The organism is Pseudomonas sp. AM14(2022), from assembly GCF_036346455.1.
In the GTDB taxonomy this organism is placed as follows: Bacteria; Pseudomonadota; Gammaproteobacteria; order Pseudomonadales; family Pseudomonadaceae; genus Aquipseudomonas; species Aquipseudomonas putida_A.
Genome location: NZ_JAOTNY010000018.1, coordinates 1 through 54,815 on the forward strand (window position 1 = coordinate 1; position 54,815 = coordinate 54,815).

The 54,815-nt window shown below is 58.5% G+C and carries 60 protein-coding genes, 1 tRNA gene and 3 pseudogenes; 33 read left to right on the forward strand and 31 right to left on the reverse strand.

Annotation, left to right across the window (positions count from 1 at the left end):
- Both V3W27_RS25060 and V3W27_RS25065 read left to right on the forward strand, forming a co-directional pair.
- A partial coding sequence (locus V3W27_RS25060) for an RHS repeat-associated core domain-containing protein (RefSeq protein ID WP_330207790.1) occupies window positions 1–895 on the forward strand: 895 nt, incomplete at its 5' end.
- Window positions 892–1,320, forward strand: coding sequence for a DUF6896 domain-containing protein (locus tag V3W27_RS25065; protein ID WP_330207791.1), 429 nt, complete (start codon window positions 892–894; stop codon window positions 1,318–1,320). The genes V3W27_RS25060 and V3W27_RS25065, both read left to right, overlap by 4 nt.
- Before the next feature lie 75 nt (window positions 1,321–1,395).
- Here the strand turns inward: V3W27_RS25065 and V3W27_RS25070 are convergent, their stop codons facing one another.
- The 4 genes from V3W27_RS25070 to V3W27_RS25085 all read right to left on the reverse strand — a co-directional run bounded on the left by V3W27_RS25070 (window position 1,396) and on the right by V3W27_RS25085 (window position 3,129).
- Entirely contained in the window at window positions 1,396–1,563 is a 168-nt protein-coding gene (locus V3W27_RS25070; protein WP_003223252.1) for a hypothetical protein, read from the reverse strand.
- A 123-nt stretch (window positions 1,564–1,686) separates the two neighbouring features.
- Window positions 1,687–2,112, reverse strand: coding sequence for a YMGG-like glycine zipper-containing protein (locus tag V3W27_RS25075; protein ID WP_027613308.1), 426 nt, complete (start codon window positions 2,110–2,112; stop codon window positions 1,687–1,689).
- Window positions 2,113–2,246: 134 nt separating this feature from the next.
- On the reverse strand, window positions 2,247–2,615 hold the full coding sequence (locus tag V3W27_RS25080) for a glycine zipper domain-containing protein (RefSeq protein ID WP_007960728.1): 369 nt from the start codon (window positions 2,613–2,615) through the stop codon (window positions 2,247–2,249).
- Window positions 2,616–2,940: 325 nt separating this feature from the next.
- Complete coding sequence (locus V3W27_RS25085) at window positions 2,941–3,129, reverse strand: hypothetical protein (RefSeq protein WP_007960727.1); 189 nt, start codon at window positions 3,127–3,129, stop codon at window positions 2,941–2,943.
- A gap of 239 nt (window positions 3,130–3,368) precedes the next feature.
- Here V3W27_RS25085 and V3W27_RS25090 point away from each other — a divergent pair, with 239 nt between their 5' ends.
- The gene (locus V3W27_RS25090) at window positions 3,369–3,647 is read left to right on the forward strand and encodes a hypothetical protein (protein ID WP_097087585.1); all 279 of its coding nucleotides are present in this window, start codon (window positions 3,369–3,371) and stop codon (window positions 3,645–3,647) included.
- Between the two features lie 66 nt (window positions 3,648–3,713).
- On the opposite strand, the gene V3W27_RS25095 is transcribed toward V3W27_RS25090, so the two are convergent.
- Complete coding sequence (locus V3W27_RS25095) at window positions 3,714–4,034, reverse strand: YbjQ family protein (protein WP_027613311.1); 321 nt, start codon at window positions 4,032–4,034, stop codon at window positions 3,714–3,716.
- A gap of 964 nt (window positions 4,035–4,998) precedes the next feature.
- On the opposite strand from V3W27_RS25095, the gene V3W27_RS25100 reads away from it, so the two are divergent.
- The 3 genes from V3W27_RS25100 to V3W27_RS25110 are packed head-to-tail and all read left to right on the forward strand — an operon-like array spanning window position 4,999 to window position 6,952.
- Window positions 4,999–5,811: a ParA family protein gene (locus V3W27_RS25100; protein ID WP_330207792.1), complete on the forward strand. Its 813-nt coding sequence runs from the start codon at window positions 4,999–5,001 to the stop codon at window positions 5,809–5,811.
- Window positions 5,811–6,206 carry a hypothetical protein gene (locus V3W27_RS25105; protein WP_330207793.1) on the forward strand — a complete coding sequence of 132 codons (396 nt, stop codon included), beginning with the start codon at window positions 5,811–5,813 and terminating at the stop codon, window positions 6,204–6,206. Before V3W27_RS25100 ends, V3W27_RS25105 begins: the two co-directional genes overlap by 1 nt.
- Entirely contained in the window at window positions 6,206–6,952 is a 747-nt protein-coding gene (locus tag V3W27_RS25110) for a hypothetical protein (protein ID WP_330207794.1), read from the forward strand. The genes V3W27_RS25105 and V3W27_RS25110 overlap by 1 nt, the downstream gene beginning before the upstream one ends.
- Window positions 6,953–7,058: 106 nt before the next feature.
- On the opposite strand, the gene V3W27_RS25115 is transcribed toward V3W27_RS25110, so the two are convergent.
- Both V3W27_RS25115 and V3W27_RS25120 read right to left on the reverse strand, forming a co-directional pair.
- Window positions 7,059–8,081, reverse strand: coding sequence for a phage portal protein (locus tag V3W27_RS25115; protein WP_330207795.1), 1,023 nt, complete (start codon window positions 8,079–8,081; stop codon window positions 7,059–7,061).
- A pseudogene (locus V3W27_RS25120) lies at window positions 8,081–8,989 on the reverse strand (phage terminase large subunit family protein); the annotation flags it as partial. The pseudogene V3W27_RS25120 and the gene V3W27_RS25115, both read right to left, overlap by 1 nt.
- Here V3W27_RS25120 and V3W27_RS25125 point away from each other — a divergent pair.
- The 4 genes and pseudogenes from V3W27_RS25125 to V3W27_RS25140 form a co-directional block, all read left to right on the forward strand.
- Window positions 8,918–9,346, forward strand: coding sequence for a phage virion morphogenesis protein (locus V3W27_RS25125; protein ID WP_330207796.1), 429 nt, complete (start codon window positions 8,918–8,920; stop codon window positions 9,344–9,346). The pseudogene V3W27_RS25120 and the gene V3W27_RS25125 overlap by 72 nt on opposite strands.
- 34 nt (window positions 9,347–9,380) lie before the next feature.
- Entirely contained in the window at window positions 9,381–10,169 is a 789-nt protein-coding gene (locus tag V3W27_RS25130) for a hypothetical protein (protein WP_330207797.1), read from the forward strand.
- 94 nt (window positions 10,170–10,263) lie between these two features.
- A pseudogene (locus V3W27_RS25135) lies at window positions 10,264–10,404 on the forward strand (phage baseplate assembly protein V); the annotation flags it as partial.
- Between the two features lie 179 nt (window positions 10,405–10,583).
- A pseudogene (locus tag V3W27_RS25140) lies at window positions 10,584–11,030 on the forward strand (site-specific integrase); the annotation flags it as partial.
- 144 nt (window positions 11,031–11,174) lie between these two features.
- On the opposite strand, the gene V3W27_RS25145 reads toward V3W27_RS25140, so the two are convergent.
- The 3 genes from V3W27_RS25145 to V3W27_RS25155 form a co-directional block, all read right to left on the reverse strand.
- Entirely contained in the window at window positions 11,175–11,501 is a 327-nt protein-coding gene (locus V3W27_RS25145) for a hypothetical protein (RefSeq protein ID WP_330207798.1), read from the reverse strand.
- A gap of 12 nt (window positions 11,502–11,513) precedes the next feature.
- The gene (locus V3W27_RS25150; RefSeq protein ID WP_330207799.1) at window positions 11,514–11,942 is read right to left on the reverse strand and encodes a hypothetical protein; all 429 of its coding nucleotides are present in this window, start codon (window positions 11,940–11,942) and stop codon (window positions 11,514–11,516) included.
- A gap of 78 nt (window positions 11,943–12,020) precedes the next feature.
- Window positions 12,021–12,110: transfer RNA gene (locus V3W27_RS25155), tRNA-Ser, on the reverse strand.
- A gap of 295 nt (window positions 12,111–12,405) precedes the next feature.
- Between V3W27_RS25155 and V3W27_RS25160 the strand changes: the two genes are divergently transcribed.
- From V3W27_RS25160 to V3W27_RS25170, 3 genes are all read left to right on the forward strand, one after another.
- Window positions 12,406–13,095, forward strand: a complete 690-nt coding sequence (locus V3W27_RS25160) for a crotonase/enoyl-CoA hydratase family protein (protein ID WP_064586733.1) — start codon at window positions 12,406–12,408, stop codon at window positions 13,093–13,095.
- 217 nt (window positions 13,096–13,312) lie between these two features.
- Entirely contained in the window at window positions 13,313–14,035 is a 723-nt protein-coding gene (locus V3W27_RS25165; protein WP_330207800.1) for a 1-acylglycerol-3-phosphate O-acyltransferase, read from the forward strand.
- Window positions 14,036–14,169: 134 nt separating this feature from the next.
- Entirely contained in the window at window positions 14,170–15,141 is a 972-nt protein-coding gene (locus tag V3W27_RS25170) for a magnesium and cobalt transport protein CorA (protein WP_330207801.1), read from the forward strand.
- A 132-nt stretch (window positions 15,142–15,273) separates the two neighbouring features.
- Here V3W27_RS25170 and V3W27_RS25175 read toward each other — a convergent pair whose 3' ends face one another.
- The 3 genes from V3W27_RS25175 to V3W27_RS25185 form a co-directional block, all read right to left on the reverse strand.
- Window positions 15,274–16,002 carry an amidotransferase gene (locus V3W27_RS25175; protein ID WP_103368915.1) on the reverse strand — a complete coding sequence of 243 codons (729 nt, stop codon included), beginning with the start codon at window positions 16,000–16,002 and terminating at the stop codon, window positions 15,274–15,276.
- A 95-nt stretch (window positions 16,003–16,097) separates the two neighbouring features.
- A complete protein-coding gene (locus V3W27_RS25180; protein WP_330207802.1) occupies window positions 16,098–18,242 on the reverse strand; it encodes a 3-hydroxyacyl-CoA dehydrogenase NAD-binding domain-containing protein in 2,145 nt (714 codons plus the stop codon).
- A gap of 24 nt (window positions 18,243–18,266) precedes the next feature.
- Window positions 18,267–19,472 (reverse strand): acetyl-CoA C-acetyltransferase, encoded by a 1,206-nt coding sequence (locus V3W27_RS25185; RefSeq protein ID WP_330207803.1) that lies wholly within the window; start codon window positions 19,470–19,472, stop codon window positions 18,267–18,269.
- A 638-nt stretch (window positions 19,473–20,110) separates the two neighbouring features.
- Here V3W27_RS25185 and V3W27_RS25190 point away from each other — a divergent pair.
- On the forward strand, window positions 20,111–20,878 hold the full coding sequence (locus V3W27_RS25190; RefSeq protein ID WP_096797033.1) for a c-type cytochrome: 768 nt from the start codon (window positions 20,111–20,113) through the stop codon (window positions 20,876–20,878).
- 120 nt (window positions 20,879–20,998) lie between these two features.
- On the opposite strand, the gene V3W27_RS25195 is transcribed toward V3W27_RS25190, so the two are convergent.
- The 10 genes from V3W27_RS25195 to V3W27_RS25240 form a co-directional block, all read right to left on the reverse strand.
- Entirely contained in the window at window positions 20,999–21,802 is an 804-nt protein-coding gene (locus V3W27_RS25195; RefSeq protein ID WP_330207804.1) for a transglutaminase family protein, read from the reverse strand.
- Window positions 21,799–22,749, reverse strand: a complete 951-nt coding sequence (locus tag V3W27_RS25200) for an alpha-E domain-containing protein (RefSeq protein ID WP_027613321.1) — start codon at window positions 22,747–22,749, stop codon at window positions 21,799–21,801. Before V3W27_RS25200 ends, V3W27_RS25195 begins: the two co-directional genes overlap by 4 nt.
- A gap of 12 nt (window positions 22,750–22,761) precedes the next feature.
- The gene (locus V3W27_RS25205) at window positions 22,762–24,171 is read right to left on the reverse strand and encodes a circularly permuted type 2 ATP-grasp protein (protein ID WP_027613322.1); all 1,410 of its coding nucleotides are present in this window, start codon (window positions 24,169–24,171) and stop codon (window positions 22,762–22,764) included.
- Window positions 24,172–24,645: 474 nt separating this feature from the next.
- Window positions 24,646–24,993 carry a ribonuclease E inhibitor RraB gene (locus tag V3W27_RS25210; protein ID WP_007960698.1) on the reverse strand — a complete coding sequence of 116 codons (348 nt, stop codon included), beginning with the start codon at window positions 24,991–24,993 and terminating at the stop codon, window positions 24,646–24,648.
- 212 nt (window positions 24,994–25,205) lie between these two features.
- Window positions 25,206–25,439: a hypothetical protein gene (locus V3W27_RS25215; RefSeq protein ID WP_330207805.1), complete on the reverse strand. Its 234-nt coding sequence runs from the start codon at window positions 25,437–25,439 to the stop codon at window positions 25,206–25,208.
- Between the two features lie 256 nt (window positions 25,440–25,695).
- On the reverse strand, window positions 25,696–26,571 hold the full coding sequence (gene speE / locus V3W27_RS25220; RefSeq protein WP_041068886.1) for a polyamine aminopropyltransferase: 876 nt from the start codon (window positions 26,569–26,571) through the stop codon (window positions 25,696–25,698).
- A gap of 255 nt (window positions 26,572–26,826) precedes the next feature.
- Window positions 26,827–27,018, reverse strand: a complete 192-nt coding sequence (locus tag V3W27_RS25225; protein ID WP_007960694.1) for a PLDc N-terminal domain-containing protein — start codon at window positions 27,016–27,018, stop codon at window positions 26,827–26,829.
- A gap of 71 nt (window positions 27,019–27,089) precedes the next feature.
- A complete protein-coding gene (locus V3W27_RS25230) occupies window positions 27,090–27,620 on the reverse strand; it encodes a hypothetical protein (RefSeq protein WP_330207806.1) in 531 nt (176 codons plus the stop codon).
- Between the two features lie 196 nt (window positions 27,621–27,816).
- Window positions 27,817–28,335 carry an ankyrin repeat domain-containing protein gene (locus V3W27_RS25235; protein WP_027613325.1) on the reverse strand — a complete coding sequence of 173 codons (519 nt, stop codon included), beginning with the start codon at window positions 28,333–28,335 and terminating at the stop codon, window positions 27,817–27,819.
- Between the two features lie 97 nt (window positions 28,336–28,432).
- A complete protein-coding gene (locus V3W27_RS25240) occupies window positions 28,433–30,271 on the reverse strand; it encodes a long-chain-acyl-CoA synthetase (RefSeq protein WP_330207807.1) in 1,839 nt (612 codons plus the stop codon).
- A gap of 377 nt (window positions 30,272–30,648) precedes the next feature.
- Between V3W27_RS25240 and V3W27_RS25245 the strand changes: the two genes are divergently transcribed.
- Window positions 30,649–30,927, forward strand: coding sequence for a DUF3509 domain-containing protein (locus V3W27_RS25245; protein ID WP_027613327.1), 279 nt, complete (start codon window positions 30,649–30,651; stop codon window positions 30,925–30,927).
- 192 nt (window positions 30,928–31,119) lie between these two features.
- On the opposite strand, the gene mtnC is transcribed toward V3W27_RS25245, so the two are convergent.
- The 5 genes from mtnC to aroC form a co-directional block, all read right to left on the reverse strand.
- The gene (gene mtnC / locus V3W27_RS25250) at window positions 31,120–31,803 is read right to left on the reverse strand and encodes an acireductone synthase (RefSeq protein WP_027613328.1); all 684 of its coding nucleotides are present in this window, start codon (window positions 31,801–31,803) and stop codon (window positions 31,120–31,122) included.
- Between the two features lie 4 nt (window positions 31,804–31,807).
- Complete coding sequence (locus V3W27_RS25255; protein WP_027613329.1) at window positions 31,808–32,353, reverse strand: 1,2-dihydroxy-3-keto-5-methylthiopentene dioxygenase; 546 nt, start codon at window positions 32,351–32,353, stop codon at window positions 31,808–31,810.
- 92 nt (window positions 32,354–32,445) lie between these two features.
- Window positions 32,446–33,072, reverse strand: a complete 627-nt coding sequence (locus V3W27_RS25260) for a methylthioribulose 1-phosphate dehydratase (protein WP_041068872.1) — start codon at window positions 33,070–33,072, stop codon at window positions 32,446–32,448.
- A complete protein-coding gene (locus V3W27_RS25265; protein WP_086794744.1) occupies window positions 33,069–34,214 on the reverse strand; it encodes an MFS transporter in 1,146 nt (381 codons plus the stop codon). Before V3W27_RS25265 ends, V3W27_RS25260 begins: the two co-directional genes overlap by 4 nt.
- A gap of 31 nt (window positions 34,215–34,245) precedes the next feature.
- On the reverse strand, window positions 34,246–35,337 hold the full coding sequence (gene aroC / locus V3W27_RS25270) for a chorismate synthase (protein WP_166495550.1): 1,092 nt from the start codon (window positions 35,335–35,337) through the stop codon (window positions 34,246–34,248).
- A gap of 130 nt (window positions 35,338–35,467) precedes the next feature.
- Here aroC and V3W27_RS25275 point away from each other — a divergent pair, with 130 nt between their 5' ends.
- Entirely contained in the window at window positions 35,468–36,421 is a 954-nt protein-coding gene (locus V3W27_RS25275) for an alpha/beta hydrolase (protein ID WP_330207808.1), read from the forward strand.
- 99 nt (window positions 36,422–36,520) lie between these two features.
- A complete protein-coding gene (locus V3W27_RS25280; RefSeq protein ID WP_150369873.1) occupies window positions 36,521–37,312 on the forward strand; it encodes a hypothetical protein in 792 nt (263 codons plus the stop codon).
- A gap of 106 nt (window positions 37,313–37,418) precedes the next feature.
- On the opposite strand, the gene prmB is transcribed toward V3W27_RS25280, so the two are convergent.
- The gene (gene prmB, locus V3W27_RS25285; protein ID WP_027613335.1) at window positions 37,419–38,327 is read right to left on the reverse strand and encodes a 50S ribosomal protein L3 N(5)-glutamine methyltransferase; all 909 of its coding nucleotides are present in this window, start codon (window positions 38,325–38,327) and stop codon (window positions 37,419–37,421) included.
- Window positions 38,328–38,565: 238 nt separating this feature from the next.
- Between prmB and V3W27_RS25290 the strand changes: the two genes are divergently transcribed.
- The 5 genes from V3W27_RS25290 (at window position 38,566) to V3W27_RS25310 (ending at window position 41,337) form a co-directional block, all read left to right on the forward strand.
- Window positions 38,566–39,156: a cysteine hydrolase family protein gene (locus tag V3W27_RS25290; RefSeq protein WP_003223193.1), complete on the forward strand. Its 591-nt coding sequence runs from the start codon at window positions 38,566–38,568 to the stop codon at window positions 39,154–39,156.
- Between the two features lie 130 nt (window positions 39,157–39,286).
- Entirely contained in the window at window positions 39,287–39,607 is a 321-nt protein-coding gene (locus tag V3W27_RS25295) for a hypothetical protein (RefSeq protein ID WP_003223191.1), read from the forward strand.
- Window positions 39,608–39,681: 74 nt separating this feature from the next.
- Entirely contained in the window at window positions 39,682–40,239 is a 558-nt protein-coding gene (locus V3W27_RS25300; protein ID WP_330207809.1) for a Smr/MutS family protein, read from the forward strand.
- 77 nt (window positions 40,240–40,316) lie between these two features.
- Entirely contained in the window at window positions 40,317–40,862 is a 546-nt protein-coding gene (gene folE, locus V3W27_RS25305) for a GTP cyclohydrolase I FolE (protein ID WP_003442011.1), read from the forward strand.
- A gap of 103 nt (window positions 40,863–40,965) precedes the next feature.
- The gene (locus tag V3W27_RS25310; RefSeq protein WP_007960660.1) at window positions 40,966–41,337 is read left to right on the forward strand and encodes a glutathione S-transferase N-terminal domain-containing protein; all 372 of its coding nucleotides are present in this window, start codon (window positions 40,966–40,968) and stop codon (window positions 41,335–41,337) included.
- A gap of 165 nt (window positions 41,338–41,502) precedes the next feature.
- Here V3W27_RS25310 and V3W27_RS25315 read toward each other — a convergent pair whose 3' ends face one another.
- Window positions 41,503–42,669, reverse strand: coding sequence for an aminotransferase-like domain-containing protein (locus tag V3W27_RS25315; protein ID WP_330207810.1), 1,167 nt, complete (start codon window positions 42,667–42,669; stop codon window positions 41,503–41,505).
- Window positions 42,670–42,751: 82 nt separating this feature from the next.
- Between V3W27_RS25315 and V3W27_RS25320 the strand changes: the two genes are divergently transcribed.
- The 3 genes from V3W27_RS25320 (at window position 42,752) to V3W27_RS25330 (ending at window position 45,583) form a co-directional block, all read left to right on the forward strand.
- Window positions 42,752–43,198 carry a MarR family winged helix-turn-helix transcriptional regulator gene (locus V3W27_RS25320; protein ID WP_330207811.1) on the forward strand — a complete coding sequence of 149 codons (447 nt, stop codon included), beginning with the start codon at window positions 42,752–42,754 and terminating at the stop codon, window positions 43,196–43,198.
- A 318-nt stretch (window positions 43,199–43,516) separates the two neighbouring features.
- Window positions 43,517–44,866: an NCS2 family permease gene (locus V3W27_RS25325; protein WP_027613339.1), complete on the forward strand. Its 1,350-nt coding sequence runs from the start codon at window positions 43,517–43,519 to the stop codon at window positions 44,864–44,866.
- A 90-nt stretch (window positions 44,867–44,956) separates the two neighbouring features.
- Window positions 44,957–45,583 carry a LysE family translocator gene (locus tag V3W27_RS25330; RefSeq protein ID WP_003223174.1) on the forward strand — a complete coding sequence of 209 codons (627 nt, stop codon included), beginning with the start codon at window positions 44,957–44,959 and terminating at the stop codon, window positions 45,581–45,583.
- A gap of 192 nt (window positions 45,584–45,775) precedes the next feature.
- Here V3W27_RS25330 and uraH read toward each other — a convergent pair whose 3' ends face one another.
- On the reverse strand, window positions 45,776–46,129 hold the full coding sequence (gene uraH, locus V3W27_RS25335; RefSeq protein ID WP_003223171.1) for a hydroxyisourate hydrolase: 354 nt from the start codon (window positions 46,127–46,129) through the stop codon (window positions 45,776–45,778).
- A 421-nt stretch (window positions 46,130–46,550) separates the two neighbouring features.
- Here uraH and puuE point away from each other — a divergent pair, with 421 nt between their 5' ends.
- The 8 genes from puuE to V3W27_RS25375 all read left to right on the forward strand — a co-directional run bounded on the left by puuE (window position 46,551) and on the right by V3W27_RS25375 (window position 54,741).
- A complete protein-coding gene (gene puuE / locus V3W27_RS25340) occupies window positions 46,551–47,477 on the forward strand; it encodes an allantoinase PuuE (protein ID WP_096797017.1) in 927 nt (308 codons plus the stop codon).
- On the forward strand, window positions 47,474–47,989 hold the full coding sequence (uraD, locus tag V3W27_RS25345; protein ID WP_098967921.1) for a 2-oxo-4-hydroxy-4-carboxy-5-ureidoimidazoline decarboxylase: 516 nt from the start codon (window positions 47,474–47,476) through the stop codon (window positions 47,987–47,989). The genes puuE and uraD overlap by 4 nt, the downstream gene beginning before the upstream one ends.
- 88 nt (window positions 47,990–48,077) lie before the next feature.
- Window positions 48,078–49,073, forward strand: coding sequence for an allantoicase (gene alc, locus V3W27_RS25350; RefSeq protein WP_330207812.1), 996 nt, complete (start codon window positions 48,078–48,080; stop codon window positions 49,071–49,073).
- 126 nt (window positions 49,074–49,199) lie between these two features.
- Complete coding sequence (locus V3W27_RS25355; protein ID WP_027613342.1) at window positions 49,200–49,703, forward strand: ureidoglycolate lyase; 504 nt, start codon at window positions 49,200–49,202, stop codon at window positions 49,701–49,703.
- Between the two features lie 51 nt (window positions 49,704–49,754).
- Window positions 49,755–51,086: a urate hydroxylase PuuD gene (locus V3W27_RS25360; protein WP_330207813.1), complete on the forward strand. Its 1,332-nt coding sequence runs from the start codon at window positions 49,755–49,757 to the stop codon at window positions 51,084–51,086.
- 193 nt (window positions 51,087–51,279) lie between these two features.
- Complete coding sequence (locus tag V3W27_RS25365; RefSeq protein WP_330207814.1) at window positions 51,280–52,638, forward strand: nucleobase:cation symporter-2 family protein; 1,359 nt, start codon at window positions 51,280–51,282, stop codon at window positions 52,636–52,638.
- 158 nt (window positions 52,639–52,796) lie between these two features.
- Complete coding sequence (locus tag V3W27_RS25370) at window positions 52,797–53,582, forward strand: outer membrane protein OmpK (RefSeq protein WP_096797020.1); 786 nt, start codon at window positions 52,797–52,799, stop codon at window positions 53,580–53,582.
- A 373-nt stretch (window positions 53,583–53,955) separates the two neighbouring features.
- Entirely contained in the window at window positions 53,956–54,741 is a 786-nt protein-coding gene (locus V3W27_RS25375) for an outer membrane protein OmpK (protein WP_027613346.1), read from the forward strand.
- The last annotated feature ends 74 nt before the right edge of the window (window positions 54,742–54,815 follow it).

The window sequence follows — 54,815 nt, forward strand, 5'->3', positions numbered from 1 at the left end:
TGTCGACGGCCAGACCACCGAGTTCTTCTGGCAAGGCGACCACCTCGTCGCCGAAAGCAGCCCGAGCCACCACCGCAGCTACGTCTACGAACCCGGCACCTTCCGCCCGCTGGCGCTGCTCGACGGCAAAGGTCCGAAAAAGGCCTGCCCGTTCTACTACCAACTCGACCACCTCGGCACGCCGCAGGAACTGACCGACTACAGCGGCGAAATCGTCTGGTCAGCGCAATACGACGCCTACGGCAAGGTGTCGGCGATCACCCTCGCGGGCGAGGACTACCTGGACCAGCCGCTGCGGTTTCAGGGGCAGTATTTCGACGCGGAAAGTGGGCTGCATTACAACCGGCACCGGTATTACGACCCGCGATTGGGGAGGTATTTGACGCCGGACCCGGTGAAGTTGGCTGGAGGACTCAACCAATACCAGTACACGCCGAATCCGACGGGGTGGGTGGATCCGTTGGGGTTGAACTCCAACTGCCCGCCGCCGAAGAAACCGGGTTGTGAGGTGCCGGGTGGGATTGGCGGGGCTAAGGTTGACGAGGGTGAGCCGAAACTACCGACCATTGCTCACAATATAGATCCGAAAACTTTGAAGCGTGTACATACAATAGAGGGAAAAACCTCAACCAGGACAGTCGAGGATTATAAAAATAAAATGCGCAACGGATACGACCCAACCGATCCCATCACCGTAATAGAACATGACGGCAACCTATATATCTTGGACGGACACCATCGCGCAGCAGCTGCACGACAAACTTCGACCAATGTGACAATCAAACTCATAACAGATCTAAAAACGTATAACGGAGCTCTAAGAAGTATTGAAGATGTATTGGAATCAGCAAACAATGTGGGCCTGGACAGGTTGGAGCACCGGAGAAGAAGATGAGCGATCAAAATGAAGCTTTGGACATCCTGATAAATGACTTTATCTCCATGGTAGAGTCCAGCACGCTGATATTTGAGCGCAAATTTGGCACTCGTGACATTCGACGGCTCTGGTACACCAAGATAATAAAGCGACGAGGAAGAGTCACTCGAGGCGTTAAATATGAATTGCATGGTGTTGGCTGCCGCATCAATCTATCGACAGGAAGCGTAGATTTTGACTATGGCCCAAATGGTGAAATTAATGGGTTTGATACTTGGCGCCTATACAATTTTGCCCGCGAAAGACCATCTAAACATAGGAAATATTGCGATGAAAAAATCATTAAAAAAGAACTGGAAGAATATCTTAATTTAAAAAAAATCAAAAAAATGTCAGCCTTCAGTAACCTGTATGTATGGGCTGACTCAAAAGAAACCGATTAAACATGACCACGAAAAGGGCCTGTTCACTCAGGCCCTTAAAAACAAATCCAAATTTTCAATCCACCTTACTCCCCCTCACTGCTCATCCTCATCCTCCTCATACTCCATATCTGCCTCATCCGCATCATTCAACGGCACCGTCGCATCATCCATCAGCGACCCCGGATCCTCGTTCCCCGGATCATTGATAAACGGCAGACCACTCGGGCCTTTTTCTTCCTTGCCTTCGGTTTCGGGCGTCATGGCAAACCTCTACGTCTGGTGGGTTGTATAACGTTCGAAAAGCCTTACAGGCAATCGTTCCAGTGTCCGACCGCCAGAAACGAAAAACCCGGCGCCAGGCCGGGTTTGTTTTCGAATATTCAATCAGTGATGGCGGTTTTTGTGTTTGTACTTGTTGTGCTTGTGACCACCACCGGAATGAGCTCTGCCACCGTCGTCACCCAGGTTGTTGCCCACTGCACCACCCGCCGCACCACCCAAACCAGCACCGATGGCCGAACCGGTGGAGCCGCCCAGGCTGTTGCCGACCACCGAGCCGCCGGCAGCGCCGAGGCCACCACCAATGGCGGCTTCGGTGCGATTGTGTTTATTCGCCCCAACCGCGCTGCCCGCCGCGCCACCGACGCCTGCGCCAACCGCGGCACCAGTGCTACCGCCGAGCTGGCCACCGACCACGTTACCGAGTACACCGCCCAAACCGCCACCTACGGCGGCGCTGCCATCTCCGGCGGCCATCGCACCTTGAGCGATGAATAATCCGAAAAACAGTGCAGACAATGACAAGCGCATTTGAACCTCACAGTTCCCGAATCGGGAGGGTATGCCCATAGGGCCTATGTCAGATTGGAGACATTTTTCGAGAAAACGTTCAGCCATGAAAAAACCCGACATCGAGCCGGGCTTTTTCTGACAAACGTTCGCTATCAGTGACGCTTGTGACCTTTGGACAGGTTAGCGCCGACGGCACCACCCGCAGCGCCACCAAGACCGGCGCCAATGGTTGCACCATTCCGGCCGCCCAGGCTGTTGCCGATCACCGAACCACCGGCCGCGCCAACACCACCACCAATAGCCGCTTTGGTGCGGCTGCCCTTGCCGGCAGCCATCGCACTGCCCGCCGCGCCTGCAACACCGGCACCAATCGCTGCGCCCGTGCTGCCGCCCATCTTCTGGCCAACCACGTTACCCAGCGCGCCACCCAGACCGCCGCCGAGTGCTGCAGTACCCTCACCGGCGACCGCACCTTGAGCAACCAGAAGCCCCAGAACCAGAGCAGGCAATGTTAGACGCATGACGAAAACCTCAAAAATAGGGAGATCAAAAGGGGCCGAGATTGAAAGCTGCCGACGCGCTGAAGTCCAGACAAATCAGCTGCCGCCGCGCACTTGGCGCCGATTGGACAGCGATTTCGCCAAAGGTTTTATCGCAGGCAAAAAAAAGCCCGCTGGGGAGACGGGCTGGAGACTTGCTTTCTAACGGATGGCTTCACCCTACGACCGTGGACGTGAAAAGTTTGTGAAAAACACCAAACCGGGCCAAGAGTTTGTAGGAGATTTCCTTTTCATAAACAGCAGGCATAAAAAACCCCGTTCATAGACGGGGTCGTTCGGTCTCACTTTATTTTCTTGAGCGGGCCGAGACCTTTGGAAGGAATTTGGCTTTCGGCCCCTTGGGTGCCGTGGACTTGATCTTGCCGGTCTGCACCGGATCCTCGCCAAAGCCCGATTGGTACTCCGTCTGGCCGCAACGGACACAGTTGTTGAATGAAAATTCGGCTCCATCGTCTTCGATATACGGATCAGTCATAGCCTCTCCCCTTTGCGATAGATCGACACCGGCAAAGCCCTTTTGCCTGAAAAAATATCGACCTCCAAGGCTTTTGAGACTAGCCGGTCATTACCGGACTTGTGGTTCAGTTCGACCGATGCCCGACGAATGGCCTACACCTGCTCAACATCCGAACCAACCGTTGATCTCACAACGCTAAAGATTCCCGCCCACAGGCCGTTGCCCTTTTTCATACAAATGAATCTCAAGGAGAGAACATGAAAATCAACGGATTCCCGGAAATGCCGGTCGTAAAACTCACGGACGAACAAATCGCTGCCGGCAAAGCCGCCGGTGAAAAATTCAAGGAAAAGCTCGCATCAGGCGACATCACCATCACCTACCCGGACAAACCGGTTCTGACTCCCGGCGTTATCTACCACCCGAGTCAGCCGGCCGATCCGACGCCCTCCACCGGCACCCCGCCGATGGTCGCAGTCGATACGCCCCTGACCTATGACGCCCACGGGCTTGTCATCCTCAAGCCACAGGGCTGATCGAAAGCAGAAAAGCAAAAAGCCCATTCATCATCTGAATGGGCTCGCTTGAACACCGCGACTGCATCAACGCAACTTGACCGCCGTACCCGTCGCGAACACCACAACCATGCCACCCTTGCCCGCCGGCATGCTGATCTCGAAATCCAGCCCGACCACCGCATCCGCCTGCAACGCCCGCGCCCGTTCCTTGATCTCGTCCGTCGCCTGAACCCGCGCCTCTTTCAACGCACGCTCCAGCGTCTGCGAGCGCCCACCGAAAAAATCGCGCATGCCGGCAAACATGTCACGGATCACGTTGACGCCCTGCACCGACTCCGCGCTGACAATGTCCAGGTACGCGGTGATCTGTCGGCCTTCGATGGCGTGGGTGGTGGAGATGATCATGGGAACAGTCCTTTTTTCTACGGATAAAGCGACGATTGTAATGTGCTATGGGAAATCAGACCGAGCACTTGCGCAGCGGTTTAAAATCCAGACGTCAGAAACCACAAAACCCCTGATCTCTTTCGAAATCAGGGGTTTTGCGTATTGAATTTGGCGGTGAAGGAGAGATTTGAAACCGCCCGATTGAGATTTTCTCGGCGTCTGGCCCCAGTTTATAAGGGTTTCAGGGCGATAGTTAGCGCGCAAACGTTCCCATGGCAGTCCCATGAGTTTGCGGGCAGTCGAAGACCCAAAGGGCCATAGAGGGATACCCGTTTTTTCAGGAACGGCATCGGAAAAAGGTAATTTCGGTAACTCAATCAATAGATTGGCCTGAGAGCCTTGATTTAACTGGTCTGCAAGGGGTCTGCACAAGGTAATTTTTAAGTAATGTAGAGGTTAGGTAGTTACCTTTTAAGGGAGTAATTTCTCCATTTATTAACCCCTTATAAATCAGCAACTTACGTCCATATTACCTTTTTCATTACTCAAAATTACTTTCTGAAGTATTCCAGTAAAGCCAATGAATACGGGCTTTCAGCGGTCTGCCGATATCCTGGTTACCACATTACTTTTTTCCGACTGCGCTCCTGAAAATCAGCTCCTGACGGTGCCTCATGTCTGACGAACAAACGAGCCAGGGGAAATGCATCGGGTGCCCTACCCTTTGCAGGGATTCGCAGGCTTTTTGTGTCATTCATTGACCATCACAAAGCCCAGCCTTGGCTGCGCTCAGCGGATCGCAGGAGTGCCGAAAAAAAAACCCATTTAGCCCGCAGGCGAGGTGGGGGGACGACGGCGCGCGCCCGAATCAGCCACGGCGATAGCCGAGAGCGCGGTAGCAACGATTTGGGATGTTTGCGTACTCGGATTTAGCCGCGGGGTGTGGTGTAATGAGAAAACTCAATTCAACCAAGGAATGGAAATGGCTGCTGCAGTTATCTCATGTATCAATCTGAAAGGTGGTGTTGGTAAAACAGCACTCGCCGTCAATCTCGCTGCTTACTGCGGTTCGCTCGGTAAAAAGACGTTACTAGTCGATCTAGACCCACAAACGAATGCGAGTTTTTCCTCAGTCGGCGTGGCCGCTTGGCAAAATCATGTACGTGACCACGGATCGGTAGCAGACTTATTGGGCGCCAGGAAACATACAACAGCGGACGGAGCTGTTCGCGACGCGCATGAAACGATAATTCATAATGTTTTCGATAATGTAGATCTAATTCCATCACATATCGATCTTTTCACCGTAGATCTCGACCTCGCAGGCGCAACATCAAGAGAGACCAGACTGCGAAGAGCTCTCAAGGATGTAATTAACGAATATGAAGTCATAATTTGTGACTGCCCACCGAACCTCACCATTCCTACGCAAAATGCCTTGGCGATCAGTACGCACTATGTTGTACCTGTTTCTCTAGACTTCCTTTCCGCTATCGGAGTAGGGCTACTACTGAAGCGAGTTCAAGAATTTTGTACTGACCTTGAGCACACATTAGAGAACATTGGAATTGTAATTTCTAGAGTTGGCCGCCCTGCTCTACATCGGGCGGAAACCGAGGCAACACTTCGTAAGCAGTTCGGGAAGTCAGTTTTAAAAACAAAAATCTCAGAACGTGTAGCTGTTAGCATATGCGCGCAACAGCAAATTTCTGTTTTTGACTCCAAAGACGACACATCGATTCACGAATTCACAACTGTTTGCAATACACTGCTGAAAACATCGGGAGTTATTTAATGAAAGCTCACGAACTTTCCAAGGCACTTTTAGCGCTCTCGAAAATTCTAAAATCAGGCCCTGATGTTGACGTAGAGGACTGGTCGCTGCTTAGTAAAAGCGTTACCCCAATGAACAAGCCTACACCTCTAAAAGATAGCGACATCCCCACAGCGCTGTACACGCTGGTGAGACTAAACGACGTAAGTAAAGCCCAATGGCTTTCGTTAATTCAAGATTTCAATATCGACATCGAAATACGTCCAAGAGATGCAACAAGAGATATTGTCGGAAAAATACTCAATTATCTCGCAACAAACCCTATCGCGCGTGAAAGCTTATTGAGAACGGGATCCAAAAAGAACCCTACAGAATCAACCGAGCTCGCCAACGCACTGAATTTATTGCTTAAATAATGGAACAATTCAAACTCGAAGTAAAAGCCAATTTCGAGCGGAGTTATATCGCTACGAGAACTAGCGTTGACGATGCTTTAACAAACCTCGAACCACACAAAGAAGTGTATGCAGAAAGCTACTCACGATTAGTGTCTCTCAACGCATGGAGATCCGAGCTATTCAGTAACATCTTTGATGTAGATACGGCCGAGTTCTTTCAAGAAGCGCACAACGATGCGTTAATGTCACATGCACTCGCGCGCCAAGGTGCTTGGCGCGTAGCGCTAATGTCCCTGCGTAGCCTCATTGAGAATACTTTATTTGGACTTTACTACTGTGAACACCCCGTCGAATTGCAACAATGGCTGATAGGCGAACATAAATTAGGTTTTAGCGAAACCATTATGTATCTATCACGCCACCCCAAGCTGAAAAAAATTGATGAAGCATTAACCGGCATCGAAATATTAAAAAAAGAATACGCTACTTTGTCCAAAGCTGTTCACGGATCAGCGAAAGTATTCCGAATGTCAAGGGACGGAACTGTAACAGGATTAAACCTAAGTTCCGCCTCGGAACTTGGAGCGTGGAGCTGTCGCGAAAAATCCACGATCGCGGCAATTAATTTATTACTAACCTGCTTCTTTGCAGAACACCTGAGCGGCGCAGCGCTACCCAACCTTCGAAAGTCAATAAGCCTAGCGATACCCGTAAAAAAACATGCAAATCTAAGAGCAGCTCTACAGGTAACACTTCGACACTGATAACAATGCAACACTTGAACAGACCACGAATTATTGGAGCCCCCCCTGATGAAAGGGCTCCATAATTCACAAACGCTCTAAAGACACTTGTTATAAATTTAGCAAACTAATCACGAACACCAATTTCGTACACTTTAAACCTTATTACTTCTTGGCTCATCCAATCATTCAACTGCAACATCCGAGTCTGGATCGGCTCCAGCTCATTCGCCGCATAGATTTGCGCCGCTTCCTTAATCGACCCAAAACCACCCGCATTCTGAGGCACAAGCCCCATCAACTGTGGCGGAATCCGCAAGCTCGCCAACACATCATCCCGCGTCTGATTCTTGATCGAATCGAATTCATCCTTCGCCGCCACCTCACTCACCGGGATCAGCTGAATCCCGTCCTTCTTCCCAGTCGGCGAGTAGACGAACAAATTCCGGAAATTACTTGGCCCTTTCGATTCCTTCAACGCCTTACGCAACGCATCAATATCAGCCTCAGTCTGCGCCGCGTCCGTCATGTACAAGATGAACCCCGCATGACTCCCGTTCTCGTAATACTTGCGCCGAAACAACGTCGCCGACTCGTTCAAAAGTGCTGACTGCAAAGCACTGATCCACTCCGGCAACCCATAAATCTCCTGATGCAGATCCGCCTCACGCAGATGAAAAATGCTGTCCGGCTCAAACGCATGCTCATCCTTCCACCCCCGCACCTGGTAAAACTTCCCCTCCGGCCCCGCACGCATGTACTTCGCCAACGGCGTTTCCAACTTACGAACCCCGCCCAACCGCGACCGCCGTCCCTCAAGGTACCCATTGCCCAAACACAAAAAGTCCAAAGCAAACTGCTCAAACGCAGCCCGCGACAACAGCGGATGCGGGATAAACGTCTTGCTCAACAGATTGCGCTTGAACATCAGCCCGGAATGCAGATGCACGCTCGCCCCCACCGACCGGGCCAGTCCGTCTAGCGACAGCGGCGGCTCATACCACCGCCCGTTGAACCAACACTCCAGGTAATCGAAAACCTCGCGACCGCCCAGAACTGGCGTCGGCTCGCCGAAGGAAAACACCTGAGTTCCCGCGCCAGTGGCGGGTGTCGTCGCGGGCAACGTCTGGCTGGCGAGTTGTTCGGTCATCAGTAAATCTCCATGCGCCCGGTGTTGGCAGTGGTCTGCCCCTCAAGCGGTTCGTGGTGCAATGCGTGAAAGAGCGCCCAGGCCAGGTCGGCGTGGCCGGTGTTGTCGTTGCGGCCTGCGGTGTAGGTGTACTGGCGCCCGCCGGCGGTGACGGTTTTGCGGATCGCCATCAGCGACTGGGCCATGTCGGTCCAGCCAGCATCGAATTCGAGCCGGCCCTTGTGGATTACGTCGTAGGCCTTGAGTACCAGGCGGGTTTTGACTTCGGGCGAGTAGCTGAAGGTGGTGACCGCCGGGAAGAACTGGCGCACCTGCTGGGCCACGCCGCTGCCCAAACCGGTTACATCGATGCCGATGTAAGTCACCCAGTAGCGGTCGCAGACGCTCTTGATGAACGCGGCCTGCGCGGCGAAGTCCATGCCACGGAACTGGTGGCGTTCGAGGATGCGGAACTTGCCACCCGGTACCAGCGGCGGCGCGACCACGACCATGCCAGAACAGTCGCCCGTCTCAGCCGGGTCGTAGCCAATCCAGACTTGTTGATCGCCAAACGGACGCATGGCAAAGGGTTTGTAGTCCTCGGCCCACTCGACCCAGCTGTCCACCATGCACGACTGCAACAGGGTCAGCGGAAAGATGCTCGCGCCGTCGTCGACGAATTCGCACATCAGCAGGTTGGCGAACGCCTCCGGGCTGTATTCGCGGCGCAGTTCCTCAATGTCGAACAGGTCACAACCGCCCCGCTCCGCGTCCAAGATCGTGACAATCTGGCGCCACAACCGATCTTCACAGAACCGGCCCTGCTGGAGAGCACCGTGGGACACGTCAACCTTCGTATGCTGCGCGGCGGGCTTGCCTTTGTTGAAGCGTTCGCCCGTCCAGAAGGTGTACGCCTCGTGGGCCAGGCATTGCGGCGCAGTCAGCAGCAACGAATCATTGCCCAGCAGAATCCGAACGGTAGCAAGTATGCGCCGCGAAAGCAGCGCAACCTGCGGGGAAAACTCGGCCGCGTGAAAAGGAAGGTGAAGATGTTTCGGAAACTGCGCACGGCGTCATTTCTGAGGGTCCAGGGTGACCGCAATGCAATCAGCGTAGGATTTACTGGCCGTATTGCACGAATTGCCAGAGTTCACCAGTACGGCCTGAAAGATCGTGCTGAGAAGGGTGCGCCTAGCGTAGGCTATGAGCAACGGGAGCTGCTCGGGTTAACCGAAGCGGATCTGGATATCATTCGAGATCAGCTGCTCACGCACTTAACACCATAGATTTGAAAAGCAAAATTTCAAGTAGGCTTGAGCAATGGATCAGCAACCAATACAGCTAACTTTTCTAACTGAAAGAAAAAACAGCGATATAGAAATAATACAAGTCAAGGACACCCGCACTCCAATTGAAGCCACCCATTACATACTTATTGAAACCCAATCTCATCAAATCGTGAGAACAGGTCATCATCAAAAAATTATAGACGCATCAATCAAAGTACGCGCTACATATCTTTCTGGCGAATGGGGTTGCGAATCTGGGACCCTCATTTGCGAAATGGGCGGTGATGCTAGCAGTTCAAGGGTGCGACTCACAAATGGCTTAGTTACAATTCATGAGTCAATGAGGGGGCTTCATATAGGAAGCTACCTGTTTTATAAAATTGTTTTTTGGGCAAAGCAGTTAGACCCTTCAACAAAAATTGCTCCTATCACCTTGCTTTCGTCGGATGCTTATCACCCAAATAAAAAAAGGCGAAACGACTTTTACAGTAATTCAGGAATAAAGTTCGACTGGCACGATCAAAATCAAAGCGCAGGAATTTCCGACCCGAAATTAACCGTTTCCGATCTAACACCACACGCCCACTGGCCAAACATAACGTGCGACTCACGACTGCACAGTCTCGATGAAGCGCTAAAACAGCGAGCGCTACTGAAAGATAGAGTAAGAAAGCTTCGCCACTTAAATCGTTACTACCGCCGAGAATTTGACAACACACATGCAAGACTTAAGCAAATCGCAAAACTTTTGAACAAGCCGCTTTACATAGTTTCTTTCGGCTTAGGTGCTGCAATTTCATATTTGATAACTTTCTTGTAAAAACTTAGCATTATAAGACCGGCATATTTGTAAGCTGTTGCTTTACATACGATGATTGCTGCATCGCCCCGTTCATGGCGCCAACATCGACGTCATGAACGACTTAGCCAACCTCGCCCGCCTGATCGAGAACCTCATCCGCCTCGGCACCATCGCTGCCGTCCAGATGAAGCCCCCGCGTGTGCAGGTCAAAACCGGAACCCTCACCACCGGCTGGCTCCCATGGGTCGCCGTTGAACAAGCTGACTTGCCAGGGCGAGCGCAACGCCCTGACCCGCGCTTTGCTGGGGGACGCCTGATGCAACCCTCAGCCAATTCTGTGGCACGCACACGCCCGCCCATGGCGAGCCATCGGCTTGACCTCCCCAGTTGCTGCGACATCTGCGGCAACGCCCGATCCACCCGCAAGCATCAGGCCTGTATCGGGTTACGAAAACGCGGCGTTCAACTCGGAAGGTTCGGCTACTGGAACCTGCCTGGGATGCGCTTCGCAAGATTAATGCGATGAACCCAACCAAGAAAGCGCAGACAGTCGGTATCGTAGAGCGGGACAACAAAACCGTTCGGCATCACAAGCTGCACTTTGTGTTCCTGAACACCAAAAGCGGGTTGCCGCATGTCAGTGACTTTGTAGTGCGGGATCGTTTTTTCAAAGCTCACCTGAATACGGCCAGGGTTCGTTATCGGGGGCCTGGCCAGTGCCGGCATACCTATGCCAGTCAGTTGCTGACTACGGGTGTTGCGTCAATTGATTGGATTGCCGAACAGATGGGCCACACCAACGGCAACATGATCCGGCAGCACTATGGAACGTGGATCAACGAAGATGGCCCAGATGTCGTAGGGATGCTCCAAATGGCTCAAGCCATAACGGATTCGAGATTCACGCATTTGGAACATTCAATTGCGAAAAACCCCAGAACCTTAACGATTACTGGGGTTTTAATCGAGTCATCACGTGCGCCATGCGCTGACTGAAAAGTCATCGTGGCTGCAGTGAAGCTCTTAAGCGCTACGGAGAGACATAGGTAGACCACCGATCTGCTCAAGCCCCTTGGCTGTTAAGACCACAGTCGCAGCCCAAGTATGATGAACAGTTCCAGAGATGTAGCCTTCCGCCAGCAAAAAACGCATGCATGAAGCCGCAAAGAAGTGCGTGGCAAAGTGCTCAGAAGCTTTTTCTCGACCACTTACATCAGATAAATACGCCGGCCCCTCGGCTATTCCGAGCGTCTCGGGATCTAGATCTATTGCCTGTGGGAAAGCATCGGCCAAAGCGGAAAATACGCTATTGACTACCGCATCGAACCGACCAGCATTTGTTAAATCCATTTGAAAAACCTCTCATGCCAGTTCGAAATGCACATTACCAGGAGACGCAGCGGCAATTCCTCGGAGATCCAAGGAGGAAAAAGCTGCAACATTTTTCAGTACCAGTTGAGCTCCAGTATTCTTGCCTGCCGCCGCAAGGCTGCGTAAATCAAGCGAGGAAAACCCAGCGGCATTAAGAGTCAGACCACCGCCAGCTGAGGCTATGCCTCGAAGATCTAAAACACTAAACATGGCTATTCCTTTTCCAGTGCGATTAGGGAAAGGCATATTGCCACATAGGCGATTCAATCTGATCCACTTGATGGGATTATTAAATCTCCTAGACAAGGCTTCGCTATCTTCACCAGCGACCTTCGTGACTGTAACCACGTTGCTGCGGCCCCCCAGTTTTAGGATTTCGAAAGCATCAATAGCGCCTACTGGTCCCAGATCTGGTCCCATATCACCATTTTTCCAACGCCAAAAACCACAAACCCCCGACTTTCTCTAGGAAAATCAGGGGTTTGCGTTTGTAGAATGTGGCGGTGAAGGAGAGATTCGAACTCTCGATACAGTTTCCTGTATACACACTTTCCAGGCGTGCTCCTTAAGCCACTCGGACACTTCACCGTATCTCTTCAAACATGTTCTGTCTGTCGAGGCGCGCTAATGTAGTCGAAAGCTTTTCTGATGGCAAACTTTTTTTCAGAATTTTCATGCGGTTAAGACAAAAAGGCGTTTCGCCCCACCCTGGGCGATGGCAAACCGGCCAATCTCTGGTGACGGCCGCCCTTCTATATAGAAGCAGAACGGCGTGCTACGCCGGGCGCGGCCGGAAACGGTGACCGGCGAGTCAGTCACAGCGCTTTACCTGGCCTACGGTGGTGGGTAACGTCTGCCCATCTTTCTTACAAGGAATAGCGTCATGAGTGAGTTGATTGCCTACCACCTCGAAGACGGTATCGCGACCCTGACCTTGAACAACGGCAAGGTCAATGCCATTTCCCCGGACGTGATTGCGGCGTTCAACGCGGCGCTGGATCAGGCGAAGACTGATCGTGCCATCGTGATCATTACCGGTCAGCCGGGGATTCTGTCGGGCGGCTATGACTTGAAGGTGATGACCGCCGGCCCGAAAGAAGCCGTGGCGCTGGTGACTGCGGGTTCGACTCTCGCCCGTCGCCTGCTGTCCCACCCGTTTCCGGTGATCGTTGCCTGCCCAGGCCACGCCGTGGCCAAAGGTGCATTTCTGCTGCTGTCCGCCGACTACCGCATCGGTGTCGACGGCCCGTTCAGCATCGGTCTGAACGAAGTGCAAATCGGCATGACCATGCACCACGCCGGCATCGAGCTGGCGCGTGATCGTCTGCGTCGTTCGGCGTTCCACCGTTCGGTGATCAACGGCGAGATGTTTGATCCGAAAAGCGCGGTGGATGCCGGTTTCCTCGACAAGGTGGTGGCTGCCGAAGAGCTGCAAGGCGCAGCCCTGGCCGCGGCGCGTCAGTTGAAGAAGATCAACATGAATGCGCACAAGAACACCAAGCTCAAAGTGCGCAAGGCGCTGCTCGAAGCCCTCGACAACGCGATCATCCAGGATCAGGAGCACCTGGGCTGAGCCCACGCTCCCCGAGCCGAAGAAAAGCCCGACCGTCGTGTCGGGCTTTTTCTTGCGCGTTCGGTTGATCATCCGCCGACAGCTCTAGGACGCGTCTGACGATCAACTTGGAAACATGCGCTTAAACATCGCCTATCTCCGGACTCTATAGCAGCAATTGCCGAAAACAGTGCACATCCGTACACTGCGCCACCTTTTGTCCCGGTGGGGCCTGAAAATGCTGTTTGTGTTTCGTATGTTATTGATGGGCCTGCACTTTATTCTGGCCGGCATGTTGGGGGTGATCCTCGGGCTGTGCCGGCCGTTCAATCCGGACAACAGCCGACTGTGCGCCCGCCTCTACGCGCTTCCGGCCATGTGCATTCTGCGCTTGCGGGTAAAAGCCGACGTCGGCCCGTTGATGAACAAGCTAGACAGTTGCGTGATTGTCGCCAACCATCAGTCCAACTACGACCTGTTCGTGTTCGGCAACGTGGTGCCCCGGCGGACCGTGTGCATCGGCAAGAAAAGCCTGAAATGGGTGCCGCTGTTCGGGCAACTGTTCTGGCTCGCGGGCAACGTGTTGATTGATCGTGGCAACGCGCACAAGGCGCGCAAGTCGATGCTCACCACCACCCACACCCTGCAACACGAAGACACGTCGATCTGGGTATTCCCGGAGGGCACGCGCAACCTCGGTGAAGAACTGCTGCCGTTCAAGAAAGGCGCGTTCCAGATGGCGATCGCCGCCGGTGTGCCGATCGTGCCGGTGTGCGTCAGCAGCTACATCAAGCACATGCGCCTGAACCGCTGGCGCAGCGGGAAAATTCTCATACGCTCGCTGCCGGCGATTCCTACAGCCGGGCTGACCATGGATGACATGCCCATGCTCATGTCCCAGTGCCGCGAGCAGATGCGCGAATGCATCGCCGCGATGGATCAGCAGCTGCAAGCTGCGTGAAAAACCAACCCGCCTCGTGCGGGTTTTCTTTTGCCGGGTGAACTGTGCAGATTTCACTGACTCTCAAGCAGCGACACAGCTAAGCTGAAGCCTTGTATTCCCTGCCATCTGCCAAGAAGAAGTGAACCACCACCATGGGTCGAGTTGTTGCTGCTGCGGTTTACAGCGCCGGTAAGAAAGTCACCAATATCACGCTTGACGAAGGCGCCGCCTGGGCCGCAAAAACCGGACATTTTGTCTGGATCGGCCTGGAAGAGCCGGACGCTCAGGAGCTGGCCAATCTGCAGCGCCAGTTCAACCTGCACGAACTGGCCATTGAAGACGCCCTGGAAAAACACAGCCGGCCGAAGCTGGAAACCTTTGGTGACGCCTTGTTTATCGTCACCTACTCGCCGATCCGCGTACATGGGATCTTGCAGTTCATCGAAACGCACATCTTCGCCGGCAAGGGCTACATCATCACCGCCCGCAACGGTCACTCGGCGTCCTACGCGCATGTCCGCCAACGCTGTGAGGCGCGGCCGCTGCTGCTGGAGCACGGCGAAGATTTCGTCCTGTATGCGCTGCTGGATTTCGTCATCGAAAACTACCAGCCGGTGGGCGAAGCGATTCATGCCGAGATCGATGAACTGGAGCGCAACGTGCTGTGCAGTGCGTTGAACGAGCATGACATTCAGAAACTCCACGGTCTGCGCCGCGATGTATTGCGCCTGCGCCGCTATGCAGCGCCGATGGTTGAGATTGGCGAGGAGCTGCAGAAGCTGAGCTTCCCGTTCATCGACAAGAACATGCGCCCGTACTTCCGCGATGTGCAGATTCACGTCACGCGACAGATGGAAGACCTGACCACGCTGGCGGATATCGCCAGCCAGACCATCGAGATCGGCGTGCTGCTCGAGGCGTCACGGCAGAGTGTGGTGCAACGCAAGTTTGCCGCGTGGGCGGCGATTCTGGCATTCCCGACGGCGGTGGCGGGGATTTACGGGATGAACTTCCAGAACATGCCGGAGCTGAGCTGGCACTACGGCTATTTCGCTGTGTTGGGGTTTATTACGGTGGGGTGTGTGAGTTTGTGGGCGAGTTTCAAGAGGTCGGGGTGGTTGTAGTCCTGTGGCGAGGGAGCTTGCTCCCGCTGGGGTGCGAAGCGCCCCCATACAGACATCAAGTTGCCGTAAATTACGGCTGCTGCGCACCCGAGCGGGAGCAAGCTCCCTCACCACATAGGTAAATGTCAGGTCTTAAATCGCTGCAGCTTCTGGCTTGTGCGCCACAAAACGCATCATCCATTCCGCCACCGTGGTGCCATGGTGCTCCTGCTCCAGACTGGCCACGCCTTTCGAGTAGATCTGCGAACCCAGCGCTTCCTGGCGCAGATCCAGCAGCGCCCGCGAATAGTCGTGAATGAATTCCGGGTGGCCCTGGAAGCACAGCACCTGATCGTTGATGTGGTACGCGGCAAACGGGCAGAAATCGCTGGAAGCGATGACCGTGGCGTTTTCCGGCAGCGCAGTGACCTGATCCTGGTGGCTGATCAGCAGCGTCAGCTCTTCTCGCACCGGGCTCATCCACGGCGCCTTGGCCGCCAGTTTGTAGTTGTGGGTGCCGACGCCCCAGCCTTGGCTGGCGCGCTCACTCTTGCCACCTAGCAGCAGCGCCAGCAATTGATGGCCGAAGCACACGCCGAGCAGCTTGTCGCCACGCTCGTAGCGGGTCAGCAGGTATTGCTTGAGGGTCTGGATCCACGGGTCGGTGCCGAACGAATCGGCCTTGCTGCCGGTGATCAGGTACGCATCGAAGGTCAGGTCGTCGCTGGGGTATTCGCCCTGCATCACGTTGTACACGGTGAACTCGGCGGCAATCGGTTGCTGCGAGAACAGGCGCTGAAACATCTGCCCGTAACCCTGATATTGATCGACCAGTTCCGGACGCAGGATGTCGGTTTCCAGAATGCAGATGCGTAGCGACATAAAAAATACCTGACACGTGATGGGAATAATGAACACCCCAGAGCCTGCCTTGAAACACCCCGGCAAGGCAAGCCCCGCAGCGTTCAGCCGCTCACTTAAAACAGCTCGCCTTTCGCGGCTTTTTCCAGCAGCAGCGCCGGTGGCGCAAAGCGCTCGCCGTACTGCTCGGCCAGATACTGCGCGCGTGCGACGAAGTCTTGCACCCCGTACTGATTGATGAATTGCAAGGCGCCGCCGGTCCACGGCGCAAAGCCGATGCCGAAGATCGAGCCGACGTTGGCATCCGCCGTCGAAGTCAGCACGCCCTCCTCCACGCAGCGTACGGTTTCCAGGGCCTGCACGAACAGCAGACGATCACGCACATCCTTCGGCGAAATCTGCCCGTCGGCCTGCTCGAAGCGCGTCTTCAACTCCGGCCACAGATGTTTCTGACCACCCGCCGGGTAATCGTAGAAACCACCGCCAGCGGCTTTGCCCGGGCGCTTGTATTCGTTGAGCAGCAAGTCAATCACGGCGAAGGCCGGGTGTTCTATCAGCGGTTTCCCTTCCGCTTGCAGGTCTTTGGCCGTTTGCTGACGGATATGGCTCATCAGGCTGAGGGAAACTTCGTCGGAGATCGCCAGCGGCCCGACCGGCATCCCGGCCTTGCGCGCTTCGGTCTCGATCATCGGCGCGCTCACGCCCTCGCCGAGCATGGCGATGCCTTCATTGGTGAAGGTGCCAAACACCCGCGAGGTAAAGAAGCCGCGACTGTCATTGACCACGATCGGGGTTTTCTTGATTTGCAGGACGAAGTCGAAACCCCGCGCCAGGGTTTCAGCGCTGGTCTGCGCGCCTTTGATGATTTCCACCAGCGGCATTTTGTCCACCGGACTGAAGAAATGCAGACCGATGAATTTGCTCTGATCGGGTACTGCGGTCGCCAGTCCAGTGATCGGCAAGGTTGAAGTGTTGGAGGCAATCACTGCATCAGAACCCACTATTTTTTGCGCTGCCGACGAGACCGTCGCCTTGAGTTCGCGATCCTCGAACACCGCCTCGATGATCAGATCACAACCCGCCAGATCCGCATCATCTTCAGTGGCGTGGATCCGCGCCAGCACCGCTTCGCGCTTTTCGGCCGTCATCTGGCCACGGGCGACTTTCTTGTCCAGCAGCGCCGCCGAATGGGCCTTGCCCTTCTCGGCCACCGCCAGGTTGATGTCCTTGAGCACCACGTCGATGCCGGCCGAGGCACTGACAAAGGCTATCCCGGCGCCCATCATGCCCGCACCGAGCACACCGACCTTGCGCGTGACATATGGCGCAAAACCCTGCGGCCGCGAACTGCCGGCGTTGATCTCGTTGAGCTGGAACCAGAAGGTGCCGATCAGGTTTTTCGAGATCTGCCCGGTGGTCAGTTCGGTGAAATAGCGGGTTTCGATCAGGTGCGCGGTATCGAAATCGACCTGCGCGCCCTCCACCGCCGCACACAGAATCTTCTCTGGCGCCGGCAGCGTGCCCTGAGTCTTGCTGCGCAGGATCGACGGCGCTATCGCCAGCATCTGCGCGACTTTCGGATTCGACGGTGTGCCGCCGGGGATCTGATAGCCCTTCACGTCCCAACGCTGTACCGCGCCCGGGTTGGCGACAATCCAGGCGCGCGCCTTGGCCAGCAACTCGTCGCGATCCGCCGCCAGTTCATCGATCAGACCGGCCTGCAATGCCTGTTGCGGGCGTACCTTTTTGCCTTCGAGCAAGTACGGCAAGGCTTTTTCGATGCCGAGCATACGCACCATGCGCACCACCCCGCCGCCGCCCGGCAGCAGGCCCAGCGTCACTTCCGGCAGACCGAGTTGCACCGCCGCATCGTCCAGCGCCACCCGGTGATGGCAGGCCAGACAGATTTCCCAGCCACCGCCGAGCGCGGCGCCGTTGATCGCCGCGACCACCGGTTTGCCGAGGGTTTCCAGGGTGCGCAATTGCGCTTTGAGGCTCAGCACCATGTCATAAAAGGCTTTGGCTTCGGGTTTGCCGACCTTGATCAGCTCATTGAGGTCGCCGCCGGCAAAGAAGGTTTTCTTCGCCGAGGTGATGATCACTCCGGCGATGCTGTCTTTTTCCGCCACCAGCCGCGCAACGCAGGCGCCCATGGCCTGGCGGTACACGGCGTTCATGGTGTTGGCGCTCTGGCGCGGCATGTCGATGGTCAGCACGACGATGGCGTCCTGGCCTTTTTCGTAACGAATGGCTTCGCTCATAACAAGGTTCCTTGAATTCGGGGCTCAGAGGCGTTCGATGATGGTGGCAATGCCCATGCCGCCGCCGACACACAGCGTCGCCAGGCCGTAGCGCAGGCGCCGGGTTTCCAGTTCATCGAGCAAGGTGCCGAGGATCGCGCAACCGGTCGCGCCCAGCGGGTGGCCCATGGCGATCGAGCCGCCGTTGACGTTGACCTTGTCCGGGTCCACCGCCATGTCCTTGATGAACTTGAGCACCACCGAGGCAAAGGCCTCGTTGACCTCGAACAGGTCGATGTCTTCCACGCGCAGCCCCGCCTTGGCCAGGGCCTTGCGGGTGGCCGGTGCCGGGCCGGTGAGCATGATGGTCGGGTCAGTGCTGGTGACCGCCGTGGCGACGATCCGGGCCCGTGGTTGCAGGCCGAGCGCACGACCCTTGGCTTCGGAGCCGATCAACATCAGCGCCGCACCGTCAACGATCCCGGAGCTGTTGCCCGGCGTATGCACGTGGTTGATCCGCTCGACGTGGCTGTAGACCCGCAGCGCGGTGGCATCAAACCCCATCTGGCCGATCATTTCGAAACTTGGCTTGAGTTTGCCGAGGCCTTCCATCGTCGACTCGGCGCGAATGAATTCGTCGTGATCGAGCAGGATGATGCCGTTCTGATCCTGCACCGGCACCAGCGACTTGTTGAACGAGCCGTCGGCCCGCGCCCGTGCGGCTTTTTGCTGCGAGTGCAACGCGTAGACATCGACATCCTCCCGACTGAAGCCTTCAAGGGTGGCGATCAGGTCCGCACCAACGCCCTGCGGGGTGAAGTGGCTGTGCAGATTGGTTTGCGGATCCAGTGCCCAGGCGCCGCCGTCGCTGCCCATCGGCACCCGCGACATCGACTCGACGCCACCGACCACCACCAGATCCTCGAAGCCCGAGCGCACCTTCATCGCACCGAGGTTGACCGCTTCCAGACCCGAGGCGCAGAAGCGGTTGATCTGCACACCGGCCACGCTAACGTCCCAATCCGCCACCTGCACCGCAGTCTTGGCAATGTCCGAGCCCTGATCGCCAATCGGTGTGACGCAGCCGAGCACCACGTCATCGACCTGACTGGTGTCCAGCGCGGTACGGCTTTGCAGTGCGGTCAACAACCCCGCGACCAGATTCACCGGTTTGACGCTGTGCAGCGCGCCATCGGCCTTGCCTTTGCCGCGGGGCGTGCGTAACGCATCGAAAATCAAAGCTTGGGTCATGACGTCCTCGAACCTGTGCGGTGAGTGAATTTCGTAGTGTCACTGTTGTCCCGAGCGCGCATTGATTCAATGACCACAGCGCTCAATGACGTTGACGCGCACGCTCAGACGGACGGTCATTCACCCTCAGGTGAACCGGTTCAGGTCAGCGAGTTGTCTAGCAAGCGGGCGGCGAAGAAGCTGGCAATAAGCCTCATGCCGTTTTTATCGCAAACGGCAGCAAATACATATGAAATGGATCTAAGCCAAGCGTGACGCGGGCTCTAAGGTAGTAAATGTACGTCAGGGTCGTCGGGTTTTGCCGGGGCCGACGTTCTTCAACAGGAAGTGCAGCGTTTGCCGTCATGGATATGCAGGCAGACATCAGGAAATAACAATAAAGGCGGTCAAGCCATGTTCAAACAACCGAAAGTTCGTCAAGCAGGACTCATTCTTTTCGCCACCACGCTGCTGTTGATTTTGCCCAATCTGACCAAGGTGATTGGCTGACTCAAGCGGCAGGCGTCCGCTATCGCCAGACAAAATGTGACTGGCCCGCTACCCGGGCCAGCGTGGCTGTGCGAACCTTTGCGCACTTCCACGACAGGGACGGCGATCATTTGAAAACGCTCATTGTGTTCTGGGCCTTGCTGCTGAGCATGCCCTTGTCTGCGGCGCAGCTCACGCTGGAGCTGGGCGCGAACAGTCGCACCTGGCAGACCGAAGAGTTGCTCAAGCATCCGCAAGCACAAACTCTGACCATCAAGAACGATGTGTCCTACAAGAAAGACATGACTTATCGCGCCGTGCCCGTGGCGGCGCTGCTCACCGGGATCAAACCGGCCGATCACCTGCAAGCGGTGGCGCTGGACGGGTTTGCCGCCGAACTGGCCGCTGCGCCGTTGCTCAACAGCAAAGGCGCGCAGGCCTGGCTGGCGATCGAAGACCCGACGCAGCCGTGGCCGCCGCTGTCCGAGGGTAAACACAGCGCCGGGCCGTTCTATCTGGTGTGGACTGACCCGCAAGCCGGCAACATCAGCCCTGAGCAATGGCCGTTCCAAGTGGCGAGCATCAAGCGCATGGCGCCGGTGGCCGAGCGCTTCCCGGCGCTGTTGCCGGATCCCAAGCTGAAAGCGGATGACCCGGTGAATCAGGGTTTTGCGCTGTTCCAGAAGAACTGCCTGGCCTGCCACCGGTTGAACGGTGCGGGGGATGCGCAGTTCGGGCCGGATCTGAATATTCCGTACAACCCGACTGAGTACTTCGGCGCGGATTTTCTCAAGCGCTACATTCGCGATCCGCAGAGTTTGCGCCAGTGGCCTCAGGCGAAGATGCCGGGGTTTTCGGCAGAGGTGTTGCCGGAGAGGGATTTGCAGTTGTTGATCGGCTATTTGCAACACATGGCTGGGCGCAAGGTTAAGCCCTGATGCAACTCCCCATGTGGGAGCGAGCCTGCTCGCGAAAGCGGAGTTTCAGACACCACATTGCTGACTGATAAACCGCTTTCGCGAGCAGGCTCGCTCCTACAGGGTTTTGTGTGAAGCAAATTACTGTTGTTGCACGGAGATAACCGGCGTCGGCGACACGAACACCTTCGCATGCATCTGCTCACAACCACCGCCCCGGCGCATGCCGCGCACCGGGCAGGCATCCAGATAATCCAGGCCCACCGCCAGTTTCAGATGGCGCTCCGGGCGGGCCAATTGGTTGGTCACATCAAAGCTGTACCAGGCGTCATCCAGCCACGCTTCGGCCCAGGCATGACTGGCCAGATGTTCGGCGTCCTCGCTGTACAGATAACCCGACACATAACGCGACGGAATCCCCAGGCTGCGTGCACAAGCGAGAAACGCATGGGTGTGATCCTGACAAACCCCGGCGCGCCCGGCAAAGGCTTCGGCGGCGCTGGTGTCGACTTCAGTCGAACCCGGCGTATAGCTGATGTGCTGGTTCAAACCGTGCATCAGGTCGATCAGCGCGGTGCGATCGCGCCGCAGCTTGCAGGATTTGTCGGCAAACGCCCGTAGCGCTTCGTCCGCCTCGGTCAGCCGGGTGAAGCGCAGAAACGGTAGCGCCGACTGGCTCTCATGTTCGGCCTCGCGCAATTCGTCGATATCGACCTGGCCACGGGCGCCGATGATGATCGCTTCGTGAGGCTCATCCATGGTCAGCACATGCAGGATATTGCCGAACGGATCGAGCTGGGCGCGCACCGGACGCGGCAGGTCGAGCTGCCAGCTCAACACGTGCTGACGCTCGCTGTCGTGCGGGGTCAGGCGCAGATACTGGATGCTCGCCCGCACCTGATCTTCATAGTGATAGGTGGTCTCGTGGCTAATGGAAAGTCTCATGCAGCCTCCAGGTATGAACTGTGAATCGCGTTGCCCAGCTGGCGCACCAGCGGGATGAATTCGGTGAGCCAGGCGTGCAGGCCTTCGGCGAGGATTTCGTTGATGCCGGTGTAACGCAGACGCGCGTCCATCTCGGCGGCGAGGCGTTGTGCCGGACGGCCATTGGCACCCGGTAACTGGGCGAGGATCTGGTCGATTTCCTCGGTGCAGGCGCGCAGCGAGCGCGGCACATCGGCGCGCAACAGCAGCAGCTCGGCGACATGCCGGGCGCCGGGGGCGTCGCGGTAGATCTCGGTGTAGGCCTCGAACGATGACAGCGCTCGCAACAGTGCACTCCACTGGTAATAGGCGTGCGCCGTACCGTCACTGACGGCCTCGGCCTGATCGCCGGCCATTTCATAGCGCGCATCGAGCAGGCGCAGCGTGTTATCCGCACGCTCGATGAACGTCCCCAGACGAATGAAACGGAATGCATCGTTGCGCATGATCGTGCCGTAGGACGCGCCCCGGAACAGGTGCGAGCGCTCCTTGATCCACTCGCAGAAACGGCTCATGCCGTAACGGCTGAGGCCCTGTTCGGCAATGCCGCGAATCTCCAGCCAGGTAGCGTTGATGTTCTCCCACATGTCCGCGGTGATGCGCCCGCGCACCGCATGCGCACTGGCCCGCGCCGCGCCGAGGCAACTGTAGATGCTCGCCGGGTTGGCCGCATCGAGGGCGAAGAAATGCAACAGGCGTTCGGCATGCAGTTCGCCGTGACGCTCCAGGTAATCGTCGAGGGTGCCGGTGATCAACAGCGGCATCGCCAGTTCGTGCAAACCGTCGCCGCGACCGTCCTGCGGCATCAGCGACAGCGAATAGCTGATATCGAGCATCCGTGCGAGGTTTTCCGCCCGCTCCAGGTAACGCGACATCCAGTACAGATCCGAGGCAGTTCTACTTAACATGGCAAGCTTCCTTCAATCCTCGACCACCCAGGTGTCCTTGGTGCCGCCGCCCTGGGAGGAGTTCACCACCAGGGAGCCTTCACGCAGGGCGACACGGGTCAAACCGCCGGGCACGACCCGGGTTTCGCGGCCAGACAATACAAACGGACGCAAGTCGATATGACGCGGCGCAATGCCGTTTTCGACAAAGGTCGGACAGGTCGACAACGACAGCGTCGGCTGCGCAATGTACGCGTGGGGCTTGGCCTTGATCCGCTCACGGAACGCATCGATCTGCGCCGTGGTTGACGCCGGCCCCACCAGCATTCCGTAACCGCCGGAGCCCTGGGTCTCCTTGACCACCAGATCCGGAAGATTGGCCAGTACGTGGGAAAGTTCCGAGGGGTTGCGGCACTGCCAGGTCGGCACGTTCTTCAGGATCGGTTCTTCATCGAGGTAGAAACGGATCATCTCGGTGACAAACGGGTACACCGATTTGTCATCCGCCACGCCGGTGCCGATGGCATTGGCCAGCACCACGTTGCCCGAGCGATAGGACGAGAGCAGCCCCGGCACACCGAGCATCGAGTCGGGGTTGAATGCCAGCGGATCGAGGAACGCGTCGTCGAGACGGCGGTAGATCACGTCCACCGCTTTCGGCCCGTCGGTGGTGCGCATGTACACCTTGTCGTCACGCACGAACAGGTCGGCGCCCTCCACCAGTTCAACGCCCATTTCTCGCGCCAGGAAAGCGTGTTCGAAGAACGCACTGTTGAAGCGCCCCGGCGTCAGCACCACCACGCTCGGGTCGTCAATCGGGCTGGAGCTCTTCAGGGTGTCGAGCAACAGATTCGGGTAGTGGTCGATGGGCGCGATGCGCTGGGCGGCGAACAGCTCCGGGAACAGACGCATCATCATTTTGCGATCTTCGAGCATGTAGCTGACGCCGCTCGGAGTACGCAGGTTGTCTTCGAGCACGTAGTAAGTGCCATCGCCGTCGCGCACAAGGTCGACGCCGGAGATGTGCGAATAGATGTCGCGATGCAGATCCAGGCCCTGCATCGCCAACTGGTACTGCTCGTTGGCCAGCACCTGTTCGGCGGGGATGATCCCGGCCTTGATGATGCGCTGTTCGTGATAAAGGTCGGCGAGGAACATGTTCAACGCCTTGACCCGCTGGATGCAGCCACGCTCGACGATCCGCCACTCGCTGGCGGGAATGCTGCGCGGGATGGTGTCGAACGGAATCAGGCGCTCGGTGCCCTGCTCGTCGCCATAGAGCGTGAAGGTGATCCCGGCCCGGTGGAACAGCAGGTCAGCCTCGCGTCGCCGTTGTGCCAGCAACTCGTCAGGCGTGTCGGCCAGCCAGCGGGCGAACTCCCGGTAATGCGGGCGGACCTGGCCGCCGGCATCGTACATTTCATCAAAATAGGTGCGGATCATGCCGTACTCCTTGTCACCCGGACCTACAGGCCTTCGCAAGGCCCGTGCCATCGGCATAAACGCTTTGATTTCAATCGGTTGGATAATCACGCCGCAAGCACCGCACCATTCCTGTGCGGCAATGGCCCCAACCGGATTGCCCCCGCTTCATTGCGACGCATTGCATCGCCTATCACCAGCATAGTCAGAGTTGATTTCACCGCTCGCACCGAGCTGCGGATAATCGGCGCATCCGCTGAAAACTTCCCCGGTGAAGACTTCAGCTCCACTGATCCGGACTGCCCGCGCAGTCCCCGCAGGCCGTAACCCTGACCGGTTTCCTCTCCTTATCGGTCTTCCCTTTAGCCACCCTCTCCGGTGGCTTTTTTTTGCCCGGGATTCTTGTTTCAGGGTTTTGCCACGGGCTATTCGGCGGCCAGAAACGACAACGGCCAACCCGAAGGTCAGCCGTTGCTCAATACCTGAAACCAGAGATCAGTTCAGACGATGGCGGTTACGCACCTCCTGCTTCACGCCCCAGCCCTCGATGATGCCGCCCAGCGGCTCGACCACGGCAGAGAAGCCCTGCTCGAAATCGCCAATATCGTCATAGGTTGCGTACATCACTTTGCTCAGTTCCAGCGACCAGGCGCCATCGTCGCGCGCACTGACCTGGGCATTGATGGATTCACCACGAAATTTGCCTGCCGCCCTGCGCGCCCGCTCCTCATCCGGGAAAATGGCGTAGAACTCGATGGGATGGAACCGGGAAAAGTCGAAACCGCCTTCTTTCATGCGGCGCAGAACATTGCTGCTGATGTCTTCTTGATAGGCTGTGCTCATGAATCGTCCCCCTCGGATAGATGGATAGACTTTCCGTATTCCCGCCCCGGGCCTTACAGGCCAAAGTACTTCGGCAACGTGGTTGCACGCGGGAAACAAGCATGTAGCTGACAAGACCAGACCTTAGCGATTGTTTCGCTGATCTCGCTTGCAGAGTAGCCCCAAGATAGAGCTGCTGCCAAGGCCTGGTGCTTCAAGTGACAGGAAGAATTTCAGATTGGCGTGATACTGCGGATTTCGATGCTGTTCTGGGTTTTCAGGCTTTTCACGCCAGCATCGGTGGTGCGCCCTTCAAGATCGTTCATATCCAGTTCGGCGGCCACCGGCAGGAGCCGTTCCTTGATCAGGCGTGCAGCCTCGTCGTCGCTGGGGCATTCCGCGCGCTCGAACACCTCATCGACAATTTCACCATGATCGTCCACGAAAGTGACTCTCCACTTTTGCATCGGTGCCTCCTCGATCAAACCCGCAAATGGGCTTACTACTATCTCGACTTTTGGCGAGATTGATCGTTCAAAAGGATTGCAGCAGATGAACATGAAAAAAAAATCATTTTCATGGCTGGAAAAATTGTGTGGCGAGGGAGCTTGCTCCCGCTGGGCTGCGAAGCGGCCCCAAAATATTTTGAGATCGCAGACTTTGTGAGTGCTGCGCACTCAAGCGGGAGCAAGCTCCCTCGCCACAAGGAATCCATCGGCCTGGTCAGTCGTTGCTTGGCTTGTTGATCGCCTGCAGCACGTACTGCGGCAGCGCAAATGCGCCGATGTGGATTTCCGGGTTGTAGTAGCGGGTGACGATGCCGCTGCCGATGAAGCGCTGTTGCAGGGTTTCACGGCTCAGTTTGCGGTAGGCAGGGTTGGTCGAGCCCCAAGCGAAAGTCATCGAACCGCCGATGTAGGTCGGCACGGCCGCCTGATAGAAGTGCCAGTCCGGGAACAGGCTGCGCAGGCGACCGGCAGTGGTTTTGACTTCGTCGATCTGCATGAACGGCGTGCCGTTCTGAGTCACGAGGATCCCGCCTTCGTTCAGGCAACGGTGGCAGGCCTGATAGAAGTTCTCCGAGAACAGCACTTCGCCCGGGCCGATCGGGTCGGTGGAGTCAGAGATGATCACGTCGAATTTTTCCGTGGTGGTGGCGACGAAACGCATGCCGTCGTCGATCACCAGGTTCAGCCGTGGATCGTCGTAGGCGCCCTTGGAGTGGTTCGGCAGGAATTCCTTGCACATGTCGACCACGGTGCCGTCGATCTCGACCATGGTGATGTGCTCGACGCTGGCGTGCTTGGTCACTTCGCGCAGCATGCCGCCGTCGCCGCCGCCGATGATCAGCACGCGTTTGGCGGTGCCGTGGGCGAGGATCGGCACGTGGGTGAGCATTTCGTGGTAGATGAATTCATCGGCTTCGGTGGTCTGGATCACGCCGTCCAGCGCCATCACCCGGCCCATGCGCGGGTTCTGGAAAATCACCAGGTGCTGGTGTTCGGTGCGCACTTCGTGCAGCAGTTTTTCCATGCGAAAACGCTGGCCGTAGCCTTCGTAGAGGGTTTCCAGGTATTCGCTGGTTTTGGTGACGGTCATGGTCAAGTGCTCCGATGAATGCGCGGGCGCCAATCGTGGGGGACGATTGCCCGGGAAAGGCGCGCATTCTACGTTGCCGAAGATGACAGGTCGAACCTTCCTCCGACAGGGCACACTCTGGAGCTACCACAAGACCAATGTGGGAGCGGGCTTGCTCGCGAAAGCGGAGTGTCATTCAACCTGTGTTTCGACTGAACAATCGCCTTCGCGAGCAAGCCCGCTCCCACAGGGGATCAGCGTGTTTTCGGGAAAGCGTCAGACCCGCACATTGCCCCGTGGCCCGGCGATCGCCCAGATGATCAGGCCCAGTACTGGCAGGAGGATGATCAGCAGAACCCAGAGGATTTTCATCCCGGTCTCGGCGCCGCTTTTCAGTACGTTGATGATCGCCCAGATATCGAGGGCAAGAATGATCAGACCAATCAGACCGTTGAACGTGGAACCCATGGTGTCGCTCCAGAATAGTGGCATGCACTTTTAGGATAGACGGTCGCGCGCAGGGTTCCCTTTTATTGCGTTCAGACGTGAACGGCGACTTTCAACGCTTCCAGCGAAGGCGCGGCAGCGATGCCGACTTCGGCGCACAGCTCCAGCACCCGTGGCACGTCGTTGCCGTAGACCAGCACCACTTGCAGCTCGTCGTCGAGCAACTGGCTGAAGTTCATCAGCGTGTAACCGCCGTTTTCCTTGTTCAGGCTGCTCATCTGCACCTGGATGCGGTTGAGCGCAGTCAGCGCTTCGGTCTTGGCCAGTTGTTTGGGCTTGAGGTTGAAATCGACGCCCGGGCCGAACGAGGCGACGATCTGCGCGAACAGGTCAGCGTAGGTATCAGCCTGGAACAGCACGGTTTCCGGCAGGCTGCCGACCACCACCCACTCGCCCAGCGGAATCGGGAAGGTGTCGTCGTAGTTGATGTCCGGGTTGGCCGCCAGAAAGGCTTCGGCATCAGCGTAGGCCTGCGCGGCTTCGTCGGCCACATTCAGGATCTCGTCCTCGCCCATGCAGCCGGAGCTGATTTTGCTGATGAGTTCGACGAGTGCGGCTTTCATGAGGGCGGATCCTGTGGAAGGTTGAATTTGAGGGCGCGGAGGATAGCGCATTCCGTGGCGCATCCGACACCTGTGGCGAGGGAGCTTGCTCCCGCTGGGGTGCGAAGCAGCCCGAAAAACAGTGGGCTCAACATTTTTGCCAGCGCTGCGCACTGGAGCGGGAGCAAGCTCCCTCGCCACAGAATCTCGACAGTCCTCAGGCCAGCAGTTTTTCCAGCTGCGCCGTGGTATCGACCGCGCCCATGGTGCGGGCCGCGTCCAGCGCGGTGACGCCATTGGCATCCTTGGCTTGCGGGTCGGCGCCCTTGCTGATCAGGTAATCAACGATTTCAACACGGTTGAACATCGCCGCCATCATCAGCGCGGTACGGCCGTCGAAGGACGAACCTTCGATCTCGGCGCCCGCTTCCACCAGCGCCTTGACCACCGCCAGATCGCCCTTGAACGCGGCGCCGGCAATCGGGCTCTGACCGTTGCCGTTACGCATTTCCGGGTCGGCCTTGTGCTTGAGCAGCACCTGCACAGCGTCGACGTGGCCATAGTAACTGGCGAGCATCAGCAGCGTGTCGCCCTTGCTGTTTTTCAGGTTCACCGGCAAACCGGCGCTGATCAGCCGATCAAGCATCAGCGCATCTCCCTCGCGCGCCTTGTTGAACACCTGCTCGGTGAATTCGGCAGCTTCTTCAGGGGTCATCTGGCGGCTCTGGTCAGACATAGGGCAACTCCACTTTCGGTTATTCGCAAAGCCGACAGTTTCCCGAGCGCGACGATGGCTGTCACCCCCTTTTTCTCAAGTCAGGCCATAGCCAATCTCAATAGCGGTATTTGCCCTGATGAATATCGGCCAGAATTTCGTCCGTCACCTGCACGTAAGTCTGGGTGCCGGGCAGCCACGCGTAGATCGGGTCCTCGCCCGTCTGGCCGGGGTCGAAGCCCTCGTTTTTCAGTCGGGTCTTTTGGTATTTGAAAGTCCCGGTGGTTTCCATTTTCACCTTCACCCGCAGAAACAGCGGCACCGCATAGGCCGGCATACGCTGGCGGGCGAATGCGAGCAATTCGGCGAAATCCAGGGTCGCCAGTGACTCGGCGGGCGTGATTGCCGCCATGCCGGCGCGACCGTTGGTGTTGCGCACTTCGACGCCGTAGGCGACGGCCTCAGAGATATGCGGATGCTGCAGCAGCAGGTTTTCCACTTCAGTGGTCGAGACGTTTTCGCCCTTCCAGCGATAGGTGTCGCCGAGTCGATCGACGAACTGCGCGTGGCCGAAGCCAATATTGCGCAGCAGGTCGCCGGTGTTGAAGAAGCGGTCGCCCTTGCTGAACACATCGTGCAACACCACCTTGGCGGTTTTCTGTGGGTCGGTGTAACCGTCCAGCGGGGCTTTTTCGTCGATCCGCGCCAGCAGCAAGCCCTGCTCGCCTTTACCGACCTTGCGCATGAAGCCGTCGGCGCTGCGCAACGGCTGACCGCTGTCGTGGTCGTACGCCACCAGCTCCCAGGCCATCAGCGAGAAACCGATGGTGTTGTCGAAGTTGAGGATATTGCTGAAGCCGATATTGCCGTCGCTCGCCGCGTACAGCTCGCAGATGTGCTCGACGGCAAACCGGGTCTTGAACTCGGCCCAGGCGCCGGGACGCAAGCCGTTGCCGATCATCTTGCGCACCGCGTGACGGCTGTCATCGGCGCTGGGCGGTTGATCGACCAGATAACGGCACAATTCGCCGACATAGCCGAGGGTGGTCGCGTTGTAGCGACGCACGTCCGGCCAGAACTGACTGGCGCTGAACTTGCGACGGATCGCGAACCCGGAAGCGCCGTTGATCGCCGAGCCCCAGCACACACAAAGGCCGGTGGCGTGGTACAGCGGCAAGGTGCAATAGACGACATCGTCGGGCGTCATGTTCAGGGCGATCATGCCGAAGCTGGCCGAGCTGCGCATCCAGCGGCCGTGCTTGAACACCCCGGCCTTGGGCAGGCCGGTGGTGCCGGAGGTGTAGATGTAGAAGCACGGATCGTCGAAGAACACTTCGCCGCTGCTGGGCGGGTTTTCAGTGCAGGCGTCAGCACTGGCACTGATCAGATTGACGTAGCCCTCGGGCGCAATACCTGGGTGGCTATAGGTGCCACGGTCGGCGATAAACCAGGTGCGCTGCGCCGGGATCGACACCTGCTCGCGGATCGCGGCAAACGCCGGCTGCAATTCCTCACCGAGGACAATCGCCACCGGCGCCACCAGATTTACGCTGTGAATCAGTGTGTCGCGGGTTTGCGAAGTATTGAGCAGCGCACTGACCGCGCCGAGTTTGGCCAGCGCCAGAATGGTCACCAGCAGCTCGGGACGATTTTCGATGAACACCGCGACCACGTCGCCCTTGCCGATGCCCTGCGCGCTCAGATAGTGGGCGATGCGGTTGGCCCACTGGTTGACCTGCGCATAGGTCAGCAAGACGTCGTCCTGCAAGATCGCCTGCCCCTCTGGATTGCGCAGCGTTGCTTGCTCGAAGGTCCAGCCGAGGCCACACGTTTGGGTCGGATCCGTGACGTTGGCGACTTTCATGCCCTTGACCACCCGCGGGATGGCTTTGGCGATCGTCGGCAGTTTGCGGAGCATCATGCTCCAAGTAATCGTGTCGCTCGACGCGTGACGCATGGCAGCTCCCCGGTCGGCCTGGTCGGCCGGTTTTTTATTGTTCGGGCTGTGGCATGACCTGCGTTGTGGGCAAGGTCGAGATCGAAAATACGTCAGCGCTTCTCGGGCTGTACACGCGGTTTTTGCAATGTTTTGTATCCGCCCTGTCACGCCTGGCGGCGGTGATTGCGACTTTGCTGTTTGGTTCCGTTCAACTCATGAGAATCCCGCAAAATGCAGGATGCACGATGGCCATTCATGCAGATTGCACGAGCCATGCAAATTTCACGATTTTTAAGTTATTGATTTATATACATTTTTATTTTTTCGTGTGCTGGCACAATCGCTGCAACCTCCTCTGCATGCTTGCCATTCAAGTGCATACGGAGCTGAAAGACATGAGCCTGATCCAAGAAAAATTTACCTCGCTGTTCTCCAACTTCAACGTCACCACTGCGCCACGTCCCGATGGCGGGATCTTGCTGACGCTGCGCAGCAGTGAAGGCAAAGTATTCAAGCGCGCCCTGACGTATCAGCAAATGCACAACGCCGACCAACTGTCGTGGGCGATCAGCGCGATCCGTCGTGACCTGGCGGAAGAAGCCAGTGAGCTGCCGCAGATTGCGATGCTGCAAAGCCAGCAGCGCTTTGCCCTGCCGACGTATCACTCGCTGTAATTGATTCGAAGCTTTAAACAGCTTTAAACAAAAACAGGCCGGGCAGTTTTCACTGTCCGGCCTGTTTTTTTGGCTGATGCAAAACTCCGTGTGGGAGCGGGCTTGCTCGCGAAAGCGGCGTGTCAGTCAAAAATATTTGGCTGACACACCGCTTTCGCGAGCAAGCCCGCTCCCACATTGGATTGAGGGTGGTTAGAAGGCTTCGGGTTCGATGCCGGTGAAGCTGTCGACGGTGATATGGCTTCCCAGCTCCCCACCCTCGCGCGCCAGGCCGCAGGTCTGCAGGCCTGCCGATTGAGCGGCATCCAGCTCCTCAACAATGTCGGACAGAAACAGAATGTCCTGCGGCTCGACACCAATCGCCTGTTGAATGTTGGTGTAAGACTGCGCCTCACGCTTGGGCCCCGACGTGGTATCGAAATACCCGCTGAACAGCGGTGTCAGATCTCCCGCCTCGGAGCAGCCAAAGATCAGCTTCTGCGCCTGGATCGAACCCGACGAATACACAAACAGTTGATAACCGGCCTGATGCCAGCGCTTGAGCGCTTCAACGGCATCCGGGTACACGTGGCCCTTCAACTGCCCGGCGTGATAACCCTGCGCCCAGACCATGCCTTGCAAGGCTTTGAGCGGCGTGGCTTTGCGATCTTCCTCGATCCAGCTCAAGAGAATTTCAACAACCCGTTCAACATCGGCCTGCGGTGCATTGCTGTCGCGGCGCACGGCGTCGAGTTGCTCAGCCACATCGGCACGTTCGGCGTTCTGTCGCACGAAGTCCGGCAGGTGTTTGGCCGCATACGGGAACAGCACATCAAAAACGAAACTCACCGCGCTGGTGGTGCCTTCAATGTCAGTGACAATGGCTTTGATCGGCATCGGCTCAGTCCTCCAGACGTGGGAAGCGCCCGGCGATGTCTTCGCCGGTGAAATTCGCGACCCAGCCTTCCGGGTTGTTGAACAGGCGAATCGCCACGAAGTGCGGGTGCTCGCCCATGTCGAACCAGTGCTTGGTACCGGCCGGCACCGAGATCAGGTCGTTCTTCTCGCACAACACCGCGTAGACATAATCGTCGATGTGCAGGGTAAACAGGCCACGACCGGCAACGAAAAAGCGCACTTCGTCTTCGCCATGGCGGTGTTCTTCAAGGAACTTGGCGCGCAGTTCGGCTTTTTGCGGGTGGTCGCTGTTGAGGCTGATCACATCGACGGTGATGTAACCGCGCTCGGTCATCAGTTTGTCGATCTGCTCCTGATAGGCGCTGATCACCTCCTCCTGGCTGGCGCCGGGCTGGATCTTCGCGGCGGCTTGCCAGCGGTCGAAGCGCACGCCCTGCTCGGCGAGCGTCGAGGCGATGTCTTCGAAATGGGTCAGCACCTTGTTCGGAATCTCGGGGCTGGATACGTGATAGACGGACAGGCTGCTCATGGGCAATTCCTCGGTATCGGCCTTGCCGTCCGGCTCTTGCAGACCGGTCGGGCAGTGCATTTGATCAGGCAAATGGGCGGCTTCTGGTGAAGTCAGCCTTGGCGGTTCATGACGCTGCGGGTTTTCAACTCGCATTCAAACAGAAATTCGAAGGCCTCGATCTGCCGCAGGGCATCGCTCATCTGCGCGCCCCAGGTGTAGAGGCCGTGGCCGCGAATCAGGTAACCGACGCAATCGGGATGGGCGTCGAGCCAAGGCTGCACCTTGGCGGCGAGGCGCGCAATGTCCTGATCGTTGTCGAAAATCGGCACACGCACCCGCGACTCGTGGGTCGAGATGCCGCTGAAGGCTTTTTGCAGTTCGTAGTCTTCGAACTCGATAAAGTCTTGCGGCGTCAGGCGCGACAGCACCGTGGCGTTCACCGAGTGGGTGTGCAGCACCGCACCGATTTCCGCGCGCCAGCTATAGAGCTGAGTGTGGAGCAGAGTTTCGGCCGAGGGCTTTTTGCCCGGTTCCAGGCTGTTGCCGGACAAATCCGTGGCGAGCACGTCGTCCAGGCCCAACTGGCCCTTGTGCTTGCCGGACACGGTCAGCAGCGCTTCGCTCGGCGACAGACGCGTCGAGTAATTGCTGCTGGTGGCCGGCGACCAGCCGCGACCATAAAGAAAACGCCCGGCGTCGACGATCTGCTGGGCGAGCTGTTCACGCGTAAGGCTCATGGCCTGTCCTCTTGCATACGTGTGGCAATGATAACGGCAGCAGCGAGCGCCGCGAGACTGGCAATACTAAAGGTCAATGTCGCACCGAGGGCATTCCAGCTGTAACCGGAATACAACGCGCCCAGCGCGCCACCGGTGCCGGCCAGCGCCGCGTACAGCGCCTGACCCTGACCTTGCTGACGCGCACCGAAGCTACGTTGCACGAACGCGATGGCAGCCGCATGAAAGCTGCCGAAGGTCGCCGCGTGCAGCACCTGGGCCAACAACAGTACCCAGAGGAATTCGGCGAACGAACCTAGCAGCAACCAGCGCAGCGCCGCCAGCAGAAAACTCGCCATCAGCACCCGACGCAATGAAAAGCGCACGAGAATCCGGCTCATCGCCATGAACATCAGCACCTCGGCGACCACGCCCACGGCCCAGAGCATGCCGATTGTGCCGCGTGTGTAACCGAGGCGTTCAAGGTGCAAGGTCAGAAACGTGTAATACGGGCCGTGGCTCATCTGCATCAGCGCGACGCAGGCGTAAAACGCCAGCACACCGGGGCTGCGCAGCTGCTTGAGAAAGCCCTCCCCGCTCGGCCGATTACCTTGCGGTGGCTGCGCGTTCGGCACCCACAGGCTGCTGAGGACAATGCCGGCCATGATCAGCACCAGCGCCGCCGGGTAGATGTCGAGGCTCAGCCATTCGAACAAACGGCCCAGCGCGACCACGGTGATGATGAAACCGATCGAGCCCCACAGGCGAATCTGGCTGTAGCGCGCGGTTTGCCCCTGCAAGTGCGCGAGGGTGATGACTTCGAATTGCGGCAACACCGCGTGCCAGAAGAATGCGTGCAGCGCCATGACCATCGCCAGCCAGGCGTAGGTCTTGCTGACGAAAATCAGCGAGAACGTCAGCAGCGTGCACACCGCGCCAAAGCGCACGATGGCCAGGCGTTTGCCGGTGTAGTCGCCGAGCCAGCCCCAGATGTTCGGCGCCACACAGCGCATCAGCATCGGGATCGCCACCAGCTCGCCGATGCGCGCAGGGCTGAAGCCGAGATGATCGAAGTACAGCGCCAGAAACGGCGCTGTCGAGCCGAGCAAGGCGAAATAGAACAGATAGAAACTGGACAGCCGCCAGTACGGGAGCGCCGCCACGGTCAGACCGCGACGGCTTGGCGATCAACCATCAAAGCTGACCCAGCACCGGGGTGCTGACGCGCACGTCGGCGTTCTGCCCACGATGACGCAGCAGGTGATCCATCAGCACGATGGCCATCATCGCTTCGGCAATCGGCGTGGCGCGGATGCCGACGCACGGGTCGTGACGGCCCTTGGTGATCACGTCCACCGGGTTGCCGTGGATGTCGATCGAACGGCCCGGGGTGGTGATGCTCGACGTCGGCTTCAGTGCCAGATGCGCGACGATCGGCTGACCCGACGAGATGCCACCGAGAATGCCGCCAGCATTGTTGCTGAGGAAACCTTCCGGGGTCAGTTCATCGCGATGCTCGGTGCCGCGCTGGGCGACGCAGGCGAAACCGGCACCGATTTCCACGCCTTTCACTGCGTTGATGCTCATCAGCGCATGCGCCAGTTCAGCGTCGAGGCGGTCGAAGATCGGCTCGCCGAGGCCCGGCATCACGCCTTCGGCGACTACGGTGATCTTCGCCCCGACCGAGTCCTGATCGCGGCGCAACTGGTCCATGTAAGCTTCCAGTTCCGGGACCTTGTCCGGATCCGGGCTGAAGAACGCGTTCTCTTCCACTGAATCCCAGGTCTTGAACGGGATTTCGATCGGGCCGAGCTGGCTCATGTAGCCACGGATGACGATGCCTTGGCTGGCCAGATACTTTTTGGCAATCGCACCTGCCGCCACACGCATCGCGGTTTCCCGCGCCGAGCTGCGACCGCCACCACGGTAGTCGCGCTCGCCGTATTTGTGGTGGTAGGTGTAGTCGGCGTGCGCCGGGCGGAACAGATCCTTGATCGCCGAGTAGTCTTTGGACTTCTGGTCGGTGTTGCGGATCAGCAGGCCGATCGAGCAACCGGTGGTGCGCCCTTCGAACACGCCGGAAAGGATTTCGACTTCATCGGCTTCCTGACGCTGGGTGGTGTGGCGGCTGGTGCCTGGCTTGCGCCGATCGAGGTCGCGCTGCAGGTCTTCAAGGGAGATCTCCAGGCCCGGCGGGCAGCCGTCGACAATGGCGACCAACGCCGGACCATGGCTCTCGCCAGCGGTGGTGACAGTGAACAACTTGCCGTAGGTATTGCCGGACATGCAGGACGCTCCGTGAAATCAAACCCGAATTCGTGATGCGCGCCAGTATACGCAGGCTAACCGAGTAGTTCATCCTCGAACCTTAGTGGTGTTGGTGAGTCCAACCGGCACCTTGGCGAATGATGGCGTGATGATGCTGCGAGTTCTGATCTTGAGTCTTACCCTGTTGACCGGTTTTGCCCACGCGACTGTCCTGCAGCGCCCGATCTCTCTGGATACCGGGAGCGGTGAACTTTTCGGCTCGCTGTTGCTGCCAAAATCCGACAACCCAGTGCCGGTTGTCCTGATCCTCGCCGGCTCCGGTCCTACAGATCGTGACGGCAATAACCCCGATGGCGGGCGCAATGACAGCCTCAAGCGGCTGGCCTGGGTGCTGGCCAAACACAACATCGCCAGCGTGCGCTACGACAAGCGCGGGGTGGCTGCGAGCCGGCCGGCCACACCTGACGAGCGCAATCTGTCGGTGGAAGGCTACGTCGACGACGCCGTGGCCTGGAGCCAGAAGCTGAAAAACGACCCGCGCTTCGGCCCGTTGATTCTGCTCGGTCACAGCGAAGGTGCACTGATTGCCACCCTCGCCGCCCCGCGTGCCGACGCCGCTGCGCTGATTTCGCTGTCCGGCAGCGCCCGCCCGGTGGATCAGGTAATCCGCGAACAACTGGCACGCAGCCTGCCGCCACCGTTGATGCTGCGCAGCAACCAGATTCTCGACAGCCTCAAGGCCGGTCACACCGATGCCGACGTGCCGGCGCCGTTGCAACCGATCTTCCGCCCGAGCGTGCAGCCGTATCTGATTTCGCTGTTCCGCCAGGACCCGGCCAAGGCCTTTGCACAACTGAAGATGCCTACGCTGATCGTCCAGGGCAGCAACGACATGCAGGTCGGCGTGGGCGATGCGCAGGCGCTGAAAGCCGCCAAACCCGACGCCGAACTGGTGGTGATCGAAGGTATGAACCACGTCATGCGCATCGTCCCCGCCGATGTGAAGCGGCAATTGGCCTCGTACAAGGACCCCAATTTGCCACTGGCGGCGGAACTGGGCGGCAAACTCATCGAATTTATTGACGGCATTCGCAACCGTTAACCGTAGTTTGCCCTCCAGTCCTGCAAAAAACGGCCGATAAGCCTTTGTCGCCAGCGTATCGGCTGGCGACAAGCAGGGCTTGGACAGGATCTCGCCGTTATGACTGATACCCCGACTTCACCCGACACCACCGCTGAAAAAGACGCACCGCCAGCGGTCGAGCTGCCATGGGCGGACGTCAGCGTCGAGCACCACAAGATGCTCCGCCTGGCCCCGCTGCAGACTGACCGTCACACCGGTGGCCGGCCGTTGCGCTTTGTCGAATTCGGCTATGCCGAGCGCAACAGCAAAGAACACAGCCTGATGCGCATGGCGATCAAACTGCCCGGTCAGCGCGTGCGCAAAGAGCAGAACCACCTCGACGTGTGGGTCGATCACACCAGCAAACGTGTGCACTTCGGCCCCGACAGCGGTTTGCAGATCGAACCGTTGAACCGTGGCATCGGCCGTTTCATGGCCGCGCAAGGCATCAACTGGGCGAAAAAACGCTGGCCCGCCTACACCGTCGACGGCATGGACTTGAACAACAAGGACGCGCTGAACGAAGACACCCGCCTGCGTCGCGATCACTTCTTGCGCGTGCATGGTTTTGACGTGGTTTACGCCGACGCCCAGCATTTGAAGGGCAGCGTCAAAGAGGTGCAGGTCGGTGACCTGCTGGGCGACTGGAACAGCGAGAAGCTGCAGATCGTCGAGATTCTCGAAGCGGCGCAGATGCTGCAACAGGCCGAGCAGAACCTCGCCGAGCAGGAAGTGAAGCTGAAGAAGCAGGAAGACAAAGTCAGCAAGTTCAAGCGTGAAGACGCTGGGTTGCGCTTCACCATTACCTGTCTGGTGGCGTTTGCGGTGTTTCAGGCGGGGTTATTGATCTGGATTGCCACACACCGGTAGAGCCTTGAAACCGAGGCGTACCCATCGCGGGCAAGCCACGCTCCCACAGGATTTGTGTCGTGCACCGGACCTGTGGGAGCGGGCTTGCTCGCGAAGCTTTTAGGGGTCAGACGCGGGAGACGAACAAGGCCTGATGATCGCGGCACTGCTCTGCGGTCAGCATGAACACACCATGCCCGCCGCGCTCGAAATCGAGCCAGGCGAAGTCGACTTCCGGGTACAACGCTTCGACGTGTACCTGGCTGTTGCCCACTTCGACGATCAGCAGACCCTTCTCGGTCAGGTGATCCGCCGCTTCGGCGAGCATCCGGCGTACCAGGTTCAGACCGTCATCACCACAGGCCAGGCCCAGCTCCGGTTCGTGCTGGTATTCGTCCGGCATGTCGGCGAAATCTTCGGCATCAACGTACGGCGGGTTCGACACGATCAGGTCGAAACGCTGCCCCGGCAGGCCATCGAAACCATCGCCCTGCACGGTGTACACACGCTCATCGACGCCATGGCGCTCGATGTTCTGGTTGGCCACTTCCAGCGCTTCGAACGACAGGTCCGCCAGCACCACTTCGGCGTTCTGGAACTCGTAGGCACAGGCGATACCGATGCAGCCCGAGCCGGTGCACAGGTCGAGGATGCGTGCCGGCTCGTCGCCGATCCACGGTGCGAAGCGGTTTTCGATCAGCTCGCCAATCGGCGAACGCGGGATCAGCACGCGCTCATCGACGATGAACGACATGCCGCAGAACCACGCCTCGCCCAGCAGGTACGCGGTCGGAATGCGCTCTTCGATGCGGCGCTTGAGCAGGCGTTGCAGGTTGACCAGTTCGTCGTCTTCCAACGCACAGTCGAGGTAGCTGTCGGCGATCTCCCACGGTAAGTGCAAGGCACCGAGCACCAACTGCCGGGCTTCATCCCAGGCGTTGTCGGTGCCATGGCCGAAAAACAGATCCTCCCCATGGAAGCGGCTGACGGCCCAACGGATGTGGTCGCGCAGGGTACGAAGTCGGGAAGTGATCACGGGGCAGAACTCCAGAAAAAACGACTGGCGATTCTACCAGCCAAAACGCGTCACGACGACGCGGGAAACATTCGCGGCCGACAGTAGGACCTTTCTGTTTTTTGCATCAGCTATTGAACAGAACGTGTAACTTGACAAGGCTGCAGGCCAATAACGACGCTGCCTACGATGGTAGCGGTTCACAGAACCGCTCAGCCAGAGGACAATGCCGCAAAAGCCCCACCCCAAGGAGCCCCGAATGTCCGTTCCAAAAACGATGTTTCAACTCAGCGGCCGCGGTTACGCAGCGGCCACACTGAGCCATGCCACCGTGGTCATCATCGATGCCCAGAAAGAGTACCTCAGTGGCCCGCTGGCCCTGAGCGGCATGGACGCGGCCGTCGCGAACATCAAACAACTGGTCGCCGCGGCCCGTGCAGCCGGTCGGCCGATCGTGCACGTGCGTCATCTCGGCACCGTCGGTGGCCTGTTCGACCCGCAGGGCGAACGCGGCGAATTCATCCCCGGCCTTGAACCACAAGGTGACGAAACCATCATCGGCAAACTGCTGCCGAGCGCGTTCCACGGCACCGAACTGCTGGACCGTTTGCAGAATCTTGGCTCGCTGGACCTGATCGTCTGCGGCTTCATGAGCCACTCCAGCGTCAGCACCACCGTGCGCGCGGCGAAGAACCTGGGCTTCCGTTGCACCCTGGTCGAAGACGCCTGCGCCACCCGTGACCTGCCGTTCAAGGGCCGCGTGCTCAGCGCCGCCGTGGTGCAGGAAGCGGAAATGGCGATCATGGCCGACAACTTCGCCACCCTCGCCCTGACTCAAGATCTGATCTGACCTGATCTGATGAGCGGCTCACCGCGCCGCTCATCCGCAAAAGCCTCGCATTTGCTTCAATTGCCTTAGCCTCAGGAACAACCCGGTCAACTCCCGGTCGAAGGGCCGATACCCATTGAGGAAGGTCGGAATGAAGTTATCCGATGGATTTGACGCACGCCGCTTGCGGCCCAAAGGCCAAAGCAACTGGCGTTTTCGATTCGGCGCAGCGATCGCCGCCATTCTGGCGACGTTCGGTGTGCTGCTGGCGATGGCCGGTGCCGCCAGCCTGCTGGGGCGCCCGCCGGCGCTCGGCGACTTGAATGCCACGCCGACGGGTTCGGCGATCATTCTCGCAGTCGGCTTGTTGTTCCTGTATTTCGGCGTGGCCCTGTGGCGTCGATGCCGGCGGCGCGCCCGGCAATCGCGGGAGCTGAACATGTCCCCGCACCTGATGAAAAAACACGACTGACTCTACGGCCTGGCTTTTTGCCGGGCCGTTTTGTTTCGACTTGGGTAAACTGGCCGCCCTTCGCGGAGGCTGACATGCAAGACGACGATTTTTCCCTGTTCAAAAGTGCGATCCAAGGCGTCAAGCCGATCAAGCACGACCGCGCCGACACCGGCAAACCCAAGGCTGACCGCGCGCAGATCGCCAAGCTGCGCCAGTCCGCCACCGTGCGCACCGACACCACCACCGTGGATGGCCTGTCCGATCAGTTCGTGATCGACGTCGGCCCCGAAGACGAGTTGATGTGGGCCCGCGACGGGGTGCAGGAAAGCCAGATGCGCAAGCTCAAGATCGGCCAGATCCCGTTCGAAGGCAGCCTCGACCTGCACGGCATGAGCGTGGAAAAGGCCCGCGAAACCCTCTGGGCCTTTCTTGCTGAAGCGACCAAATTCGAAATCCGCTGCGTGCGCGTCACCCACGGCAAGGCCGTGCGCCTGGACGGCAAGCGGCCGATGATCAAAAGCCACGTCAACACCTGGCTGCGCCAGCATCCGCAAGTGCTCGGTTTCACCTCGTGCCAGGCGAAACACGGCGGTGCCGGCGCGGTGTACGTGATGCTCAAACGCACCATGATGGAAGGCCGCGACGAATAATCGCGTTACACCGAACTTGCAGGGTTGTGTCCGCCACCGTACCCTTGCCCTTTGCGAAAATCCCCACAGGTAGTTTCATGTCCCTGGAACAGAATTACACCGCGATTCTCGGCCAACTGGGCGAGGACGTGTCCCGCGAGGGCCTGCTCGACACGCCAAAGCGTGCCGCCAAAGCCATGCAGTACCTCTGCCGCGGTTATGAACAGACGCTCGAAGAGGTCACCAACGGTGCCCTGTTCAGCTCCGACAACAGCGAAATGGTGCTGGTCAAGGACATCGAGCTGTACTCGTTGTGCGAACACCACCTGCTGCCGTTCATCGGCAAGGCGCACGTTGCGTACATCCCGAGCGGCAAGGTGCTGGGCCTGTCGAAGGTCGCGCGGATCGTCGACATGTACGCCCGCCGCCTGCAGATCCAGGAAAACCTCAGCCGCCAGATCGCCGATGCGGTGATGCAAGTCACCGGTGCGCTGGGCGTTGCCGTGGTGATCGAGGCCAAACACATGTGCATGATGATGCGCGGTGTCGAGAAACAGAATTCGTCGATGATCACTTCGGTGATGCTCGGTGAGTTCCGCGAAAACGCGGCGACTCGCAGCGAGTTCCTCAGCCTGATCAAGTAATCGGCTGCAGAAAAAAACCGGCGTTGATCGCCGGTTTTTTTTCGTCCGTGAAAAATCGGGTAAGCTGCGCGCCCTTCTCTCTTTGCACCGTGAGGCTTTCAACGTGTTCGTAAAAGCGCTTCGTGTCGGCCTTGGCCAACTGATCATCTTCATTGACTTCATCACCCGCCCGGGCAAGAAACAGCGCCCGGCCGAGGTACAGGCGCAAGTCAACGCCGCCGCCAAAGGCCTGACCCTGTATCAGTTCCACGCCTGCCCGTTCTGCGTGAAAACCCGTCGTACGCTGCGTCGCCTGAATGTGCCGGTCGCACTGAAGGACGCGAAGAACAATGAACAGGATCGCCAGACGCTGCTTGACCAGGGCGGCAAGATCAAAGTGCCGTGCCTGCGCATTGAAGAGAATGGGCAGACGACCTGGATGTATGAGTCCAAGGTGATCATTGATTATCTGGATAAGCGGTTTGCTGCGGTCTGATATTGATTGAGTGCTTTCACTGACGCCTTCGCGAGCAAGCCCGCTCCCACAGGTTTTTGTGAACGCCACAGCCCACTGTGGGAGCGGGCTTGCTCGCGAAGAGGCCCTCCCAGCCAAAGCAAATCCCCAAAAGTAAACCGGCCCTCGAGCCGGTTTATTTGTTTTTCACGCCGCTTTATTTATCTGCGCCTGCCTCACCACCGCCGCCAGTCGCTTCAACCCTTCGTCCAGTCGCGCCGGGTCGATGTGGCTGAAATTCAAACGCAAATGCCCGAGGTTTTTTTCCGGTTCGGGAAAGAATGGCTCGCCCGGCATGAACGCCACGTCATTGGCCAGCGCTTCGTTGAGCAAGGTTCGCGTATCCAGCGGTTGCTTCAGCGTCAGCCAGAAAAACAACCCACCCTGCGGCATGTTCCAGTTCGCCAGATCGGCAAAGTGCGTTTCCAGCGCTGACTGGAAAGCATCCCGCCGCTGCCGGTAAAAGCCGCGCAACTCGCTCAGGTGCTGCTGATATTTTTCACTGCCGATCCATTGCAGCGCCTGCCACTGGCCGATGCGGTTGGTGTGCAGATCCGCCGACTGTTTTAGCTTGAGCAAATGCGGAAACAGGTCCGGGCTGGCGATCAGGTAGCCGACGCGCAGGCCCGGCAGCAGGGTTTTCGACACGGTGCCGGTGTAGATCCAGCTGGCTTTCTGCAAACTCCCGGCAATCGGTTTGGCGCTGCCGCCATCGAACGTCAGTTCGCGGTACGGCTCGTCTTCGATCAGGGTCACGCCGAATTCATCCAGCAATGCGGCGACGGCCGCGCGCTTGGCTTCGCTGTAGCGCACGGCGGATGGATTCTGGAACGTCGGGATCAGGTAGATGAACGCCGGGCGATGTTGCTCAAGTCGACTGCGCAGTTGGGCCAGATTCGGGCCATCGGCCTCTTGCGGCACGGTCAGGCAATCGGCGCCGAACAGCTGGAAGATCTGCAACGCGGCCAAGTAGGTTGGCGCCTCCAGCAGGATTTCGGTGCCTTTGTCGATGTACAACTTGGCTGCCAGATCCAGAGTCTGTTGGGAACCGCTGACCACCAGCACCTGACTCGCCGTGCACTCCAGACCCAACGCTCGCGCCTGCGCCGCCAAGGCTTCACGCAGCGCGGGCTCGCCTTCGCTCATGCCGTATTGGCCGAGGGACAGCGGCATGTCCGCCCATTCGACTTTCGGCAACATGGCTTCCGCCGGCAGGCCACCGGCAAACGACATGACCTCCGGGCGCTGGGCGGCGGCGAGGATTTCACGGATCAGAGAACTTTTAAGGCGCGAAACACGTTCGGAAAAAGCCATGGGAGTCACCGGTAGCGAGGCCTGGGAAAAATGAGTCAAACTGGTTGACTGAAACTACGACAGCTTGAGCGAGTACGTCAACATGCTTGACCTTAAAAACCCCGCCAGCCAGCAACAGGCGATGGAAGCGTTTTTCTTCGGCTATCAGGCGTTCACCGCCAAGGCTGATGAAATGCTCGAGCGCCGCGGCCTGTCCCGGGTGCATCAGCGGATTGTGTTCTTCATCGCGCGTTATCCGAATTTGAGCGTGAAGGAATTGCTGGGCTTGCTCGGCGTCAGCAAACAGGCGCTGAACATGCCGTTGCGCCAGTTGCAGGAAATGCATCTGGTGGAGAGCGTGGCGTCGGAGGCAGACAAGCGTAAGCGTCTGCTGGAGCTGACTGCTGAAGGTGAGAAGTTTGAGCAGGCGTTGCGGCGTGAGCAGGTTAAGTTGCTCGAGCGGGTGTTTGCCGAGGCTGGGGAGGCGGCGGTGAATGGGTGGTTGGCGGTGAATTTGGCGCTTGGGAACACTCAGTCACTTCTCGATTGACTGGACTGGCCTCTTCGGGAGCAAGCCCCCTCCCACAGTGGATCTCCAGTGAACCCTAATCATGGGTAACCAGCAGAACCCTGTGGGAGGGGGCTTGCTCCCGAAGGGGCCAGAACAAACGATATATCCCTATCGCCTGACCTTTCGTAAACAAAACCAAAAACAATATTTGCTTTATTTGTACACAAAAGCATAATCCACTGCGTGCGAGTTCCTGACCGCATGGTCAACAAATTCGCGTATGCCTCAAAGGGCTGCTGCCACCCCTCATGGGTCCGGCCCTGGAAATAACAATAAAACTCTTGAGGAGTACTCGCTGTGGAAAGCCGCAAATCCGAAGCATCGACGCTGGAACTCTCGCCGCCCTTACGCACAGGCGTGCTGGAGCGCATCTTCAAACTCAGCTTGCATGGCACCACGGTGAAGACCGAGCTGATTGCCGGTCTGACAACCTTCATCACCATGGCTTACATCATCTTCGTCAACCCGAACATCATGGCCGATGCCGGGATCGATCACGGTGCAGCCTTCGTCGCCACCTGCATCGCCGCCGCGCTCGGCTGCCTGCTGATGGGCCTGTACGCCAACTGGCCGGTGGGCCTGGCACCGGGCATGGGCCTCAACGCTTTCTTCACTTACACCGTGGTCGGCACCATGGGCTACAACTGGGAAACCGCGCTCGGTGCGGTATTCGTTTCCGGTGTGCTGTTCATGATCCTGACCTTCTCGCGGATTCGCGAATGGCTGCTCAACAGCATCCCGGTCAGCCTGCGCTTTGCGATGGGCGCTGGCGTCGGCCTGTTCCTCGGGCTGATTGGGCTGAAAACCGCCGGTATCGTCGTCGACAGCCCGGCCACCCTGATCAAACTCGGCTCCCTGCGTGAACCCGGCCCGCTGCTGGCGGCGATCTGCTTCCTGATGATCGCGATCCTCAGCTACCACAAGGTGTTCGGCGCGATCCTCATCAGCATCATCACCGTGACCCTCGCCGGTTGGGGCCTGGGCATCGTGCACTACGAAGGGATCATGTCGACCCCGCCAAGCCTGGCACCGACCTTCATGGCAATGAACGTCGCGGGTGTGTTCAACGTCAGCATGATCAGCGTGGTGCTGGCTTTCCTCTTTGTGCACATGTTCGACACCGCGGGCACCCTGATGGGCGTGGCTCAGCGCGCCAATCTGGTCAACGCTGACGGGCGTATCGAAAACCTTTCCCGAGCGATGAAAGCCGACAGCGCCTCCAGCGTCTTCGGCGCGGTGGTCGGCGTCCCTCCGGTAACAAGCTATGTGGAAAGTGCCGCGGGTGTAGCGGCTGGTGGTCGGACTGGTCTTACCGCAGTCACCGTGGGTGTGCTATTTATAGCGGCGATGTTTTTCGCACCGCTGGCCGGGATGATTCCGGCTTACGCCACCGCCGGTGCGCTGATTTATGTCGCGATGCTGATGATGGGCGGCATGGCGCACATCGAATGGGATGAAGCCACTGACGCCATCCCGGCGATCGTCACCGCGATCATGATGCCGCTGACCTTCTCGGTCGCCGATGGCATTGCGCTGGGCTTCATCACCTACGTGGCGTTGAAGGCCGGTACCGGCAAGTACAAGGAAATTTCCGTCAGCCTGTGGGTGCTCTGCGCGATCTTTATCGCCAAGTTCATCTTCTTGTAAGCGTCACGCGGTTCAAGCGTCAAACCAGCCTCACCCTCGCGGGTGGGGCTTTTGCACATTCTTGAGTACAACAAAAAAAGGAGCAAAGTGATGAGTCTGGAAACCTGGCTGCTGTTCAGCGGCGCGGCATTGGTGGTGATCCTGATTCCGGGGCCGCTGTCGTTGTTGATGATCAGCAACAGTCTGAACTACGGCTTGCGCCGCTCTTACCCGGCGTTTCTCGGCGGCGTGATTGCCTCGATCTGCCTGCTAAGTGCGTCGGCGTTGGGGCTTGGCGCCCTGCTGCTGGCCTCGGAACAACTGTTCAGCGCCCTGAAAATCGTCGGCGCGCTGTACCTGTTCTACCTCGCCTGGCAGAGCTGGCAGCAATCGCGCCAGCCAGCGGTCGGCGCCGAAGTGCCGCAGGCCGCTCCGGTGCCACGTTTCCGCACGCTGTTCGGCCGCGCGTTTGTCTTGGGCGCGAGCAATCCGAAGGACATTCTGTTTTTCGCCGCGTTTCTGCCGCAGTTCCTTAGCGCGCAACAGCCGTTCCTGCCGCAGTTGCTGATCATGATTGCCACGTGGGTGGTGCTGGATCTGTGCTGCAAACTGGCTTACGGGCTGGGTGCACATGGCGCGGCGCGCTATCTGCGCAGCGGCAAGGGACAGAGCTGGTTTAACCGGGTGAGTGCCGGACTGTTCAGTGGTGCGGGCGCTGCGTCGCTGTTGAGCCGCTGACAGCAAAAGCTTCGCGAGCAAGCCCGCTCCCACATTTGGAATGCATTCCCTTGTGGGAGCGAGCTTGCTCGCGAAGGCGTCAGACCAGACAGCACTATCCTCCAAGCGAAAAAAAGCCCGCAGTGTGAGCGGGCGAAAGACCAAAGAAGCTATATGCGCAGTCGCTTCCCGGTGGGGGCAGCTGCTTGGGGGTCAGCTGCCCCGATAGGTGGAATAGCTGTAAGGCGAGATCAGCAGGGGTACGTGGTAATGATCCTGCTCGGCGGAGATGCCGAAACGCAGCACCACAACGTCGAGGAACGCCGGCTCCGGCAGTTGCACGCCACGGGCGCGGTAGTAATCGCCGGCGTGGAACTGCACCTGATAGACCCCGGTGCGGTAGTCATCGCCTTGCAGCAGCGGCGCATCGACCCGGCCATCGCTGTTGGTTATCGCACTGGCGACCAATTCCAGGTGCGAACCTTCAACGCGGTACAGCTCGACCTTGATCGAGCTGCCCGGGCAACCGTGTGCAGCGTCCAAAACATGTGTTGTCAAACGTCCCATTGATTCTGCGCGCCTGGCCGCAAAGAGCAGTCAGACTTCGCGCCTCCCGAAGTCAGGTAAAAAGGAGACCGCACCGATTCGGAGCACGAAAAGTTGCGGCGAGCGACTGATTAAGACACTTTTCAAAAAAATTGTACACAATAAAAACGACATTTTTCACCTCACCCCCGCCATTCGGGCGTTTACCCCTGATCTGCCCCTCAAGCGCCTGCCTATTGAACCTCACAGCCATTAGCTGACTGATCAGGCAGGTTTCTTGCAGGTTTATGCCATTAGCAGCAAAAGAAGACAGTCGGTGAAAAATGCGAAAATTCAGGCTTACAAATTGCGAATAAAGTTGTATACAATCAGCCCATCGCTGTGACGCCAGCCTGTGCAGGCCGTTACACAAACCTGTCAACGAATAAGAAGGAAGACTGCAGTGAGCGCTGACTACCCACGCGACCTGATCGGTTACGGCAGTAACCCTCCTCACCCACACTGGCCGGGCAACGCGCGCATCGCCCTGTCCTTCGTGCTCAATTACGAAGAAGGCGGCGAGCGCAACATCCTGCACGGCGACAAAGAATCCGAAGCCTTCCTCTCCGAGATGGTCGCTGCTCAACCGCTGCAAGGCGCGCGCAACATGAGCATGGAATCGCTTTACGAGTATGGCAGCCGCGCCGGCGTATGGCGGATCCTGAAACTGTTCAAGGAATTCGACATTCCCCTGACCATCTTCGCCGTGGCCATGGCTGCCCAGCGCCACCCGGATGTGATCCGCGCGATGGTCGAAGCCGGTCACGAGATCTGCAGCCACGGCTACCGCTGGATCGACTACCAGTACATGGATGAGGCGCAGGAGCGCGAGCACATGCTCGAAGCGATCCGCATCCTCACCGAACTCACCGGCGAACGCCCACTGGGCTGGTACACCGGCCGCACCGGCCCGAATACCCGGCGCCTGGTGATGGAAGAAGGTGGTTTCCTCTACGACTGCGACACCTACGACGACGACCTGCCCTACTGGGAACCGAACAACCCGACCGGCAAGCCGCACCTGGTGATCCCGTACACCCTCGACACCAACGACATGCGCTTCACCCAGGTGCAGGGTTTCAACAAGGGCGACGATTTCTTCGAATACCTCAAAGACGCATTCGACGTGCTCTACGCCGAGGGCGCCGAAGCGCCGAAGATGCTTTCGATCGGTCTGCACTGCCGGCTGATCGGCCGTCCGGCGCGTCTGGCGTCGCTCAAGCGCTTCATCGAATACGCCAAAAGTCATGAACAGGTGTGGTTCAGCCGTCGCGTCGACATCGCGCGTCACTGGCACGAAACCCACCCGTACCAAGGGGCCGCCCAATGAGCCGCTTTCAAACCCTGCAACCGTCGACCCTGAGCCGCGACGCCTTCGTCAAAGCCTTCGCCGACATCTACGAACATTCGCCATGGGTGGCCGAGAAGGCTTACGACCTGGGCGTGGACGCATCGATCGACGAGATCGAAACCCTGCACCAGCGCATGAGCGACATCCTGTTGAGCGCCGATCACGCCAGTCAACTGGCACTGATCAACGCTCACCCGGACCTGGCCGGCAAAGCTGCCGTCCAGGGCCAACTGACCGAAGCCAGCACCAATGAACAGGCGGGCGCCGGTATTCACCAATGCACGGCCGAAGAGTTCCAGCGCTTCACCGAGCTGAACGACGCCTACAAGGCCAAGTTCAAGTTTCCCTTCATCATGGCGGTAAAAGGCAGCAACCGGCATCAGATCCTCGCGGCGTTCGAAACGCGCATTCACAACTCGGTCGACACCGAATTCAAATGCGCGCTGGCGGAGATCAACAAGATCGCCCTGTTCCGTTTACTGACTCTCTAGCGAAGCCTGGCCCGAGTGCATCAAACGCGGAGAGCACCCAGGGCCTTGCAAGCATCCCCAGCCAACTTATTAAAGGCAGACAAGAAGAATGAAAGCTTACGCCGTACCTTTCGAGAAGTTCGTCAACCTGGCCGATGCCCGTCTGGGCACCAAAATCATCTCGGTCACCGATGACTGGTTCGCAGACGCCAATCGTCTGTTTCAGCCGACCCCGGCCGTGTGGAAGGAGGGGGTGTTCGACGACAACGGCAAGTGGATGGACGGCTGGGAATCGCGTCGCAAGCGCTTTGAAGGCTACGACAGCGCGGTGATCCGTCTGGGCGTACCGGGTTCGATCAAGGGCGTGGACATCGACACCTCATTCTTCACCGGCAACTTCCCGCCATCGGCCTCGCTGGAAGCGTGCTTCCTGGCCTCGAGCGAGCCGGACGAAAACACCCAGTGGACTGAAGTGCTGTCGGCCGTCGAGCTGCAAGGCAACAGCCACCACTACCACGAAATCAGCAATGACCAAGCGTTCAGCCACTTGCGCTTCAACATCTACCCGGACGGCGGTGTCGCCCGTCTGCGCGTGTACGGCATTCCGTTCCGCGACTGGTCCGCGGTTGGCGATAACGAGCAAGTCGACCTGGCTGCAGCCCTTAACGGTGGCCGCGCCCTCGCCTGCTCCGACGAACACTTCGGTCGCATGAGCAACATCCTCAACCCGGGCCGTGGCATCAACATGGGCGACGGCTGGGAAACCGCACGTCGTCGTACCCCGGGCAATGACTGGGTGATCGTCGCGCTGGGCCATCCGGGCGAGATCGAAAAAATCATCGTCGACACCCTGCACTTCAAGGGCAACTACCCGGACACCTGCTCGATCCAGGGCGCGTTCGTCAAGGGCGGCACCGACAGCCAGATCGAAACCCAGTCGCTGTTCTGGCGTGAACTGCTGCCGAGCCAGAAGCTGGAAATGCACGCCGAACACACCTTCGTCGAGCAGATCAAGGCACTGGGCCCGATCACTCACATCCGCCTCAATGTGTTCCCGGATGGTGGTGTGAGCCGCCTGCGAGTTTTGGGCAAGGTCGCTAAATAAGGTTGAACCCATCGCTGGCAAGCCAGCTCCCACAGGTTTTGTGAACGCCACAGTCCACTGTGGGAGCGGGCTTGCCCGCGATGGCGATAGTTCTAACAACACAGAATTTTGGATAAGAAGAACAGCATGCGCACACTAACGATTGAACCGCTGACCAAAGAAGCCTTCGCCCCCTTCGGTGACGTGATCGAAACCGACGGCAGCGACCACTTCATGATCAACAACGGTTCGACCATGCGCTTCCACAAACTGGCGACGGTCGAAACCGCTACGCCTGAGGACAACGCGATCATCAGCATCTTCCGCGCCGACGCGCAGGACATGCCGCTGACCGTGAGCATGCTGGAACGCCATCCGCTGGGCAGCCAGGCTTTCATTCCGCTGCTCGGCAACCCCTTTCTGATCGTGGTCGCGCCACTTGGCGATGTACCTGTATCAGGCTTGGTCCGCGCCTTCGTCACCAACGGCAGGCAGGGCATCAATTACCATCGCGGCGTCTGGCACCACCCGGTGCTGACGATCGAAAAGCGGGATGACTTCCTGGTGGTTGATCGCAGTGGCACAGGCAACAACTGCGATGAGCATTTTTTCAAAGAGGATGAGCGTTTGATCCTCGCCCCCCACCAATAAGAGAAGGTCTGATCACTCGACAACAAGAGTGACAGGCGAGAGGTAAAGACTGTGGAAGCACATCTGTTGGAATGGCTGAACCTGAGCGTGCGCTGGGTTCACATGATCACTGGCGTGGCCTGGATCGGCGCGTCGTTCTACTTCGTCTGGCTGGAGAACAACCTCAACCGCGTCAACCCGAAAACCGGTCTGGCCGGTGATCTGTGGGCGATCCACGGCGGCGGTATCTATCACCTGGAAAAATACAAACTGGCCCCACCGTCGATGCCGGAGAACCTGCACTGGTTCAAATGGGAAGCCTATTTCACCTGGATGTCGGGGATCGCGCTGCTGTGCGTGGTGTTCTACTCCAATCCCGTGCTCTACCTCGTGGCACCCGGCAGCGGCCTGACCGGCCCTGAAGGCGTGGCCATCGGCATCGGTTCGCTGATCGCCGGCTGGTTCATCTACGACTTCCTCTGCGATTCGGCTCTGGGCAAGAAACCCGCCCTGCTCGGCTTCATCCTGTTCGTGCTGATCATCGGCGCGGCGTATGGCTTCAGCAAGGTGTTCAGCGGTCGTGGTGCGTATCTGCACGTCGGCGCGATCATCGGCACCATCATGGTCGGCAACGTGTTCCGCATCATCATGCCGGCCCAGCGTGCACTGGTCGCCGCGATTGCCGAGAACCGTACGCCGGACCCGGCGCTGCCGGCCAAAGGCCTGCTGCGTTCGCGTCACAACAACTACTTCACCCTGCCGGTGCTGTTCATCATGATCAGCAACCACTTCCCGAGCACTTATGGCAGCCAGTACAACTGGTTGATTCTGGCCGGGATCGCGGTGTTGGCGGTGTTGGTGCGTCACTACTTCAACACCCGTCACGACAGCCACAAGTTTGCCTGGACCCTGCCTGTGGCAGCGGTGGGCATGATCACCCTGGCGTACGTCACCGGCCCTGCGCCGATGCCGACCGCACCGGACGTGGCCAAGGCGCCAGCAAAAATCGAGTACCAGCCATTGCCGGAAACGGCACTGGGCGGTGGCGCGAAACCGGCTGAAGCGGCGGCACCTGCAGCGCCAGCCGCTCCGGCTGCCCCTACTGCCCCTACTGCGGCACCGGCGCAAGCGTCCAACGCAGGTCCTGCGTTCGACAAGGTGCACAACGTGATCCAGGAGCGCTGCGCGGTCTGCCATTCGGCCAAACCGACCAGCCCGTTGTTCAGCGCGGCACCCGCCGGTGTGATGTTCGACACCCCCGAGCAGATCCGCCAGAACGCCGCGCGGATCCAGGCGCAAGCCATCACCACGCAGATCATGCCACTGGGCAACATCACGCAGATGACCCAGCAGGAACGTGACCTGATCGGTGCATGGATCGCGCAGGGAGCCCAGACCAACTAAGCAACACAAATTGTGGCGAGGGAGCTTGCTCCCGCTGGGTCGCGGAGCGGCCCCTCTCTTTGCCTGAGGAGCAGGGACTGCTACGCAGTCCAGCGGGAGCAAGCTCCCTCGCCACAGACCTGATGCAAAGAAACAGCTGTGAGCCACCCGGCAGCTGTTCAATCACAAGAATAAAAAAGATCCGAGGTGTTGCATGTCCGAGCTGTCCAAAGCGCGCATCCCCGACGCACCCGCCATTCAGCGTTTGCCCCTTTTGCAACTGATCCTGGTCGGTTTGCAACATGTTCTGCTGATGTACGGCGGTGCCATCGCGGTGCCGTTGATCATCGGACAGGCCGCTGGCCTGAGTCGTGAAGAAATCGCCTTCCTGATCAACGCCGACCTGCTGGTCGCCGGTATCGCCACCATCGTTCAGTCACTCGGCATCGGCCCGATGGGCATCCGCATGCCGGTGATGATGGGTGCCAGTTTCGCCGCCGTCGGCAGCATGGTCGCCATGGCCGGCATGCCCGGTATTGGTCTGCAAGGGATCTTCGGTGCAACCATCGCCGCCGGGTTCTTCGGCATGCTCATCGCGCCGTTCATGTCCAAGGTCGTGCGTTTCTTCCCGCCTTTGGTGACCGGCACAGTCATCACCTCGATCGGTTTGTCGCTGTTCCCCGTGGCCGTGAACTGGGCCGGTGGCGGTGCCGCCGCGGCGCAATTCGGTTCACCGATTTATCTGGCCATCGCCGCTCTGGTACTGGCGACCATTCTGCTGATCCACCGCTTCATGCGCGGCTTCTGGGTGAATATTTCCGTGCTGATCGGCATGTGCCTGGGCTACGTGCTCTGCGGTGCGATCGGCATGGTCGACCTGAGCGGCATGGCCAACGCGCCGTGGGTTCAGTTCGTCACTCCGCTGCACTTCGGCATGCCGAAATTCGAACTCGCGCCAATTCTGTCGATGTGCCTGGTGGTGGTGATCATCTTCGTCGAGTCCACCGGGATGTTCCTCGCGCTGGGCAAAATCACCGGCCAGGAAGTCTGCCCACGGATGCTGCGGCGCGGCCTGCTGTGCGATGCCGGCGCCTCGTTCGTCGCCGGTTTCTTCAACACGTTCACCCATTCCTCGTTCGCGCAGAACATCGGCCTGGTGCAGATGACCGGCGTACGTTGCCGCTCGGTGACCATTGTTGCCGGCGGTTTGCTGATCGTGCTGAGCCTGCTGCCGAAAGCGGCATTCCTGGTGGCGTCGATTCCGCCGGCGGTGTTGGGCGGTGCGGCGATCGCGATGTTCGGCATGGTTGCTGCCACCGGGATCAAGATCCTGCAAGAAGCCGACATCGGCGACCGGCGTAATCAACTGCTGGTGGCGGTGAGCATCGGCATGGGCCTGATCCCGGTGGTGCGTCCGGAGTTCTTTGCGCATCTGCCGCTGTGGATGAGCCCGATCACCCACAGCGGCATTGCCATGGCCACCCTCAGCGCGCTGACGTTGAACCTGCTGTTCAACATCCTCGGCGGCGCTGAACGCACAGCGATCAACGACTGCCACGCACATCAGCATTAACGGAATCACTACAAAACCTGTGGGAGCGGGCTTGCTCGCGAAAGCGGTATGTCATTCAACATTTGTATCGACTGACACGCCCCATTCGCGAGCAAGCCCGCTCCCACAGGGACTGTGCAACACCCTGCCTCAACAATAAAAACAAGAGGGAGCAACCGATGATTCGCACGCAAACCAGCGTTCTGTTGAGTGGCGGCCTGCTGGCCGCGAGTCAGGCCATGGCCGGCGATTTACTGCTGTGGCAGACCAACAGCCTGAGCTACCTGTACGGCAAGAACTTCGCGATCAACCCGTCGATCCAGCAGACGGTGACGTTCGAGCACGCCGACAAGTGGAAGTACGGCGACAACTTCCTGTTCGTCGACAAGATTTTCTACAACGGTCAGGAAGACCGCAACAAAGGCCCGCACACCTTCTACGGCGAATTCACCCCGCGCTTCTCGTTCGGCAAGATCTTCGACCGGAAAATCGAGTTCGGCCCGATCAAGGACGTGCTGCTGGCGATGACCTACGAGTACGGCGAAGGCGACAGCGAGGCCTATCTGATCGGCCCCGGCTTCGACCTGAAAGTGCCCGGTTTCAACTACGTGACCCTGAACATCTTCCGCCGCCAGACCGAAGGCCCGCGCCCCGGCGACGGCGTCTGGCAGATCACCCCGGGCTGGTCGTACAGCGTGCCGCTGGGCAATTCCGACCTGTTGATCGACGGCTATCTGGACTGGGTGGTCGACAACGATCAGAACTCGCGCGGCACCTACCACGCCAACCTGCACATCAATCCACAGATCAAATACGACCTCGGCAAAGCCCTGGGCTGGAGCCACAAGCAGCTGTACGTCGGCACCGAATACAGCTACTGGAAGAACAAATACGGCGTCGAAAGCAGCCACAACCTCGACACCAACCAGAACACCGCCAGCCTGCTGGTGAAGGTGCACTTCTGAGATGGCCCGCAACCGTGCCCCATACCTGTCGTCGGTGCTCTGTTGCGGGGCACTTGAGAGCTGGCCGAGGAGTCAGTATTCTCCGCGGCCTCTTGAATTCGGTCTAAAAAAAAGCCCGGATTTAATTCCTGACCGACAAGCCAACTTATCCCGGCCCCGGTCAGTACCGAGGCATCCCGAAAACACGCGCAATCGACTGTTTTTCAGCAGCCGAACGGGCGTTTTTTTGCTTTTCGAAAGCGTTGGCCCAGCTCTTGCTATCACCAGCGAAGCTGACCGATCGGATGACTTTTGCAGCGACGAAAAAAGGCGCCACACCAGAGCGCCGATCTTAAAAAAATAAACGTGGAACACCTACTTTGGGAGCAACCGAATGAAACGTATGTGCACCAGCCTGATGCTCGCGGGATCGATGCTGGCCGGCGGCGAGGCCATGGCCGACGGCCTGCTGCAATGGCAGAACAACAGCCTGACCTACCTCTACGGCAAAGACTTCAAGGTCAACCCGGCGATCCAGCAGACCGTCACCTTCGAGCACGCCGATGCCTGGAAGTACGGGGACAACTTCCTGTTCGTCGACAAGATCTTCTACAACGGCAAGCCGGATGGCGGCGTCGGCAACAACACTTACTATGGCGAATTCAGCCCACGCCTGTCGCTGGGCAAGATCCTCGACCAGAAGATCGAATTCGGTCCGGTCAAGGATGTGCTGCTGGCGATGACTTACGAGTTCGGTGAAGGCGACGTCGAGTCGTACCTGATCGGCCCGGGTTTTGACCTGGCGATTCCAGGCTTCGACTACTTCCAGCTGAACTTCTACCAGCGCCACACCGAAGGCTCGCGCGCCGGTGACAACGTCTGGCAGATCACCCCGGTCTGGTCCTACACCATTCCGGTTGGCGACTCGAACATCCTGATCGACGGTTTCATGGACTGGGTGGTCGACAACGACGTCAACAGCAAAGGCGAATACCACGCCAACCTGCACTTCAACCCACAGGTCAAATACGACCTGGGCAAGGCGCTGAATTTCGGCGAGAAGCAGCTGTATGTCGGTGTTGAATACGACTACTGGAAAGACAAGTACGGGATCGACGACACCCGTGCGTTCACCACCAATCAGAACGTGACCAGTTTCCTGGTGAAGTTCCACTTCTGATCCTGGTATCGCTGGCGTCTGCAAGGACGCCTTCGCGAGCAAGCCCGCTCCCACACTGGTTTTGTGACCGACAC

Bases quoted from the DNA above. Each gene is read 5' to 3' on its own strand.
- V3W27_RS25065 (WP_330207791.1), top strand. From the start codon at position 892: ATGAGCGATCAAAATGAAGCTTTGGACATCCTGATAAATGACTTTATC.
- V3W27_RS25070 (WP_003223252.1), bottom strand. From the start codon at position 1,563: ATGACGCCCGAAACCGAAGGCAAGGAAGAAAAAGGCCCGAGTGGTCTG.
- V3W27_RS25075 (WP_027613308.1), bottom strand. From the start codon at position 2,112: ATGCGCTTGTCATTGTCTGCACTGTTTTTCGGATTATTCATCGCTCAA.
- V3W27_RS25080 (WP_007960728.1), bottom strand. From the start codon at position 2,615: ATGCGTCTAACATTGCCTGCTCTGGTTCTGGGGCTTCTGGTTGCTCAA.
- V3W27_RS25085 (WP_007960727.1), bottom strand. From the start codon at position 3,129: ATGACTGATCCGTATATCGAAGACGATGGAGCCGAATTTTCATTCAAC.
- V3W27_RS25090 (WP_097087585.1), top strand. From the start codon at position 3,369: ATGAAAATCAACGGATTCCCGGAAATGCCGGTCGTAAAACTCACGGAC.
- V3W27_RS25095 (WP_027613311.1), bottom strand. From the start codon at position 4,034: ATGATCATCTCCACCACCCACGCCATCGAAGGCCGACAGATCACCGCG.
- V3W27_RS25100 (WP_330207792.1), top strand. From the start codon at position 4,999: ATGGCTGCTGCAGTTATCTCATGTATCAATCTGAAAGGTGGTGTTGGT.
- V3W27_RS25105 (WP_330207793.1), top strand. From the start codon at position 5,811: ATGAAAGCTCACGAACTTTCCAAGGCACTTTTAGCGCTCTCGAAAATT.
- V3W27_RS25110 (WP_330207794.1), top strand. From the start codon at position 6,206: ATGGAACAATTCAAACTCGAAGTAAAAGCCAATTTCGAGCGGAGTTAT.
- V3W27_RS25115 (WP_330207795.1), bottom strand. From the start codon at position 8,081: ATGACCGAACAACTCGCCAGCCAGACGTTGCCCGCGACGACACCCGCC.
- V3W27_RS25125 (WP_330207796.1), top strand. From the start codon at position 8,918: ATGCTGCGCGGCGGGCTTGCCTTTGTTGAAGCGTTCGCCCGTCCAGAA.
- V3W27_RS25130 (WP_330207797.1), top strand. From the start codon at position 9,381: ATGGATCAGCAACCAATACAGCTAACTTTTCTAACTGAAAGAAAAAAC.
- V3W27_RS25145 (WP_330207798.1), bottom strand. From the start codon at position 11,501: ATGGATTTAACAAATGCTGGTCGGTTCGATGCGGTAGTCAATAGCGTA.
- V3W27_RS25150 (WP_330207799.1), bottom strand. From the start codon at position 11,942: ATGGGACCAGATCTGGGACCAGTAGGCGCTATTGATGCTTTCGAAATC.
- V3W27_RS25160 (WP_064586733.1), top strand. From the start codon at position 12,406: ATGAGTGAGTTGATTGCCTACCACCTCGAAGACGGTATCGCGACCCTG.
- V3W27_RS25165 (WP_330207800.1), top strand. From the start codon at position 13,313: ATGCTGTTTGTGTTTCGTATGTTATTGATGGGCCTGCACTTTATTCTG.
- V3W27_RS25170 (WP_330207801.1), top strand. From the start codon at position 14,170: ATGGGTCGAGTTGTTGCTGCTGCGGTTTACAGCGCCGGTAAGAAAGTC.
- V3W27_RS25175 (WP_103368915.1), bottom strand. From the start codon at position 16,002: ATGTCGCTACGCATCTGCATTCTGGAAACCGACATCCTGCGTCCGGAA.
- V3W27_RS25180 (WP_330207802.1), bottom strand. From the start codon at position 18,242: ATGAGCGAAGCCATTCGTTACGAAAAAGGCCAGGACGCCATCGTCGTG.
- V3W27_RS25185 (WP_330207803.1), bottom strand. From the start codon at position 19,472: ATGACCCAAGCTTTGATTTTCGATGCGTTACGCACGCCCCGCGGCAAA.
- V3W27_RS25190 (WP_096797033.1), top strand. From the start codon at position 20,111: ATGCCCTTGTCTGCGGCGCAGCTCACGCTGGAGCTGGGCGCGAACAGT.
- V3W27_RS25195 (WP_330207804.1), bottom strand. From the start codon at position 21,802: ATGAGACTTTCCATTAGCCACGAGACCACCTATCACTATGAAGATCAG.
- V3W27_RS25200 (WP_027613321.1), bottom strand. From the start codon at position 22,749: ATGTTAAGTAGAACTGCCTCGGATCTGTACTGGATGTCGCGTTACCTG.
- V3W27_RS25205 (WP_027613322.1), bottom strand. From the start codon at position 24,171: ATGATCCGCACCTATTTTGATGAAATGTACGATGCCGGCGGCCAGGTC.
- V3W27_RS25210 (WP_007960698.1), bottom strand. From the start codon at position 24,993: ATGAGCACAGCCTATCAAGAAGACATCAGCAGCAATGTTCTGCGCCGC.
- V3W27_RS25215 (WP_330207805.1), bottom strand. From the start codon at position 25,439: ATGCAAAAGTGGAGAGTCACTTTCGTGGACGATCATGGTGAAATTGTC.
- speE (WP_041068886.1), bottom strand. From the start codon at position 26,571: ATGACCGTCACCAAAACCAGCGAATACCTGGAAACCCTCTACGAAGGC.
- V3W27_RS25225 (WP_007960694.1), bottom strand. From the start codon at position 27,018: ATGGGTTCCACGTTCAACGGTCTGATTGGTCTGATCATTCTTGCCCTC.
- V3W27_RS25230 (WP_330207806.1), bottom strand. From the start codon at position 27,620: ATGAAAGCCGCACTCGTCGAACTCATCAGCAAAATCAGCTCCGGCTGC.
- V3W27_RS25235 (WP_027613325.1), bottom strand. From the start codon at position 28,335: ATGTCTGACCAGAGCCGCCAGATGACCCCTGAAGAAGCTGCCGAATTC.
- V3W27_RS25240 (WP_330207807.1), bottom strand. From the start codon at position 30,271: ATGCGTCACGCGTCGAGCGACACGATTACTTGGAGCATGATGCTCCGC.
- V3W27_RS25245 (WP_027613327.1), top strand. From the start codon at position 30,649: ATGAGCCTGATCCAAGAAAAATTTACCTCGCTGTTCTCCAACTTCAAC.
- mtnC (WP_027613328.1), bottom strand. From the start codon at position 31,803: ATGCCGATCAAAGCCATTGTCACTGACATTGAAGGCACCACCAGCGCG.
- V3W27_RS25255 (WP_027613329.1), bottom strand. From the start codon at position 32,353: ATGAGCAGCCTGTCCGTCTATCACGTATCCAGCCCCGAGATTCCGAAC.
- V3W27_RS25260 (WP_041068872.1), bottom strand. From the start codon at position 33,072: ATGAGCCTTACGCGTGAACAGCTCGCCCAGCAGATCGTCGACGCCGGG.
- aroC (WP_166495550.1), bottom strand. From the start codon at position 35,337: ATGTCCGGCAATACCTACGGCAAGTTGTTCACTGTCACCACCGCTGGC.
- V3W27_RS25275 (WP_330207808.1), top strand. From the start codon at position 35,468: ATGATGCTGCGAGTTCTGATCTTGAGTCTTACCCTGTTGACCGGTTTT.
- V3W27_RS25280 (WP_150369873.1), top strand. From the start codon at position 36,521: ATGACTGATACCCCGACTTCACCCGACACCACCGCTGAAAAAGACGCA.
- V3W27_RS25290 (WP_003223193.1), top strand. From the start codon at position 38,566: ATGTCCGTTCCAAAAACGATGTTTCAACTCAGCGGCCGCGGTTACGCA.
- V3W27_RS25295 (WP_003223191.1), top strand. From the start codon at position 39,287: ATGAAGTTATCCGATGGATTTGACGCACGCCGCTTGCGGCCCAAAGGC.
- V3W27_RS25300 (WP_330207809.1), top strand. From the start codon at position 39,682: ATGCAAGACGACGATTTTTCCCTGTTCAAAAGTGCGATCCAAGGCGTC.
- folE (WP_003442011.1), top strand. From the start codon at position 40,317: ATGTCCCTGGAACAGAATTACACCGCGATTCTCGGCCAACTGGGCGAG.
- V3W27_RS25315 (WP_330207810.1), bottom strand. From the start codon at position 42,669: ATGGCTTTTTCCGAACGTGTTTCGCGCCTTAAAAGTTCTCTGATCCGT.
- V3W27_RS25320 (WP_330207811.1), top strand. From the start codon at position 42,752: ATGCTTGACCTTAAAAACCCCGCCAGCCAGCAACAGGCGATGGAAGCG.
- V3W27_RS25330 (WP_003223174.1), top strand. From the start codon at position 44,957: ATGAGTCTGGAAACCTGGCTGCTGTTCAGCGGCGCGGCATTGGTGGTG.
- uraH (WP_003223171.1), bottom strand. From the start codon at position 46,129: ATGGGACGTTTGACAACACATGTTTTGGACGCTGCACACGGTTGCCCG.
- uraD (WP_098967921.1), top strand. From the start codon at position 47,474: ATGAGCCGCTTTCAAACCCTGCAACCGTCGACCCTGAGCCGCGACGCC.
- alc (WP_330207812.1), top strand. From the start codon at position 48,078: ATGAAAGCTTACGCCGTACCTTTCGAGAAGTTCGTCAACCTGGCCGAT.
- V3W27_RS25355 (WP_027613342.1), top strand. From the start codon at position 49,200: ATGCGCACACTAACGATTGAACCGCTGACCAAAGAAGCCTTCGCCCCC.
- V3W27_RS25365 (WP_330207814.1), top strand. From the start codon at position 51,280: ATGTCCGAGCTGTCCAAAGCGCGCATCCCCGACGCACCCGCCATTCAG.
- V3W27_RS25370 (WP_096797020.1), top strand. From the start codon at position 52,797: ATGATTCGCACGCAAACCAGCGTTCTGTTGAGTGGCGGCCTGCTGGCC.
- V3W27_RS25375 (WP_027613346.1), top strand. From the start codon at position 53,956: ATGAAACGTATGTGCACCAGCCTGATGCTCGCGGGATCGATGCTGGCC.